Raw genomic sequence first — 56508 nt, forward strand, 5'->3', positions numbered from 1 at the left:
GGGATCGACCTGGTCCGTGAGATGTTCCGTATCGCCGACGGCGAGGAACTGGGCTACGACGACCCCGCGCTGCGCGGACACTCGTTCGAGTTCCGGATCAACGGTGAGGACCCGGGCCGCAACTTCCTGCCCGCCCCCGGCACGGTCACCCGCTTCGACGCCCCCTCGGGCCCCGGTGTCCGGCTGGACGCCGGCGTGGAGTCCGGCAGTGTGATCGGCCCGGCCTGGGACTCGCTGCTGGCGAAGCTGATCGTGACCGGCCGCACCCGCAAGGAGGCCCTGGAGCGGGCCGCCCGCGCGCTCGACGAATTCACCGTCGAGGGCATGGCCACCGCGATCCCCTTCCACCGCGCGGTGGTGAAGGATTCGGCGTTCGCCCCGGAGCTGACCGGATCGGCCGACCCGTTCACGGTCCACACCCGCTGGATCGAGACCGAGTTCGTCAACGAGATCAAGCCGTTCGCCGCTCCCGCCGACGCCGAGGCGGAGGAGGAGGGCGGCGGCCGCGAGACGGTCGTCGTCGAGGTCGGCGGCAAGCGTCTGGAGGTGTCCCTCCCGGCCTCGCTGGGCATGTCCCTGGCCCGCACCGGTCTCGCCGCGGGCGCCAAGCCCAAACGCCGCGCGGCCAAGAAGTCCGGCCCCGTCGCCTCCGGCGACACCCTCGCCTCACCCATGCAGGGCACGATCGTCAAGATCGCCGTCGAGGAGGGCCAGGAGGTCCAGGAAGGCGACCTCATCGTCGTCCTGGAGGCCATGAAGATGGAACAGCCCCTCAACGCGCACAAGGCCGGCACCATCAAGGGCCTGACCGCCGACATCGGCGCCTCCATCACCTCCGGCGCCGCGATCTGCGAGATCAAGGACTGAGGCACAGCCGGTGCCTGGTGGGCCGGAAAGCCGCCCCACCAGGCACCAGCACCCCACGAGCCCCCTCGGAGGCAACCCCCTTCAGGGCCCCCGAGGGGCGCGGGGAACGACGCGAACACCCACAACGGACCCGCACCGGGAACAGGCAGGCCGGCACCCAGGGGCGCGGGGAACCACGTGAACACCCACAACGGGCCCGCACCCAAGACGCATCGCCCGCCACCCCAGGGGCGCGGGAAACCGCGCGAACGACCACGACGGACCCGCGGCCGCAGGACGGCCTGCCCCTCAGACCGCGGGGCCGCCGAGCCGCCCGCAGGCTACCGCCGGCGCAGGTCGGCGACCCGCGCCCGCTCCGCCCCCGTCGGCTCACCCAGCCCCGCCGCGGACCGCAACGCCGACGCTCCGGGCGCGTGTCCCCGCCGGGGCCCGGGCAGGGCCCGCTGCTGACGCGCCGCAGGCCCTTGGTCACCCCCCAGGCCCCCGCTCGCCCCGGCCACGGCGATCTGCACCCCCTGATCGGCAAGGGCCTGCAGCTCCGTGACGGCCCGGTCGTCGTGGCCGGGTGGCTCGTCGGTGACCAGACGGGTGATGAGATCCGTCGGCACGGTCTGGAACATCGTGTCCGTGCCGAGCTTGGTGTGGTCGGCGAGGACCACGACCTCCGCGGCGGCCTGCACCAGCGCCCGGTCGACGGACGCCGAGAGCATGTTGGACGTGGACAGCCCGCGCTCGGCGGTGAGCCCGCTCCCGGACAGGAAGGCCTTGGACACCCGCAGCCCCTGCAGGGACTGCTCGGCGCCGGAGCCGACGAGGGCGTAGTTGGAGCCGCGCAGGGTGCCGCCGGTCATCACGACCTCCACCCGGTTGGCATGGGCCAGCGCCTGCGCCACCAGCAGGGAGTTGGTGACGACGGTCAGTCCGGGCACCCGGGCGAGCCGGCGGGCCAGCTCCTGGGTGGTGGTACCCGCACCGACCACGATGGCCTCGCCCTCTTCGACGAGGCCCGCGGCGAGGTCGGCGATGGCCGTCTTCTCCGCGGTCGCGAGATGGGATTTCTGCGGAAAGCCGGACTCCCGCGTGAATCCGCCCGGCAGTACCGCACCGCCGTGCCGGCGGTCGAGGAGTCCTTCTGCCTCCAGCGCGCGCACGTCCCGCCGTACGGTCACTTCGGAGGTCTGGACGACGCGGGCGAGTTCACGGAGCGACACGGCACCGTTCGCTCGCACCATTTCGAGGATCAATTGGCGACGTTCAGCAGCGAACACGAAACTGACAGTAACCCCAGCGACCGTCTGCTTTCAGCAGTTTGCGCCGAATAGCAGAAGTTGTTCGCATGGTGAGGCGGGAGGTGGTATAGAGCCTACTCGCCCCGACTATGCCGTACGCAAACGCGGCAACTCCCCGTGACCAGCGGGAAGTTGGGGGATCGTCAGGCCTCGGCGCTCGCCTTGCGCGTATGCAGCTGCCGGGCGACCTCCGCGATCGACCCCGAAAGGGAGGGGTACACGGTGAACGCGTTCGCGATCTGTTCGACCGTCAGATTGTTGTCGACGGCGATCGAGATGGGGTGGATGAGTTCCGAGGCGCGGGGCGCCACGACCACACCGCCGACGACGATGCCCGTGCCCGGCCGGCAGAAGATCTTCACGAAGCCGTCCCGGATGCCCTGCATCTTGGCGCGCGGGTTGCGCAGCAGGGGCAGCTTCACGACCCTCGCGTCGATCTTGCCCGCGTCCACGTCCGCCTGCGAGTACCCGACGGTGGCGATCTCGGGATCGGTGAAGACGTTCGAGGAGACCGTCTTCAGGTTCAGCGGGGCCACCGCGTCGCCGAGGAAGTGGTACATGGCGATCCGGCCCTGCATGGCGGCGACGGACGCGAGGGCGAAGACGCCGGTCACGTCGCCGGCCGCGTAGACGCCGGGAGCGGTCGTCCGCGAGACCTTGTCGGTCCAGATGTGGCCCGACTCGCGCAGCTTGACGCCCGCCTCCTCCAGGCCGAGCCCGGCGCTGTTCGGGATGGCGCCGACGGCCATCAGGCAGTGGGAGCCGGTGATGACCCGGCCGTCGGACAGCGTCACCTCGACCCGGTCGCCGACCCGCTTGGCGGACTGCGCGCGCGAGCGGGCCATGACGTTCATGCCACGGCGCCGGAAGACGTCCTCCAGCACGGCGGCGGCGTCCGGGTCCTCGCCGGGCAGCACGCGGTCCCGGGACGAGACCAGGGTGACCTTGGAGCCCAGGGCCTGGTAGGCGCCGGCGAACTCGGCGCCGGTGACGCCGGAGCCGACCACGATCAGCTCGTCCGGCAGCTCGGTGAGGTCGTAGACCTGGGTCCAGTTCAGGATGCGCTCGCCGTCCGGCTGGGCGTCGGGCAGCTCGCGCGGGTGGCCGCCGGTGGCGATGAGGACGGCGTCGGCGGGGAGGGTCTCCTCGGTGCCGTCGGCGGCGGTGACGACGACCTTGCGGGAGCCGTCCAGGGCCTGCATGCCGTCCAGCCGGCCGCGGCCGCGCATGACCCGGGCGCCGGCCCGCGTCACGGACGCGGTGATGTCGTGGGACTGGGCGAGCGCGAGCCGCTTCACCCGCCGGTTGACCTTGCCCAGGTCCACCCCGACCACCCGGGCCGCCTGCTCCAGGGGAGGGGTGTCGTCGGCGACGATGATCCCCAGCTCCTCGTACGAGGAGTCGAAGGTGGTCATCACCTCGGCCGTGGCGATGAGGGTCTTCGACGGCACGCAGTCGGTCAGCACCGACGCTCCGCCCAGACCGTCGCAGTCCACGACGGTCACCTCCGCGCCGAGCTGGGCGGCCACCAGGGCCGCCTCGTATCCGCCGGGTCCGCCACCGATGATCACGATCCGAGTCACGTACCCCATTGTCCCGCACGCTTCAAGGTGCTGATGCCCCGGGGCGCGCCAGGGAGCCGACCGGGGCGGAAGTGACCCGCGTCCCCCCTGCCGTACCCTGCCTCCATGTCGCTCTATGCCGCGTACGCCGGCAACCTCGACGCGCGGCTGATGTCGCGCCGCGCACCGCACTCGCCGCTGCGCGCCACCGGTTGGCTGAACGGCTGGCGGCTGACCTTCGGCGGGGAGCAGCTGGGCTGGGAGGGCGCCCTGGCGACACTCGTGGAGGACCCGCTGGCGCAGGTCTTCGTCGGCCTGTACGACCTCGCACCCCTGGACGAGGAGTCGCTGGACCGGTGGGAGGGCGTGGGGCTCGGCCTCTACCGTCGGATGCGGGTGCGCGTGCACACGCTGGACGGCGAGGAACCGGCCTGGGTGTACATCCTGAACGGGTACGAGGGCGGGCTGCCCTCGGCGCGGTATCTGGGTGAGGTCGCCGACGCCGCGGAGTCCGCCGGGGCGCCGCACGACTATGTGATGGAACTCCGCAAGCGCCCCTGCTGAGCCCGGGCGGGCCGGGCGCCCGCGGATTTTCCCGCACTTTTGCCCACCGTTTGTGGAAAACGACAAGACAACGATTGCGAACCCGTGGGCTCTGTCATCTACGCGCGTAGGCGCAGACCGGCTACCCTCGTCGGCGTGAACGCATCTCTTCTCCCGGACGACATCCAGGGCGCCGCCCCAGCAGACCCCAGGGCCGCCGCCGACGCCGCCGCCGCGCGCCTGCGCGCCCTCACCGGCGCCGAGACCCACGACGTCGCCCTCGTGATGGGCTCCGGCTGGGCTCCGGCCGTCGACGCACTGGGCACACCCGACGCCGAGTTCCCGGTCACCGAGCTGCCCGGCTTCCCGCCGCCGGCGGTCGAGGGGCACGGCGGCAAGGTCCGCTCGTACTCCTTCGGCGGCAAGCGTGCCATGGTCTTCCTGGGCCGCACGCACTACTACGAGGGCCGTGGCGTCGCCGCCGTGGCGCACGGTGTGCGCACCGCCGTCGCCGCCGGCTGCAAGACCGTGGTCCTCACCAACGGCTGCGGCGGCCTGCGCGAGGGCATGCGCCCCGGCCAGCCGGTGCTGATCAGCGACCACATCAACCTGACGGCGACCTCCCCGATCGTCGGCGCCAACTTCGTCGACCTGACGGACCTCTACTCGCCGCGCCTGCGCGCCCTGTGCAAGGAGATCGACCCCTCCCTGGAGGAGGGCGTCTACGCGCAGTTCCCCGGCCCGCACTACGAGACCCCGGCCGAGATCCGCATGGCCCGTGTCATCGGCGCGGACCTGGTCGGCATGTCCACGGTCCTCGAGGCGATCGCCGCACGCGAGGCCGGTGCCGAGGTGCTGGGCATCTCCCTGGTCACCAACCTGGCCGCGGGCATGACCGGCGAACCCCTCAACCACGAGGAGGTCCTCCAGGCCGGCCGCGACTCGGCGGCCCGCATGGGCCAGCTGCTGGCGCGGGTGCTGGACAAGATCTGACCGGCCCGCGGCCCCGGCGCACGCGCCGGGCCACGGCGCCGACGGCCGGAGCGGCCGACGAAAGCAACGCCCCGCCGACGCCCCCGAAGCCGGCCGCGCCCCATCGGGCGAAACGCGGCCCGGCTTCACGGGCACGGTCCCGCGGTCATCCGATGTCCTACGCACGGCGGACCGGTTCCCCGGGGCACGGGACGGCGGGCCGGGGGCCGGGGCGGAGTCCCCGGCCGGACAGGCAGACACAGGAGAGGTTGATCCCAAGGTGCACGACGATCTCATCGCCCGGGCCAGGACATGGCTCGCCGAGGACCCCGACACGGAGACCCGTGACGAACTCGCCGAGCTGATCGACGCCGGCGACACGAAAGAACTGTCGGCCCGCTTCTCCGGCACCCTCCAGTTCGGCACCGCCGGCCTGCGCGGCGAACTCGGCGCCGGTCCCATGCGCATGAACCGCAGCGTCGTCATCCGGGCCGCCGCCGGCCTCGCCGCGTACCTGAAGAGGAACGGGACCCCCCACGGGGGCGACGACGCCGGCCTCGTCGTCATCGGCTACGACGCCCGCCACAAGTCCGCCGACTTCGCCCGGGACACCGCCGCCGTGATGACCGGTGCCGGCCTGCGCGCGGCCGTGCTCCCGCGCCCCCTGCCCACGCCCGTCCTCGCCTTCGCCATACGGCACCTGGGCGCGGTCGCCGGCGTGGAGGTCACCGCCAGCCACAACCCGCCGCGGGACAACGGCTACAAGGTGTACCTGGGCGACGGTTCGCAGATCGTCCCGCCCGCCGACGCGGAGATCGCCGCCGAGATCGACGCGATCGTCTCCCTGCACGACGTACCCCGCCCGGACGCCGGCTGGGAGATCCTCGACGACGCGGTCCTGGACGCCTATCTGGCCCGTACGGACGCCGTCCTGGCCGCCGGCTCCCCGCGCACCGCCCGCACGGTCTACACGGCGATGCACGGCGTCGGCAAGGACGTCCTGCTCGCCGCCTTCGCCCGCGCCGGCTTCCCCGAGCCGGTGCTGGTCGCCGAACAGGCCGACCCCGACCCGGACTTCCCGACGGTCGCCTTCCCCAACCCGGAGGAGCCGGGCGCGATGGACCTGGCGTTCGCCCGGGCCCGCGCCACCGACCCGGACCTGATCGTCGCCAACGACCCGGACGCCGACCGCTGCGCGGTGGCGGTGAAGGACGGCGGCGACTGGCGCATGCTGCGCGGCGACGAGGTCGGCGCCCTGCTCGCCGCCCACCTGGTGCGGCGGGGGGCGAGCGGCACCTTCGCCGAGTCGATCGTCTCCTCCTCGCTGCTCGGCCGGATCGCCGCGAAGGCGGGCCTGCCGTACGAGGAGACCCTGACCGGCTTCAAGTGGATCGCCCGCGTGGACGGCCTGCGCTACGGCTACGAGGAGGCCCTCGGCTACTGCGTGGACCCCGAGGGCGTGCGCGACAAGGACGGCATCACGGCCGCGCTGCTGATCACCGAGCTGGCCTCCGTGCTCAAGGAGGACGGCCGCACGCTGCTCGACCTCCTCGACGACCTCGCCGTGGAGCACGGCCTGCACGCCACCGACCAGCTGTCGGTGCGGGTCGAGGACCTGTCGCTGATCGCCGACGCGATGCGCCGCCTGCGCGAACAGCCGCCGACCGGGCTGGCCGGTCTCGCCGTCACCCGGGCCGAGGACCTCACCCGGGGCACGGACCGGCTGCCGCCCACCGACGGCCTGCGCTACACCCTCGACGGCGCCCGCGTCATCGTCCGCCCGAGCGGCACCGAGCCCAAGCTCAAGTGCTACCTGGAGGTCGTCGTACCGGTCGACGGGCACGCCGGACTGCCGGCGGCGCGCGCCCGCGCGGCCGAGCTGCTCGCGGCCGTCAAGCGGGACCTGTCGGCGGCCGCCGGCATCTGAGTCCTTCGCACGAAAGCGCCGGGCGGTCGCGGGTCCCGCGGCCGGCCGGCGCTTTCGTGCGGCCGCCTCATCGGTCCGGCGGGCCAGGGCCCGAGCGGTCCGGCGGAACCTGGGCCTCAGCCCACCGCCAGCAGGACCGCCAGCAGGATCGCGCCGGCCACCGCCGGGGCGATCACCTCGTACGCCCAGCGGACCGTCGGCTCGCCCTGGGCGGTCTCCGCCTCCCCGCGCCGCTCCAGCAGCTCGCGCAGGTCGTCCATGACCTGGTCGGTGTCCGCCCGGGCCGGCCCGGTCTCCGCGCCGCGCAGGGCGAACCCGCCGAGGCCGAAGCCGCTCGGCCCGAGCCCGCCGAGCCGGCCGCCCGGCATCGTGCCCCGGGCCGCGTCCGCCGCCGCCCGCTGCTGCCGGCGTGCCGCCTTCTTGCGGGCCCGCAGCGAGACCGGGACGGCCCACAGCTGGTACTTGGCGCCGGACTCGGCCACGACCTCGTTGGAGAAGCTCGAGCGCAGGCCCGAGACCCGGCCCCAGGGGAGGGTGATCAGACGGAAGGGGTTGCGGATGCGCAGCCGGTCCTCGTTCGCGAAGACCGCGGGCCGGAGCGTGAAGGCCACGACCAGCGGAATGACCAGGATCATGCCGGCGAGCGCCAGCCAGGGGGCGCGGTCGCGGCCCTTGACCAGCGCGTCGATGCCGAGCCAGCAGACGACCACGAGCAGCAGCACACCGCCCGCCAGGGCCATGGGCGAGCGGTAGATCCGGTCCTTGGCTCCGGGCACCGGAGGCTGTGACGCGGGTGACTGGTGGGCAGGGGTCGTCATGGCCCCGATTCTGCCCTACGCCCCCGCCACCCGGCCGCCCCGCCCGGGCACCGCGGTCTCCGTCTCGACGCCGGGGCCGGAGCAGCCACCCCCGGCCCCCTCGCCATCGTCGGCGCCCCCACCCGACGCCGTTCCCGGGGTATACATTCGCTACGCGCGTAGATATGCTCGTCTGGTGACCATGCCCACCACTGCACCCACAGCACACTCCCCCACGGCTCAGCGCGTGGGCGGGGCCCCCATCGCAGACGTCACCGCGTCCGACAGCACCCTGCGCCGCTTTCTGCACGGGCTGCCCGGCGTCGACGCGGTCGGCCTGGAGGCGCGTGCCGCGTCTCTCGGCACCCGTTCCATCAAGACCACCGCCAAGGCGTACGCCATCGACCTCGCCATCTCGATGGTCGACCTGACGACGCTCGAGGGTGCGGACACCCCGGGCAAGGTCCGGGCGCTCGGCGCCAAGGCGGCCCACCCGGACCCCACGGACCGGACGACCCCGACCACGGCGGCCGTCTGCGTCTACCCCGACATGGTGGCCGTCGCCAAGGAGGCCGTCGCCGGTTCCGGCGTCAAGGTCGCCTCGGTCGCCACCGCCTTCCCGGCCGGCCGCGCCGCCCTCGAGGTGAAGCTGGCCGACGTGCGGGACGCCGTCGCCGCCGGTGCCGACGAGATCGACATGGTCATCGACCGGGGCGCGTTCCTCGCCGGCAAGTACCTGAAGGTGTACGACGAGATCGTCGCCGTGAAGGAGGCCTGCGGGGACAGCGCCCGGCTGAAGGTCATCTTCGAGACCGGCGAGCTGTCGACGTACGACAACATCCGCCGCGCCTCCTGGCTCGGCATGCTGGCCGGCGCCGACTTCATCAAGACCTCCACCGGCAAGGTCGCCGTCAACGCGACCCCCGCCAACACCCTGCTGATGCTGGAGGCGGTGCGCGACTTCCGCGCCCAGACCGGCGTCCAGGTCGGCGTGAAGCCCGCCGGCGGCATCCGCACCACCAAGGACGCCGTCAAGTTCCTGGTCCTGGTCAACGAGACCGCCGGCGCGGACTGGCTGGACAACCACTGGTTCCGCTTCGGCGCCTCCTCGCTGCTGAACGACCTGCTGATGCAGCGCCAGAAGCTGGCCACCGGCCGCTACTCCGGCCCCGACTACGTGACGGTGGACTGATCATCATGGCTTCCGTATTCGAGTACGCACCGGCGCCCGAGTCCCGCTCGGTCGTCGACATCGCCCCGTCCTACGGCCTGTTCATCGACGGCGAGTTCGTCGAGGCGGCCGAGGGCAAGGTCTTCAAGACGGTCAGCCCCTCCACCGAGGAGGTCCTCTCCGAGGTCGCGCGGGCCGGTGCCGAGGACGTGGACCGGGCCGTCAAGGCCGCCCGCAAGGCGTTCGAGAAGTGGTCGGCCCTGCCCGGCTCCGAGCGCGCCAAGTACCTGTTCCGCATCGCCCGGATCATCCAGGAGCGCAGCCGTGAGCTGGCCGTCCTGGAGACGCTGGACAACGGCAAGCCGATCAAGGAGACGCGCGACGCGGACCTCCCGCTGGTCGCCGCGCACTTCTTCTACTACGCGGGCTGGGCGGACAAGCTCGACCACGCCGGCTTCGGCGCGAACCCGCGCCCGCTGGGCGTGGCCGGCCAGGTCATCCCGTGGAACTTCCCGCTGCTGATGCTGGCCTGGAAGATCGCCCCGGCACTGGCCGCCGGCAACACGGTCGTCCTGAAGCCCGCCGAGACGACCCCGCTCTCCGCGCTCTTCTTCGCGGACATCTGCCGTCAGGCCGGTCTGCCCAGGGGTGTCGTCAACATCCTCCCGGGCTACGGCGACACGGGCGCCGCGCTCGTCGGGCACCCGGACGTGAACAAGGTGGCCTTCACCGGCTCCACGGCAGTGGGCAAGGAGATCGCCCGCACCGTCGCCGGAACGCGCAAGAAGCTCACCCTGGAACTGGGCGGCAAGGGCGCCAACATCGTCTTCGACGACGCCCCGATCGACCAGGCCGTCGAGGGCATCGTCACCGGCATCTTCTTCAACCAGGGCCAGGTCTGCTGCGCCGGCTCCCGGCTGCTCGTCCAGGAGTCGATCCAGGACGAGCTGCTGGACTCCCTCAAGCGCCGGCTGTCCACGCTCCGCCTCGGCGACCCGCTGGACAAGAACACCGACATCGGCGCGATCAACTCCGCCGAGCAGCTGGCCCGGATCACCGCGCTGACCGAGCAGGGCGAGGCGGAGGGCGCCGAGCGCTGGTCGCCGGCCTGCGAACTGCCCTCCGCCGGCTACTGGTTCGCGCCGACGCTGTTCACGAACGTCACCCAGGCGCACACCATCGCGCGCGACGAGATCTTCGGCCCGGTGCTGTCGGTCCTCACCTTCCGCACGCCGGACGAGGCGGTCGCCAAGGCGAACAACACCCAGTACGGCCTGTCGGCCGGCATCTGGACCGAGAAGGGCTCGCGCATCCTGGCCGTCGCGAACAAGCTCCGGGCCGGTGTCGTCTGGTCCAACACGTTCAACAAGTTCGATCCGACCTCGCCGTTCGGCGGCTACAAGGAGTCGGGCTTCGGTCGCGAGGGCGGCCGCCACGGCCTGGAGGCTTACCTCGATGTCTGACCGTCTGAGCGTCTTCAAGACCTACAAGCTGTACGTCGGCGGGAAGTTCCCGCGTTCCGAGAGCGGCCGGGTGTACGAGGTGACCGACTCCAAGGGCACGTGGCTGGCCAACGCCCCCCAGTCGTCCCGCAAGGACGCCCGGGACGCGGTCGTGGCCGCGCGCAAGGCGTTCGGCGGCTGGTCCGGCGCGACCGCCTACAACCGCGGCCAGGTCCTCTACCGCGTCGCGGAGATGCTGGAGGGCCGCCGGGAGCAGTTCGTGCGCGAGGTGGCCGAGGCCGAGGGGCTGTCCAAGTCCAAGGCGGCGGCGGTCGTGGACGCCACGATCGACCGCTGGGTCTGGTACGCGGGCTGGACCGACAAGATCACCCAGGTGGTCGGCGGCGCCAACCCGGTCGCGGGGCCGTTCTTCAACCTCTCCTCCCCGGAGCCGACCGGCGTGGTCGCCGTCGTGGCCCCGCAGGAGTCGTCCTTCCTCGGCCTGGTCTCGGTGCTGGCCCCGGTGATCGCCACCGGCAACACCGCGGTCGTCATCGCCTCCGAGAAGTCCCCGCTGCCCGCCCTCTCGCTGGGCGAGGTGCTGGCCACCTCCGACGTGCCGGGCGGTGTGGTCAACATCCTGACCGGCCGTACGGCGGAGATCGCCGCGCCGCTGGCCGCCCACCAGGACGTCAACGCGATCGATCTCGCAGGCGCCGACGAGGCGCTGGCGAAGGAGCTGGAGATCGCGGCGGCGGACAATCTGAAGCGCGTGCTGCGTCCACAGGCTGTGGATCACTTCGAGACGCCGGGGATCGACCGGATGACGGCGTTCCTGGAGACGAAGACGGTCTGGCACCCGACGGGGTCGCTCGGCGCGTCCGGTTCGGCGTACTGAGTCGCTCCGCCTGCCGGGTGACGGTCGCACCCGGCCGCCGGGCGGCGGCGGGGAACTGCGTCGGCCTGCCGGCCGCGGGTCGTTCGCGGCCGGTGGCGCAGTTCCCCGCGTCCCTCGGCGCGTTCAGTGGCCCGGTCCCCCGAGCGCCTGGCCCAGCACCGGCACACTCCCCAGCGAGGGTGCCTGCGCCAGCGGGCGCGTCAGCATCTGGGAGGACAGCGGCTTGAAGTCGCCCAGCTGGGTGGCGACCCCGTTGTCGAGCGGGTCGACCCCCGTGCCGGCCAGCGGGTTGGGCTTGAGCCCGGCGACCGGTCCGGTCACGTAGCCGACCATGCCGGTCGCGGCGCCGACACCCGCCTGCGGGTCCACTTTGCCGAAGTCCAGGGGCCGGTAGGCCAGGCCCAGAGCGGGGACCGAGTCGGCGGACGCCGTCGCCGCCCCCGCCCCGAGGGCCGCCCCCGCGGCCGCCAGGGTGATCAGGACGCGGCGGGCCGCGGGGTGCTGGGAAGAGGTGTGTCGGGCCATCACTGGTGCCGCCTTCTGGTGCGCAGGGTAATGAGTTCGACACGAAGGGTAGTTGAGGGCCGTCTCACGCTCAAAAGGCGACCCGCGGGGTCGGCAGACGGCCCCCCATACGTCAAACTGGTGTTCCGTGAGCATTCATCCGCCGTCCCCCGCCCGCGTCGTGCTGCTGTGCGGCCCCTCGGGCTCGGGCAAGTCCCTCGTCGCGGCCCGTTCCGGGCTCCCCGTCCTGCGCCTGGACGACTTCTACAAGGAGGGCGACGACCCGACCCTGCCCGTGGTGGAGGGGAGTTCGGACATCGACTGGGACCACCCGGAGTCCTGGGACGCGGACATCGCGGTCGAGGCCATCGCCCGGCTGTGCGCCTCGGGATCGACGCCGGTCCCGGTCTACGACCTCGCGCTGAGCGCCCGTACCGGCGAGGAGACGCTGCACATCGGCCGCACCCCGCTGTTCATCGCCGAGGGCATCTTCGCCGCGGAGATCGTCGGGCGCTGCCGGGAGCGGGGCCTGCTGGCCGACGCGCTGTGCCTGACCCGCGGCCCGGTCACCACCTTCCGGCGGCGCTTCCTGCGCGATCTGCGGGAGGGCCGCAAGTCGGTGCCCTTCCTGCTGCGCCGCGGCTGGCGGCTGATGCGCGCGGAACGGTCGATCGTCGCCCGGCAGACGACGCTCGGCGCCCACCCGTGCGACCGTGACGAGGCGCTGGGCCGGCTGGCGGCGGCCGCGGCCGGCCGCAGGACCCCCCGGCAGCCGGTGGCCTGACCGCCGTTGCCGCGCGCACGCGAAACGGGACTGGTCGGACCCCCCGGCCCACCAGTCCCGTTCCTCTGTGCTCCCCCGTGCCCCCGTGGGACCCACCCCCCAGTGGTTCCCCGGTTCCCCGCCCCCCGGAGTCACCCCCCGGTGACCCCTGCCTTCAGGCGACCAGTTCGCCGAAGGCGTCCTCCTCGTCACGGCCGAAGCTGAGGACCTCGTCCTCGCGCAGCCGGCGGAGCGACCGCCAGATGCTGGACTTCACCGTGCCGACACTGATGCCGAGGATGCCGGCGATCTCCGGGTCCGTGCGGCCCTCGTAGTAGCGCAGGACCAGCATGGTGCGCTGCGGTTCGGGCAGCCGGGACAGCGCCTGCCACAGCACCGCGCGCAGCTCGGTGCCGCGCATCGCGTCCGTCTCGCCGGGCGTCTCCGGCAGTTCCTCGGTCGGGTACTCGTTGAGCTTGCGGCGCCGCCAGGCGCTGATGTGCAGGTTGGTCATGGTGCGCCGGAGGTAGCCGCCGACGGCCGCCTTGTCGCTGATCCGGTCCCACGCCCGGTACGTCGAGAACAGCGCGCTCTGCAGCAGGTCCTCGGCCTCGAAGCGGTCGCCGGTCAGGTGGTAGGCGGTGGCGTACAGGGAGGCGCGGCGCTCCTGGACGTAGGCGGTGAACTCCGCCTCCGACAGCGAACGACGCTCCCCCGGGACCTCCCCGTACGCGTCTCCCCCGTGCGTCTCCCCCGTGCGGGCGTCGACCACCGTCATGTAGGCGGTGTGCTGACGCCCGGTGCCGCGAGCGCACCCCCGCGGGCTCACGGCACCGGACTTCTCGGAACCCCGGTGCACGTCGTGCAGACGCGTGACAACTGCGCTGGTGCTGATGCTGTGCAGCGTGTTCATCTCGCGCTCCCCGTCGTGGACTTCCGGTGATTCGGTCGGGCTCCGGGCCGTTCCGGCTCGTCGCCGTGCCCGTGTCCAAAAGACTGCCGGGGCCACTTCATGGCCGTGTCCGTCGACTGTCACAGACCTGTCACAGGGGCCCGCCACACGGCTGTCACACAGGGCGCACAGGTGGTGGCGGTGTGCGGGGATCGGTCCCACAGGTCGTCCACCACCCCCTCCATGGGCCAGAATGAGCCCCGTGCCTTCCCTGTTGCTGATCGAGGACGACGACGCCATCCGCACGGCCCTGGAGCTCTCTCTGACGCGCCAGGGACACCGGGTGGCCACCGCTGCCAGCGGCGAGGACGGTCTGAAGCTGTTGCGCGAGCAGCGGCCGGACCTGATCGTGCTGGACGTGATGCTGCCCGGCATCGACGGCTTCGAGGTGTGCCGGCGCATCCGGCGCACCGACCAGCTGCCGATCATCCTGCTCACCGCGCGCAACGACGACATCGACGTGGTGGTCGGACTCGAGTCCGGCGCCGACGACTATGTGGTCAAGCCGGTGCAGGGGCGGGTGCTGGACGCCCGGATCCGGGCCGTGCTGCGCCGCGGGGAGCGTGAGTCCAGCGACTCGGCGACGTTCGGCAGCCTCGTCATCGACCGGTCGGCGATGACCGTGACGAAGAACGGCGCCGATCTGCAGCTGACCCCGACCGAGCTGCGGCTGCTGCTGGAGCTGAGCCGGCGGCCCGGCCAGGCGCTGTCCCGGCAGCAGTTGCTGCGGCTGGTGTGGGAGCACGACTACCTGGGCGACTCGCGCCTGGTGGACGCGTGCGTGCAGCGGCTGCGCGCCAAGGTGGAGGACGTGCCCTCCTCGCCGACCCTGATCCGTACCGTCCGTGGTGTCGGCTACCGCCTGGACTCGCCTCAGTGACCGACACACGAGGGGGGCTGCGCGGCTGGACCGCGGGGCGCAAGGGAAGTCTGTCGCGGCTGCGGTTCACCAGCCTCAGGCTGCGGCTGGTCGTGGTCTTCGGTCTGGTCGCGCTCACCGCCGCGGTGTCGGCGTCGGGCATCGCCTACTGGCTGAACCGGGAGGCGGTGCTCACCCGGGCCCAGGACGCGGTACTGCGCGACTTCCGGCAGGAGATGCAGAACCGGGCCGGGGCGCTGCCCGAGCACCCCACGCAGGACGCCCTGCAGCGCGTCGCGGGCCAGATGGCCGCCGACAGCCAGCACTTCAGCGTGCTGCTGGTGGGTCAGGGTGCGGACGGCCGGACGGTGTACGGCAACTCGGGCGGCATCAACGGCTTCTCGCTGGAGGACGTGCCCGCGTCGCTGCGCGCGGCCGTGGACAAGCGGCAGAAGGTGACCGGCTCCGGCAAGGAGCCGTACCACCTGTACTGGCAGCGGGTCACGGACGGCGGCACGCCCTATCTGGTGGCGGGCACGCGGGTGATCGGCGGCGGTCCGACCGGCTACATGGCGCAGTCCCTGGAACCGGAGGCCAAGGACCTCAACTCGCTGGCCTGGTCACTGGGCATCGCCACCGGACTCGCGCTGATCGGCGCCGCGCTGCTCGCGCAGGCCGCCGCCACGACCGTACTGAAGCCGGTGCACCGGCTCGGGGTGGCCGCCCGGCGGCTGGGCGAGGGCAGGCTGGACACCCGGCTCCAGGTCTCCGGCACGGACGAACTCGCCGATCTGTCACGGACGTTCAACCTCGCGGCCGAGGCGCTGGAGCACCGGGTCGCGGAGATGGCCGCCCGCGACAACGCCTCGCGCCGGTTCGTGGCCGACATGTCCCACGAGCTGCGCACGCCGCTGACCGCCATCACCGCCGTGACGGAGGTGCTGGAGGAGGAGCTGGAGTCGGAGGCCGGCGGCATCGACCCCATGGTGGAGCCCGCCGTGCGGCTCGTCGTCAGCGAGACCCGTCGGCTGAACAACCTGGTCGAGAACCTGATGGAGGTCACCCGCTTCGACGCGGGCACCGCCCGGCTGGTGCTGGACGACGTCGACGTCGCCGACCAGATCACGGCCTGCATCGACGCCCGGGCCTGGCTGGACGCGGTCGAGCTGGACGCCGAGCGCGGCATCCACGCCCAGCTGGACCCGCGCCGGCTGGACGTCATCCTCGCGAACCTGATCGGCAACGCCCTCAAGCACGGCGGATCGCCGGTGCGGGTGTCGGTGCGGCAGGCGGACGAGGAGATGGTGATCCAGGTCCGCGACCACGGTCCGGGCATCCCCGAGGACGTCCTCCCGCACGTCTTCGACCGCTTCTACAAGGCGAGCGCCTCCCGGCCGCGTTCCGAGGGCAGCGGCCTCGGGCTGTCCATCGCCCTGGAGAACGCCCACATCCACGGCGGCGAGATCACCGCCGCCAACTCCCCCGAGGGCGGCGCGGTCTTCACGCTGCGCCTGCCCCGGGACGCCTCCCGGCTGACCGAGGAGGCCGACGCGAACGAGCACGACGACAGGGCCGGCCGGAGCGGCGGTTCGGGGAAGGAGGGGTCATGACCGTGCGACGCCTGCTGGCGCTGCCCCTCCTGGGCGCACTGCTCACGGGCTGCGGCATCCGGGCCACGGAGGTGCCGACCGACTTCGGGGCGGCACCCTCCCGTGCGGCGTGCTCGCTGGCCGCGCCCGACGCGTCCACGCAGTCCGGGCACGGGGTGCCCGTGCAGGTCTTCCTGCTGTGCGGGGCCTCCCTGGTGACCGTCGACCGGGCGGTGCGGGTTCCGGACGGCACCCCGGACGCCCCGCGCCGGGTGATCGTGGCGCAGGGGCTGCTGGACCAGCTCGCCGCGTCGCCGTCGGCCGCGGAGAAGGCGGCCGGTTACACGACGCACGTGCCGGGCGGCCTGAGCGTGGCCGGGCCCGGCCCGAAGGACCCCGAGGACACCCTGCGGCTGAGCACCGCCCCGAGCCGCCTCACCTCGTATGCTCTCGCCCAGCTCGTCTGCACCCTGTCCGACTCCGCCGCCACCGAGGGCGACGGCTCGGTCATCCTGGCCGGCCCCGGCACGGCGCCGCTGCGCCGCTACGAGTGCACCGACGACGTCCGCAGCCGCCCCGGCCGCACCCGGCCGCCGTCCGGCGACGTCGCGGGCTGACGGGCACCGCCGGGGCTCCGGCCCTCGCGTGGTGGTGTCCGCCGTAGCCCCGTTTCCCGGCCACGGCGCACGGAACCCGTCAGGAGACCGGGCGGTATGGAACCGATCGTGCCCGGCGCTGCGTCTAGGGGGGCGTGCAGCGTCAAGGCTCCATCGGCGGCAGCGCCGCGATCCGCATCCGGCTGACGGGGGGTGTTCTCCTCGTCGCCCACCTGGCTCTCGTCGCCTGGCTGATGCTGCGGCCGCTGGACGTGCCCTGGGTGATGCCCCCCAACCTGCGCCCGCTGGCGGGCATCCGGGCCGATCTGGCGCTGGGCTGGCCCGCGGCGGTCAGACCTCTCGCCGAGGGGCTGGGCCTGCTCGCCCCGCTGGGGGTGCTGCTGCCGATGGCCCACGGCAGGCTGACCGTCTCCCCGCTGGCCTCCCTGCTCCGTACGGCGGCCGCGGGCGCCCTGGTGTCCCTCGGCATCGCCCTGCTGCAGACCGGGGTCCCGGGCCGGGTGGTGGACGTCGACTCGGTGCTGCTGAACACCCTCGGGGTACTGCTGGCCCACCTGGCGGTCGTCCCGGCCGGGCGGGCCCGGCTGCGGCGCCGCGAGGGGTGCGAGCCCGCCGGGGTGGAGCCGGTCACCGTCCCGGAGGGCCCGGCTCAGGGTCTCACCCCGACGATTCCCAGGGTCGGGATCGCCCCGTAGAGCGACGCTTCGCCCGCTTCGTCTCCGTACCGTGGAAGACAGCTGGGGACGCCATCGGGGCGGCCCCGCAGGCGGCCCGGTAGCGGGCCGGCGACCACGGAGGAGCCCACATGACCGCGCTTGCCCGCCCCACCCGAGGCCGCATGATCGGCGGAGTGTGCGCCGCGCTGGCCCGGCGCTTCGGCACCTCGGCGACGACGATGCGGATGATCTTCCTGCTCTCCTGTCTGCTGCCGGGCCCGCAGTTCCTGCTCTACATAGCGCTGTGGATCCTGCTGCCCTCGGAGGACAAGGCCCGCACCGCCGCCTGGTGAGCCCCGCGCACACCGGCGCCGCCGGGGCGCTCCCGGACGGACCGGGGCGCCCCGACGGCGTCGCTGGAGGCCGGGATCAGCCGACCGGGATCCCGTTCACCGGCAGGCCGTGGGTGGGCAGGCCCTTCAGCGGCCGTCCGCCCAGGAGGCCCGCGACCGGCTTGGTCGGGCCCTCGGCGATGACGCTCTCGGCGACCGGCCGGGCGGCCGCAAGGCCCTTTCCGACGGCCGGCATCGCGGCCTCGGCACCCTTGGCGGCGACCGGCTTGGCCTGCTTCAGCGCGCCGCTGTCGGGCAGCGCCTGGACGATCTGGGAGGGCGGCAGCGCCTTGGTGACGGTGTCCAGGGTCTGCGCGGAGTTCGGGACGGCCGGGGCCGCGGTGGCCATGCCCGCACCTGCGGCGGCGAAGGCGGCACCGAGGGCGGCGACACCGAGGGTCTTGGCGACAGACTGCTTCATGGCGAATGCGTCCTTGAATGCGGAGACGGGGAACAGAAAAAGATCTGAGCGGTCCACGACCGTAAACATCCCGGGCCACCCCCCGCAAACACCGAAATGCGGACGCCCTGTGAAAGCGCGCCCGCATCTCGTACCGCGGATCACTCGGAGACTAGCCCTGCTGGCCGCCAGAACCGCTGGTAGAGGCCGTCTGCTGGAACAGCCATTCGGATTTCAGCTCGGCATATCCGGGCTTGATCACGTCATTGATCATCGCGAGCCGTTCATCGAAAGGAATGAACGCTGATTTCATCGCATTGACGGAGAACCACTGCATGTCGTCGAGCGTGTAGCCGAACGCCTCGACGAGGTGCTCGAATTCCCGGCTCATCGTGGTGTGCGACATCAGCCGGTTGTCGGTGTTCACAGTGGCCCGGAAGTGCAGCCGGCGCAGCAGCCCGACGGGGTGCTCGGCGTAGGAGCGCGCGGCCCCGGTCTGGAGGTTGGAGCTGGGGCACAGCTCCAGCGGGATCCGCTTGTCACGGACGTACGAGGCGAGCCGGCCGAGCTGGACCGAGCCGTCCTCGCGGACCTCGATGTCGTCGATGATGCGCACGCCGTGCCCGAGCCGGTCGGCACCGCACCACTGCAGCGCCTGCCAGATGGACGGCAGCCCGAAGGCCTCACCGGCATGGATGGTGAAGTGGTTGTTCTCGCGTTTGAGGTACTCGAAGGCGTCGAGGTGCCGGGTGGGCGGATAACCGGCCTCGGCGCCGGCGATGTCGAAGCCGACCACGCCGGAGTCCCGGTGGCGGTTGGCGAGTTCGGCGATCTCCAGGGAGCGGGCCGCGTGCCGCATGGCGGTCAGCAGCGCGCCGACCCGGATCCGGTGGCCGTCCTCCCGGGCGAGTCGCTCGCCCTGCCGGAACCCCTCGTTCACGGCCCCGACCACCTGCTCCAGGGTCAGTCCGCCTTCGAGGTGCTGCTCGGGCGCGTACCGCACCTCGGCGTAGACGACCCCGTCCCGGGCGAGATCCTCGGCGCACTCGCGGGCGACCCGGATCAGCGCCTCGCGGGACTGCATCACGCCGACGGTGTGGCCGAAGGTCTCCAGGTACCGTTCCAGCGAGCCGGAGTCGGCGGCCTCGCGGAACCAGATCCCCAGCTTTTCCGGGTCGCTCTCGGGAAGCTCCGAGTAGCCGTTGTCCCGGGCGAGTTCGACGACGGTGGCCGGGCGCAGCCCGCCGTCGAGGTGATCGTGCAGCAGAACCTTGGGCGCGCGGCGGATCTGGTCCGGCGTCGGAGCGTGCGCCGGCACGGCCGCCGGGACGGACCCGGTCGGTGCAGTCTGGCTCGTCATTTCCGCACTCTACTGCCTACGCGCGTAGAGCACCCGGGGTACGCGGGAGACTTTTCCGCCGATACGCAACGGTGACCGCACGTACGGGTTTGGTACACCGCGCCTTCTGACACTGTTCTGTCATGGGACAGCAAGTGACGCCGGCCCGAACGGCCGGGCTGGGAAAGGCAGTCGGCCCGGAGCCGGCGTCGGTCGGCGGAGCGGTGCTGCTGCTCCCCGGTGGTGAGGAGGTCTCCGCTCGCAGGCCGTCCCCCGTCTGGGCGGCGGCCGTCGTGCGCTCCCTGGGCCGCCGCATCGCCCGCGCCGGCCGCGAGGAAGGGCTGGCGGTCCACACCGTGCACTACCGCTACCGGGGCTGGAACGGCGGCGAGGCCCATCTGGCGGCGGACGCCGAGTGGGCCGCCGACGAGGTCGTACGCCGGTACGGGGACGTTCCGGTGTGTCTGGTCGGCGTGGACATGGGCGGCCGGGCGGCGCTGCGCGCGGGCGGGCACGAGGCGGTCAACTCCGTCGTCGCGCTGGCCCCCTGGCTGCCGGAGGACGACGTCGCCGCTCCCGCCGAGCCGGTGAAACAGCTGGTGGGGCGGCGGGTGCTGATCGTGCACGGCACCAATGACGAACGCACCGATCCCGAACTGTCGTTCCGGTTCGCCGCGCGGGCGAAGAAGGCGAATCGGGAGGTGTGCCGGTTCGAGGTGCATTCCGACGGCCACGGGCTGCACGGCCACCGGGACGAAGTGCACTGCCTGTCGGCGGACTTCGTGATGGGGGCGTTGTTCGGGCGCCCCCTGTCCCGGCCGGTGGAGGACGCGCTGGCCGCGCCGCCGCCGATCGGGCTCCGGATGCCGTTGGCCGCGGGGTTCGGCAAGTCGCTGAGTTGGTAGGGCACGCAGGTGCGGCAAGCCGCTGAAGCGGTAGGGCAGCGGGCGGTGCGGCGGGTGGGGCGGGCAGGAGTCCCGTACGGGCCGCCGCCGGGCCTCGGCGCGGGGCCGAGCCCCTCAGGGCAGCAGATTGCCCCTTCTGGAGAGCAGGAACCTCTTGAAGGCGGCCACCGGGGGCGTGTCCGGGCGGTCGGCCAGCCAGGCGACCCCGATCTCCCGGGCCGCCCTGGGGGCGGTGACCGTCAGCTCCACGACCCCCGGTCTCGGCACGGTCGGAGGCGGCAGGAGAGCGACGCCGAGCCCCGCCGCCACCAGCCCCCTGAGCGTCTCCGCCTCCTCGCCCTCGAAGGCGACCTTCGGGCGGAAACCCGCCTGGCGGCACAGATCGTCGGTGATGCGCCGGAGACCGTAGCCCGGCTCCAGGGTGACGAAGGTCTCCTCGGCCGCCTCGGCCAGGCGGATGCGGCGACGGCCGGCCAGGGGGTGGTCGGCGGGGACGACCAGGCGGAGCTTCTGTTCGTCCAGACGCCGGGCGACCAGGTCGGGGGCGTCCGGCACCGGGGAGGTCAGGCAGAGGTCCAGCTCGCCCGCGCGCAGCCGCTCCAGCATCGCCTCGCCGTAGTTCTGGACCAGGCTGAAGCGCACGCGCGGATGGTCGGCGCGGAAGGCGTGCAGCAGGCCCGGCACGGTCTCCGCGCCCATGGTGTGCAGGAAACCGAAGGCGACCTTGCCGGTGGCCGGGTCGGCGTCCGCGCGGACCTCCTCGACTGCGCGTTCGACCTCGGCCAGGGCCCGCTCGACGGAGGCGAGGAAGGTCCGGCCCGCGGTGGTCAGGGAGACCGTGCGACCGTGGCGGGCGAACAGGTCGACGCCCAGGTCCTGCTCCAGGCGGGCCATCGCGCGCGACAGGGTGGACTGGGGGACGTTCATCTCGTGGGCGGCCCGGGTGACGTGCTCGGTACGGGCCACGCCCACGAAGTTGGCGAGCCGGGGCGCGAGCAGCCTCGACATCTCGGCCATGTCTTCTGTGTCACCGGATGGTGACAGCCGCTCCTGTGACCTCTGCTGATGCACCATGGGAACGATTATGGCGATTCCATGCATTGGACGGATGAGAGGGTGCGTCCCTACGGTCGAAGCATGTCTCCCGCCAGTACCGGGGCGTCCACCACCGTGGACGCCGTCCCGCCCCTCCCCTCCTCCGACTCCCCGGCCGCGTCCGCGTCCGACACCCGGCTGACTCCGGGCGGCCCCGGTTACCGCCGGATGAGCTTCGCCCTCTTCCTCGCCGGCGTCGCGACCTTCGCCCTCCTGTACTCCACGCAGGCGCTGCTGCCGCTGATCTCCGGCGAGTTCGGGGTGGCGGCGAGCGAGGCCAGCTGGACCGTGGCGGCCGCGACCGGCGGACTGGCCCTCTTCGTCCTGCCCATGAGCGCCCTGTCGGAGCGCTTCGGACGCCGTACGGTGATGACGGCCTCGCTGGCCGTCGCGGTCACGGTCGGGATGCTGGTGCCCTTCGCACCGTCGATCGGCGCACTGGTGGTGCTGCGAGCGGTCCAGGGCGCGGCGCTGGCCGGACTGCCGGCCTCGGCGACGGCGTACCTGGCCGAGGAGGTCCGGCCGAAGGCGCTGGTCACCGCGATCGGCCTGTTCGTCGCGGGCAACAGCGTCGGCGGCATGAGCGGTCGCGTGATCACCGGCTGGGTGGCCCAGGAGTGGGGCTGGCGGGTCTCGGTCGGTGTGATCGGCGTCCTCGCGGTCGGGTGCGCGGTGGCGTTCCGGCTGCTGCTGCCGGCGCCGCAGCACTTCAGGGCGGGCTCGCTGCGCCCGCGCGTCCTGCTCGGCACGGTCCGCGACCACCTCTCCGACCCGCTGCTGCGCCGCCTGTACGCGATCGGCGCGCTGTTCATGACGGTGTTCGGCGGCGTGTACACGGTGATCGGCTATCGCCTCACGGAGGCGCCGTTCGGCCTGCCGCAGGGCATCGTGGGCTCGATCTTCCTGGTCTACCTGGTGGGTACGGTGTCGGCGTCCACGGCCGGCCGTCTGGTGGGCCGCCTGGGCCGCCGGGGCGCGCTGTACCTGGCCGGCGGCACCACCGCGGCGGGGCTGCTGCTGTCGCTGGCCCCCTCGCTGCCCCTGGTGCTGCTGGGCCTGGTCCTGATCACGGCGGGCTTCTTCGCCGGGCACGCGGTCGCCTCCTCGGCGGTCAGCAAGACGGCCACGCACGGCCGCGCCCAGGCCTCGGCGCTCTACCAGTCCGCGTACTACATCGGCTCCAGCGCCGGCAGCACGGTCGGCGCGACGGCCTTCCACGCGAACGGCTGGACCGGCACGGTCGGCGTCGGCCTGCTCGCGGTCCTCGGCGTCGTGTCGATCACCGTCCTCGGTTCGCGGGCTGCCCGGGTGGCGGCCCGCCGGGAACCGGTCGCGGCGCACTGAGCCGGCGGCCGGGGGCGCCCGGTGGTCGGCGCGCTCCGGGCGGGTCCGCGAAGCAACCACTCCGAGCTGGCCCTTTCCCCAGTCGGGGGGCCGTTGTCAGTGGGCTGCGGTAGCTTCCCAAGTGCTGGGGCGCGACGGCGCGCGGACAGAACGGCCACAGGGGTGGGTGGACGATGGGCAACAGCACGGCGACGGCGGACCTGGACGTCGCACTGGAGAAGCACCGGACCGAGTTGACCGGGTACTGCTACCGGATGCTCGGTTCCTCCTTCGAGGCCGAGGACGCGGTGCAGGACACCCTGGTGCGGGCCTGGCGGAGCTACGCCAAGTTCGAGGGCCGTTCCTCGCTGCGCTCCTGGCTGTACCGGATCGCGACGAACGTATGCCTGGACATGCTGACGGCGGGCGGCAAGCGGGCCCGCCCGATGGACCTGACCGAGGCCACCCCGCTCGCCCGGGCGGCGCTCTCGCCCCGCCCGGACAGCATCTGGCTGGAGCCGATGCCGGACGCACGCGTGCTGCCGACGGTGCAGGACCCGGCGGAGGCGGCGGTCGCCAAGGAGTCGATCCGGCTGGCCTTCATGGCGGCCCTGCAGCAGCTGCCACCCAAGCAGCGGGCGGTGCTGATCCTGCGCGAGGTGCTGGCGTGGAAGGCCAGCGAGGTCGCCGAGCTGCTCGACACCTCGGTCGCCTCGGTCAACAGCGCGTTGCAGCGGGCCAGGGCCACACTCGCCGAGCGCGGGGACTCGGGTGGCGAGGGCGCCGTGTCCGACCCGCTCGACGAGGAGCAGCAGAAGCTCCTGGAGCGGTACGTCAAGGCCTTCGAGGGCTACGACATGACGGCCCTGACGGCGCTGCTGCACGAGGACGCCGTCATGACGATGCCGCCGTTCGACCTGTGGCTGCGGGGCACCGCCGACATCACCGGCTTCATGACCACCATCGGCGCCTCCTGCGCCGGGTCCCGGCTGCTGCCGGTCCGGGCCAACGGCCTGCCGGGCTTCGCGCACTACAAGCCGGACCCGGAGGGCGGCGGGTTCAGCCCGTGGGCGGTGCAGGTGCTGGAGCTGTCAGAAGGCCGGATCACCGGATTCCACTGCTTCCTCGACACCCAGCGCTGGTTCCCCCTCTTCGGGCTGCCCCTCCACCTGGAAGCGGAGTCCGACGAGGTCGAGAAGGGCGTGTAGCGCGGGATCCGGGTCCCGCAGCCGTATCCGCCCGCCGCTCCGGCGGGCGGCCAGCTGCAGCCTGGCCAGCAGGTCCACGGCGCCGAGCCCCGGCGGCCCGAGACCGCCCACGTCGCACACCACGACCTCGCTCTCACCGCCCTCCAGCAGGGCGCGTACGTCGGCGCACAGCCCCGGCACCCGGTCACGACTGACGGGGCCGGGCAGCACGAGCACGGCGGGAGTCCTGGCATCCACGTGCGGTAGACCGGCGGGGCGGGCGGAACTCATCGCCCGGGACCGGGCCGGGACTCGTCGCCCGGGACCGGGCCGGAACTCGTCGCCCGGCACCGGGCCGGAACTCGTCGCCCGGGACCGGGCCAGGACCGTGGGCCCGGATCTGCCGCTCCGCCCGGTGACCTCCCTCCGCCCGCCGAGGTCGTCGAAGATCACATTGACCGGCCCGCCTCCCACGCCGGAGGGTGGGGGTCGTGGCGGGGGTGCTGAGCGGGTTCGCGGTGATCGCGGTGGTCATCGGGCTGGGCTATGTGCTGGGGCGGCGCGGGACGCTCGGCGAACAGGCCCGGGAGGTGCTGACGAGGCTGGCCTTCACCGTGGCCGGCCCGGCGCTCCTCTTCACCACCCTCGCCGAGGCCGACCTCTCGGTCCTCTTCTCCGGCCGGCTGCTCGTCACCGCCCTGAGCACGGCGGCGGTCTGCGGCGCCTTCGTGACGGTCGGCGTGCTACGGCGCTGGGGCGTGGGCCGTACGACGATCGGCGCCCTGTGCTCGGGTTACGTCAACTCGGGCAACCTCGGGATCCCGATCGCCGCGTACGTGCTGGGCGACGCTTCCCTGGTGGCGCCGGTGCTGCTCTTCCAGGTCGTGCTGGTCACCCCCGTCGCCCTCACGGTCCTGGACCTGTCCGGCGGAGGCGAGAAGGGCACGGTGTGGCGGCGCCTGCTGACCCCGCTGCGCAATCCGATCGCCGTGGGGTCCCTGTCCGGGGTGGTGGTGTCGGCGGCGGCCTGGCGCGTTCCCGGGCCGGTCATGGACCCGCTCACCCTGATCGGCAACATGTCCGTCCCGGCAGCCCTGCTGGCCTTCGGCATGTCCCTGCACGGCAGCGCGGTCCCAGGCCGGGGGCGCGAGCGGCGGCCGGTCCTGCTGTCGGTCGCGCTCAAGGCACTGGGCCAGCCGCTGGTCGCCTGGATCCTGGCCACGACCGCGTTCGGCCTGCGCGGCGCCTCCCTGCTGGACGTGGTCGTCACCTCGGCCCTGCCCGCGGCCCAGAACCTCTTCACGTACGCCAGCAGCTACCGGGTCGCCGAATCCCTGGCCCGCGAGTCGGTCCTGCTGTCGACGATCGTCTCGGTACCGGTCCTGGTGGGGGTGACGGCGGTACTGGGCTGACGCCCGGGCCGGTCGACGGGGAACCCGGCGGTGTCTCCGGGCGGACGGGACCGGTGGAGGTCCACCGGTCCCGTTCGCCCGACAGAGGGAAGTGCAGGTCAGGCGATACGTTCCCGCACCACCGGGGTGGCCTGGAAGTCCGTGCCCGGGGCCGCGATGTCGTACGAGTCGGCCACCGCCCGGAGCGCGTAGTCGAAGCGCTCGGGGGTGTCGGTGTGCAGGGTGAGGAGGGGCTGGCCCTCGGTCACCGTGTCGCCCGGCTTGGCGTGCAGCTCGACACCCGCACCGGCCTGCACCGGGTCCTCCTTGCGGGCGCGGCCGGCGCCCAGCCGCCAGGCGGCGACACCGACGCCGTAGGCGTCCAGACGGGTGAGGACACCGGAGGACGGGGCCTTGACGACGTGCTGCTCCTTGGAGGTGGGCAGCGCGGCGTCCGGGTCGCCGCCCTGCGCCGCGATCATCCGGCGCCACACGTCCATCGCCGAGCCGTCGGCCAGCGCCTTCGCGGGGTCGGCGTCCTTGATGCCGGCCGCGTCGAGCATCTCGCGGGCCAGGGCGATCGTCAGCTCCACGACGTCCGCGGGGCCGCCGCCGGCCAGCACCTCGACCGACTCGCGGACCTCGAGGGCGTTGCCCGCGGTCAGACCCAGCGGGGTGGACATGTCCGTCAGGAGCGCGACCGTCTTCACACCGTGGTCCGTGCCGAGTCCGACCATCGTGGACGCCAGTTCGCGGGCGTCCTCGATCGTCTTCATGAAGGCACCGGTGCCGACCTTCACGTCGAGCACCAGCGAGCCGGTGCCCTCGGCGATCTTCTTCGACATGATCGAGGAGGCGATCAGCGGGATCGCCTCGACCGTACCGGTGACGTCGCGCAGCGCGTACAGCTTCTTGTCCGCGGGGGCCAGGCCGTCGCCGGCCGCGCAGATCACCGCGCCGGTGGTGTCGAGGACGTGCAGCATCTCCTCGTTGGAGAGCAGGGCGCGCCAGCCGGGGATCGACTCCAGCTTGTCCAGGGTGCCGCCGGTGTGGCCGAGGCCGCGGCCGGAGAGCTGGGGCACGGCCGCGCCGCAGGCGGCGACGAGCGGCGCCAGGGGCAGCGTGATCTTGTCGCCGACGCCACCCGTGGAGTGCTTGTCGGCCGTCGGGCGGGACAGCGCCGAGAAGTCCATGCGCTCGCCGGAGGCGATCATGGCCGCCGTCCAGCGGGCGATCTCGCGGCGGTTCATGCCGTTCAGCAGGATCGCCATGTTGAGCGCGGCCATCTGGTAGTCGGCGACCTCACCACGGGTGTACGCGTCGATGACCCAGTCGATCTGCTCGTCGGTCAGCTCGCCGCGGTCCCGCTTGCTGCGGATGACGGAGATGGCGTCCATGGCCATGGCTGATGGCTTCCTTCCGGGAGGTGCGAAGTGCACGGCCCCCCTGAGCGGGCCAGGGGGGCCGTACGGGACTTACTTGGTGAGATGGTCCGGGCCGAAGGCCTGAGGCAGCATCTCGGAGAGCGGGAGGACGCCCGCGGGGGTGTCCAGCAGCAGTCCGGGCCCGCCGAACTCGTACAGCAGCTGGCGGCAGCGGCCGCACGGCACCAGCAGGGCGCCCGTGCCGTCCACGCAGGTGAAGTGCGTCAGCCGGCCACCGCCGGTGCGCTGCAACTGCGAGACGAGACCGCACTCGGCGCACAGGCCGAGCCCGTAGGAGGCGTTCTCGACGTTGCAGCCGGTGACCGTGCGCCCGTCGTCGACCAGAGCCGCCGCGCCGACCGGGTACCCCGAGTAGGGGGCGTAGGCGTGGCTCATGGCCTCGCGCGCCTCGGCGCGCAGCGCCTCCCAGCCGAACCCGGCGTCCGGGGCGGCCGTCACTTGCCCTGGCCCTTGCGGTAGCGCATGCCGTCCGCCTTCGGCATCCGCAGGCGCTGCGCGGACAGCGACAGCACGAGCAGCGTGACGACGTACGGGGTGGCGCCCACGAAGTCGCTCGGGACCTCGTCGGTGAGCAGGTACCAGACCAGGACGAGGGCGGCCATGACGGCGCTGATCACGCCCTGCCACATGGCCTTCCGGTACATCTTCCAGCCGGCCAGCAGCGCGAGCAGGACGACCAGCAGCAGGAGCAGCGCGTGGACGGTCACACCGCCGTTGCGCAGCTGCAGCGCGTCGGAGTAGCCGAACAGGCCCGCGCCCATCGCCAGACCGCCGGGACGCCAGTTGCCGAAGATCATCGCCGCGAGGCCGATGTAGCCGCGGCCGCCGGTCTGGCCCTCCAGGTAGGTGTGGGAGGTGACCAGCGCGAGGAAGGCGCCGCCGAGGCCGGCGAGGCCGCCGGAGACGGCCACGGCCGCGTACTTGTAGCGGTAGACGTTGACGCCGAGGGACTCCGCGGCGATCGGGTTCTCGCCGCAGGAGCGCAGCCGCAGACCGAACGGGGTCCGCCACAGCAGCCACCAGCTGCCGACGAACAGCAGCACGGCGATGATCGTCACCACGGACAGGTTGGTCACCAGGCCGCCGAGGACGCCGGCGATGTCGGAGACCAGGAACCAGTGGTGCTGCTCGAGCGAGGAGAGGGCGTCCGAGAGGCCGGGCACGGTGACGTCCGGCAGCGAGTCCGCGGGCGGCGACTGCTTGGGGTTGCCGCCCGCCTCCGCGGCGTTGCCGCCGGCGAAGAACAGCTTGGCGAGGTACTGGGTGGCACCGAGCGCGAGCAGGTTGACCGCGACACCGGAGACGATGTGGTCGACGCCGAAGGTGATGGTGGCGACGGCGTGCACCAGGCCGCCGAGGACACCGAAGCCGATGCCGCACACCAAACCGAGCCAGGGGCTGGACTGCCAGCCGATCCAGCCGGCGCCGAAGGTGCCGAGGATCATCATGCCTTCGAGGCCGATGTTGACCACGCCGGCCCGCTCGGACCACAGACCGGCGAGTCCGGCGAGGCCGATCGGCACGGCGAGGCCGAGCGCGGCGGCGACCTGGCCGGCGGAGTCGAGCTGGTTGGCTCCGGTGATCACGCGCACCGCGGCCACGAGCAGCAGCGCACCGGCGACGATCAGCAGGATCATGCCGAGGGAACGGTTGGAGCCCTTGGGGGCGTTGCCCGCCTTGGGGGCCGCCGGCGGCGGCGCGTCGGTCATCGTGGCGGTCATGACGCCACCTCCTGCTTCTTCGTCGCGGCGGCCTGGGCGGCGAGTTCGGCGCCGACCTTCTGCTGCTGGCGCTTGAGGCCGTAGCGTCGTACGACCTCGTAGGCGATCACGACGCAGAGGACGATGACGCCCTGGATGACGCCGAGGATCTCCTTGTCGTAGCCCTGGAACTCAAGGTGGTTGGTGGTGCGCTCCAGGAAGCCCCAGAGCAGGGCGCCGAGGGCTATGCCGACCGGGTTGTTGCGGCCGAGCAGGGCGATGGCGATGCCGGTGAAGCCGATGCCCGCCGGGAAGTCGTTGCTGAACGCGTGGCTGTCGTTGAGCAGGGTCGGCATGCCGATCAGACCGGCCACCGCACCCGAGATGATCATGCTGGTGGCGACCATCTTCTTCACCGACACGCCGCTCGCGCCGGCCGCGCTCTCGGACTGGCCGACGGTGCGCAGGTCGAAGCCGAACCGGGTGCGGCCGAGCACGAACCAGTACGCGACGCCGACGAGCACGGCGATGACGACGAAGCCCCACAGCTGACCGGCCGGGCCGGCGTCGATCGTGAAGAAGTACGACGACGAGGGCAGCGGCTTGGTGGAGACGACGGTGCCGCCCTGCTCCAGCCGGGCGAGCTTCCCGGGCTGCAGCAGGTAGGCGATGATCGCGGTGGCGATCGAGTTCAGCATGATGGTCGAGATGACCTCGCTGACGCCCCGGGTCACCTTGAGGATGCCGGCGATGGCGGCCCACAGGGCGCCGGTCACCATGGCCGCGACGATGATCAGCGGGATGGCGATCCAGCCGGGCACGGTGAGCGCCCCGCCGAGGACGGCGGCGATGAACGCGGCGAGCCGGTACTGGCCGTCGACGCCGATGTTGAACAGGTTCATGCGGAAGCCGATGGCCACCGCGACACCCGCCAGGTAGTACGTCGTCGCCTTGTTCAGGATGTAGACCTGGCTGTCGCTGGCGAAGCCGTAGGTCACCATGTCGCTGAAGGCGTCACCGGGGTTCTTGCCGGTCGCGAGGATCACCAGGGCGGTGACGACGAGCGCGGCGACGACCGCCAGCAGCGGCGCGGCGATCCCGAGGGCCAGCCGCTCCTTGTCGATCCGTGAGGTCAGCTTCTTCATCGCTCGTCGTCCTCTGTGTGCTCCAGGTGGCCGGTGGCCGCACCCGTCATGGCGGAGCCCAGCTCTTCGGGGGTGATCGTGGCGGGGTCGGCGTCGGCGACCAGGCGGCCGCGGTACATGACCCGCAGGGTGTCGGAGAGCCCGATCAGCTCGTCCAGGTCGGCGGAGATCAGCAGCACGGCCAGGCCGTCGCGGCGGGCCTCGCGGATGTAGTCCCAGATGGCCGCCTGGGCGCCGACGTCCACGCCGCGGGTGGGGTGGGCGGCGATGAGCAGCTTGGGGGCGTGGCTCATCTCGCGGCCGACGATCAGCTTCTGCTGGTTGCCGCCGGACAGCGAGGCCGCGGTCACGTCGATGCCGGGGGTGCGGACGTCGTACTCCCGGACGATCCGCTCGGTGTCGGCGCGGGCAGCCTTCGTGTCCAGCAGTCCGCCGCGCGAGTTGGGCCGCTCGGAGACGTGGCCGAGGATGCGGTTCTCCCACAGCGGCGCTTCCAGGAGCAGGCCGTGGCGGTGGCGGTCCTCGGGGATGTAGCCGATGCCCGCCTCGCGGCGGTGGCGGGTGGGCACCCGGGAGATGTCGGTGCCGTCGAGCGTGATGACGCCGGCGTCGGGGTGGCGCATGCCCATGATCGCCTCGACCAGCTCGGACTGGCCGTTGCCCTCCACACCGGCGATGCCGAGGACCTCGCCCTTGTGGATGGTGAGGGAGACCTCGTCGAGGATGATGCGCTCGATGCCGTCCAGGTCGGTCTGCGACAGGTGCAGCCCGTCCACCTTCAGCATCGGGACGTCCGTGACGGTGGACTCCTCGGTCTCCGGCGTGGGCAGCTCGCTGCCGACCATCAGCTCGGCGAGCTGCTTGGGGGTGGTGCCCCGGGGCTCGACGGTGCCGACGGTGGTGCCGCGCCGGATGACGGTGATCTCGTCGGCGACGGAGAGCACCTCGCCCAGCTTGTGGGAGATGAAGATGACGGTGAGGCCCTCGGCCTTGAGCTCGCGCAGGTTGTCGAAGAGCGCGTCGACCTCCTGCGGCACCAGGACGGCGGTGGGCTCGTCCAGGATGAGGGTCTTGGCGCCCCGGTAGAGGACCTTGAGGATCTCCACGCGCTGGCGGTCGGCGACGCCCAGCTCCTCGACGAGGACGTCGGGGCGGACGTTCAGGCCGTACGCGTCGGAGATCTCCTTGATCCGGGCGCGGGCCCTGCCGCCGATGCCGTGCAGCTTCTCCGCGCCCAGAGCCACGTTCTCCAGGACGGTGAGGTTGTCGGCGAGCATGAAGTGCTGGTGCACCATGCCGATACCGCGGGCGATGGCGTCGCCGGGGTTGTGGAAGGTGACCTGTTCACCGCCCACCGTGATGGTGCCCTCGTCCGGCTGCTGCATGCCGTACAGGATCTTCATCAGGGTGGACTTGCCGGCGCCGTTCTCGCCGCACAGGGCGTGGACGGTGCCCGTGCGGACCGTGATGTCGATGTCGCGGTTGGCGACGACGCCGGGGAAACGCTTGGTGATGCCGCGCAGTTCGACGGCAGCGGGAGGGCTGGACGCGTTGATGGCGCACTCTCCTCGGGGAAAAGGGGCTGCGGGGAGGGGGCAGGCGTCGGCGACGCTAGCGCGGCAACCCGACGCTACACGCGTAGAGTTGACACATTGTTATGGCTCGGCGGGGAGCTCCGGAAGGCGCCCCCACGCCGAGCCTCAGGTCCGACGGGACCCGTCAGGTCACGGGGTGGACTTGACCTTGATCGAGCCGTCGACGATCTTCTTCTTCGCCGCGTCCAGCTTGGCCTGGATGTCGTCGATGAAGCCGCCGCTCGTGGACAGCGAGACGCCGTCCTTCTCGAGCGAGTAGGTGTTGGTGCCGGCCAGCGGCTTGCCCTCGTGGACCGACTTGACGAAGTCGTAGACACCGACGTCGACGTTCTTGACCATCGAGGTCAGGACCGAGTTCTTGTACTTGGCCAGGCCCGGGATCTTGTACTGGTCGGAGTCCACGCCGATGGCCCAGGCACCCTTGACGCCGTTGACGGCCTCGATCGCGCCGTTGCCGGAGGAGCCGGCCGCCGAGTAGACCACGTCGGCGCCGTTGTCCAGCATGCCCTGCGCGGCCTGCTTGCCCTTGTCGGGGCTGGCGAAGCCGGAGGTGTCCGAGCCGTGCGACAGGTACTGCGTGTCGACCTTGATCTTCGAGTTGGTGTCCTTGACGCCCTGGACGTAACCCGCCTCGAACTTCTTGATCAGCGGGCTGTCGACACCGCCGATGAAGCCGACGTGGTCCTTCTTCGTCTTCAGCGCGGCCGCGACACCGGCCAGGTAGGAGCCCTGCTCCTCGGTGAAGGTGATGCTGTCGACGTTCTTGCCGTCCACCACGGCGTCGATCAGACCGAACGACGTCTTCGGGAACTGCTTGGAGACCTTGTCGACCGCGGGCGCGTAGGTGTAGCCGACGGCGATGATCGGGCTGTACCCGGCCTGCGCCAGGTCCGTGAGGCGCTGCTCGCGGTCGGCCGGGGTGTCCGAGGACTTGGCGGTCAGCTCCTTGATGGAACCGCCGAACTCCGTCTTGGCCTTGTCGGCACCGCGCGCGGCGGAGTCGTTGAAGGAACGGTCGCCGCGGCCGCCGACGTCGTAGGCGAGGCCGATCTTGATGCCCTTGCCGCCGCCCGAGGAGGACGAGTCGGTGTCGTTGTCGGAGGAGGTGCTGCCACACGCGGTGGCAGTCATGGCGAGAGCTGCGGTGGCGATACACGCAGCGGAAAGCTTGGCTACCCGGCGCACGGGAGGCTCCTTCACCTGACCTGAGCGCCGTGTCGGCGCTTGATGGGAGCACCTTGACAGCGCTCCAGCCGGGACGCCCCCATTGGCGTCGGCTTCGCGGCATCGTAACGCGCGTAGATGTCGCAAAAAACCCTCTAGGGAAGCCGTTATCGATTCGAGGCAAACAGCGTCTGAACTCGACCTCGAACCCCTCCCACACCACTGTTGCGCCCCGCGTACGAATGGCTCACGAGCGTGTTGCGCCGGACAGGGGAAGGTGCTGGAGGGGGCCGCCCCGCAGCGGGGGCCGCCCGTTCGCTCCCCGGTTCCCGGTGGTGGCCGCCTCAGCCCCCGGTCGCGTCGGCCTCCAGGAACGCCGCCGCGGTGAACATCTCCACGCCGACCGTGATCGCGTGCTCGTCCGCGTCGAAGTCGCCCTGGTGCAGGTCACGCACCGTGCGGTCGCCGGGGGCGCGGACGCCGAGGCGGGCCATCGCGCCGGGCACCTCCTCCAGGTACCAGGAGAAGTCCTCGCCGCCGAGGCTCTGCTCGGTGCTCTCGACGGAGCGCATGCCGCGCCGGGCGACCATGGCCCTGCGCAGCAGGTCGGTGGACTCCCGGTCGTTGACCACGGGCGGCACGCCCCGCATGTAGTTGATCTCCGACTTGGCGCGGTGCAGGGTGGCGACCTCGTCGATGGCGGCGTGCACGATGTCGGGCGCGTCCCGCCAGGCGTTCAGGTCCAGGCAGCGGACCGTGCCGGACAGCTCGGCGTGCTGCGGTACGACGTTCGGGGCGTGGCCGGACTCGATCCGGCCCCAGGTCACGGCGAGCCCCGCGCGGGTGTCGACGCGCCGGGCGACCAGCGCGGGCACGTCGAGCGCGACGCGGGCGGCGGCGGTGACCAGGTCGGTGGTCAGGTGCGGGCGGGCGGTGTGCCCGCCGGGCCCGTCCAGTGCGATCTCCAGCCGGTCGCAGGCACTGGTGATGGGGCCGTGCCGCAGGCCGACCTTTCCGACGTCCACCTTGGGGTCGCAGTGCACGGCCAGGATCCGGCCCACCCCGTCCAGCGCCCCGTCCGAGATGGCCCCGAGCGCACCGCCGGGCAGCACCTCCTCGGCGGGCTGGAACACCAGCCGCACAGGGCGGGACAGCAGCCCCTTGGCGTGCAGGTCGGCGAGGACGAGCCCGGCACCGAGCACGATCGTGGTGTGCACGTCGTGGCCGCAGGCGTGGGCGCGGTCCGGGATGGTGGACCGGTAGGGGCAGTCCGTCTTGGTGTCCGGGATGGGCAGGGCGTCGATGTCCGCGCGCAGGGCCAGCACCGGCACCGCCGGGCGCTCACCCTCCGCGAGCCCGATGTCACAGACGAGTCCGGTTCCGGTGGCGAGGACGCGGGGCCGCAGACCGGCCAGCTCGAGCCGCTCCTTGATCGCGGCGGTCGTACGGAACTCCTGATTGCCCAGCTCGGGATGCATGTGCAAGTCGCGACGGAAAGCGACGAGTTCGGCGTGCAGGGACTCGCTCAGCACGCCGGGGAGCACATCCCCCGGGAGGCCGGCCTCGGACTCTAGGGACATCAATTGCTTCACCCTCTGAAGGGTAGGACGCCCGGCTGGTCAACTACCCCTCGATCAACAAAACTTCAGCCCGTTAGGGGAAGAAAAATCTGACCGGCGGACGCATGGCGGCGGACTCTGATGGGTAAAACCATTGTTTCCTCCTTCCACGGATACCACGCATCGCCGGAGTCACGCTCGTCATGTCCAGGAACCGGACCCCTGAGCGGCTCGCGTCCCGCTAGTGTCCGCGCACGTGAGCGACTGGACACCCGACTTCCTGCGGACCACCCGCGGCTCGTACGACACGATCGCCAAGGAGTACACGGCCGCCTTCCCCAGCGGCCTGTCCCACCCCGTGGACCACGCCCTGGTCGGCGCCTTCGCGGAGCTGGTCACGGCGAACGGCACCCGCCCCGTGGCCGACCTCGGCAGCGGTCCCGGTCACGTCACCGCGCTGCTCCACGCGAGGGGGGTGCCGGCCGTCGGAGTCGACCTCTCCCCCGCCATGGTGGCCCTGGCCCGCCAGACCATCCTCAACTGCGTTTCCACTTGGGCTCCATGACGGCCCTGGATCTGCCGGACGGCACCCTGGGCGGCATCCTCGCCCTGTACTCGACCATCCACGTGCCCGACGATCACCTGCCACGGGCCTGCGCGGAGTTCCGTCGCACGCTGGTCCCGGGCGGTCACGCCCTGCTCGCCTTCCAGGCGGCCGGCGAGGGACCCGACCACCTCCAGCTGGCCGAACGCTTCGGCCACGGCATCACGCTCGACTACTACTGGCGTACGCCCGAACAGGTCACCGCGGCACTGACCGGCGCGGGCCTGGAACCGGTGGCGACGACGGTCCGGGAGCCGGCCGGGGAGGAGAGGCGCGCCCGGGCGTTCGTACTGGCCAGAAGGCCCCTGGAAGCCGGCTGAGGGCGCCCGGCCGGTGTGCGGGAGCCGCCGACCGCCGGGCTGAGGGCGCCCGGCCGGTGTGCGGGAGCCGCCGACCGCCCTTTTCGCCGCTCCCTACGCAGGCGCCACCGCCGCCAGCCGGTGTACGTCCCTGGCCGTGCCCGTGACACCCGACAGGAAGCCCTGGGCCCGGGGCGAGGCGTTCTCGGTCAGCCACGAGGGGTCGATGTCGCAGACCGCCACCCGCACCCCGGTGCCGGCCAGCGCGAGCGGCAGCGTGTGGACGACCGTGGAGGGGAAGCTCAGGATCGTGCGGCCGATGGGGCCCCGGCGGGCGATCAGTTCCAGGGGCAGGTCGGGGCGGACGATCTCCAGGCCGGTCTCCGCGGCCAGGCGGTGCAGCTTGTCCGCGCTCTCACGGCGGTGCGCGAAGTAACGCGTCGCGCCGTGCGCCCTGGCCAGGGTGCGGACGGCCCCCAGATAGCGGTCGCCGTCCACCACCCCGGTCTCCACCAGGGAGGTACCGACCATGTCCGCGCCCTTGGTGATGCGCGGCGGACCGAAGCGGGCGCGGGTCCAGGCGAAGTCGCTGGCGGTGACGGTGACGCCGTCGGGCGTCTCGGTCACCGGCATGGAGGAGAACACCTCGACCCGGCGGCCGGCGCTCGGGGTGAGGCGGCGGCGGGCCGAGGAGGACACCGGCGCGAAGAGCAGGTCACGCGCTCCGGGACGGCCGCCCTTGCGGTGCCAGCGGACCAGGCGCTCGCCCCGGGCCAGCTGGGCGACGAACTCCATCGTCGCCGTGCCGTCGTCGACCACGACCAGATCCCTGGCCCTGGTGATCGTCAGCAGCAGTTGTACGTAGCGGGAGAAGGGGTCGCCCATGACGACACGCTCGGCCCGGCGCAGCGGACCCGCCAGGCCGCCGATCGTGTGGAAGGGCGCGGTCGTCCCGCCCCGCGCCTCCTCCCAGCGCACCCGGTACCCCTCGTCCCGCGCCAGGTCGGCCATGCGGCGCAGCTGGCCGCGGGTCATCGGGTCGGTCGGGGACAGGACGACGACGGTGAGCTCCGCGCCGGCCGCCGGGTTCTCGCCGGCCACCGTCCGCCGTATCTGCACGGGCACGGACGGCACCGTGTCCGGCACGGCGCCGTGCAGGCGGTGCAGATGCGCCCACTCCAGTACGTTCAGCAGCTGGACCGGGCTCTCCACGAAGGCGAGCGTGCGGGGAGGGTGGCCGGCGTGACCGGCGCGGGGGCTCATCGGCGTACGACCGTCCCGTCGTAGGGCAATCCGTCAGTCAATCGGGGTGCTCAGACCGAGACGGGCTCGCCCGCGGCCGCGGCGATCTCCGCCTCGGCGACGACGCCGGCCACGCGGCGCAGCTTCTTCATCGGGCCCAGCTCGGAGTCGTAGACCTTCTTGACGCCGTCACCGAGGGAGGCCTCGATGGTGCGGATGTCGCGCACCAGGCGGGTGAGGCCCTGCGGCTCCACGGAGGCGGCCTGGTCGGAGCCCCACATGGCACGGTCGAGGGTGATGTGGCGCTCGACGAAGGTGGCACCGAGGGCGACGGCGGCGAGGGTGGTCTGCAGGCCGGTCTCGTGGCCGGAGTAGCCGATCGGGACGTTCGGGAACTCCTTCTCCAGGGTGTTGATCGCGCGGAGGTTCAGCTCCTCGGCCTTCGCCGGGTAGGTGGAGGTGGCGTGGCACATGAGGATGTTGTCGCTGCCCAGGACCTCGACCGCGTGGCGGATCTGCTTGGGCGTCGACATGCCGGTGGAGAGGATGACCGAGCGGCCGGTGGCGCGCAGGGCGCGCAGCAGCTCGTCGTCGGTGAGGGAGGCGGAGGCCACCTTGTGGGCGGGGACGTCGAACTTCTCCAGGAAGGCGACGGCCTCGGTGTCCCACGGGGAGGCGAACCAGTCGATGTTCCTGCTCTTGCAGTACTCGTCGATCTGGCGGTACTCGTCCTCGCCGAACTCCACCCGGTGGCGGTAGTCGATGTAGGTCATCCGGCCCCAGGGGGTGTCGCGCTCGATGTCCCACTGGTCGCGCGGGGTGCAGATCTCCGGGGTGCGCTTCTGGAACTTCACGGCGTCGCAGCCGGCCTCGGCGGCCACGTCGATCAGCTTGAAGGCGTTCTCCAGCTCACCGTTGTGGTTGATGCCGATCTCGCCGCAGATGTAGACGGGGCGGCCGGGGCCGACCTCACGCGAACCGAACGTGCGCAGACGGGAGTTGGTGGTCATCGGGGGATGTCCTTACTTGGGGAGGGAGTCGAGAGAGGGGCCGAGGATCCAGCTGGCGATCTCTCGGATCGCGCCGTCGCCGCCGTGGACGGTGGTGACCGCGCGGGCGGCGCCGCGTACGACGTCGTGGGCGCTTCCGACCGCCACGGGCCAGCCCACGAGGGCGAAGCACGGGAGGTCGTTGACGTCGTTGCCGACGTAGAGCACGCGCTCCGGCGCGATGCCCTGCTCCTCGCACCACTGTTTGAGGGCGAGGTCCTTGCGGTCGATGCCGTGCAGCACCGGGAGCTTCAGCTTCCGGGCGCGGGCGGCGACCACAGGGTTCTGTTCCGTGGACAGGATCAGCATCTTCAGGCCGCTCCTGCGCAGCGCCGCGATGCCGAGTCCGTCCCCGCGGTGCACGGAGACGAACTCCCGTCCGTCGGAGTCGATCAGCACCCGGTCGTCGGTCTGGGTGCCGTCGAAGTCCAGTACGACCGCGTCGACGTCGTCGGCGGTCGGCAGCGAACCGGGGCGGTCCGCGTCGAAGAGGGGCGCGAGGGCCCGGGCCCGGGCCAGGTCGTGCGGGTCGTCGATCTCCAGCACCCGGGCCGGGTCGGTGCGCACCAGCTCGGTGCGGCCGAAGAAGCGGTGGTTGTGCTCGCGGAAACCGGCCGCGTCCATCGCGTAGGCGGCGCCGGTCTCCAGCAGGTCCTGGGGGCGGTCCTGGCGGCGCGGGCGGAAGGACTTGTCGTGGTTGACGCCGTATCCGCCGGCCGTCTCCGGGGTGTTGATCTCGTCGGTGCCGTCCCGCCAGACGAAGCCGTGGAAGGCGGCGACGGTGACGGCCGTGTCGGCGCCGTTCTCGACGACCGCGGCGGCGACGCCGTCGATGTCCTCCCGGGCGATGAACGGGCTGGTGCACTGCACGAGCAGCACCGCGTCGACCGCCGAGCCGTGCAGGGCCTCGTGCGCGTCCATGGCGTGCAGGACCGCGGCCTCCGAGGTCGCCGTGTCTCCGGCGATGGCGGCGGGCCGCAGCACGACCTCGGCGCCGGCCTCGCGGGCGGCGGCCGCGATGGCCTGGTCGTCGGTGGACACGACGACGTCGGTCACCAGCCGGGTGGCCCGGCACTCGCGCACCGCACGCGCCACGAGCGGGATGCCGCCCACCGGCGCGAGGTTCTTCGCGGGTACGCCCTTGGAGCCGCCTCGGGCGGGGATCACCGCGAGCACCCGGCGCACCGAAGCGCCTTGGCCCGCTTCCGGGTTGGACATGGCTTCTACTCCTTGGACGAAGGTCACAGCTCTCCCATCCGCCGGATCACCGGAGCGACCCGCTGCACGCCGTGGCGGTAGGCGCCGCGCGCCGCCCGGCGCACGATCTGGCGGACGGGGCCGGGCGCCTTGTCGGCGGTGGGCGCGCCGGGCAGCGGGGCGCCGTCGGGGCCGAGGTGGTGGCGGGCCAGGATTCCGGGCAGGTAGCCGGGCGCGGACCGGGGGGTGTAGTAGGGGTTCAGGGGCGGCAGGCCGCCGGAGCGGTCCAGCAGTTCGGCGATGCGTTCGCGGGCGGTGTCGTACGCGGTGGCGTAGCCGCCTTCGCCGGAGGCGCTGCCCCCGGCCGCGACACCCTGCCGGGCCACCCACTCCTCGTCCGGCACCGGGCGGTGCCCGGCGTCCAGCTGGTCCCAGGAGGCGAGGCACCCGGAGCCGGTGAAGTGGTGGTTGCCGAGCACCTCGCGTACGCCGAGGTCGGTCAGGACGACCGTCGGGACACGCCGGTGCAGGGCCTCCAGGGCGGCCGTGGAGCTGACCGTGACCAGCAGGTCGGTGCGGTCGAGCACCTCGCCCATGTGACCGTAGACCAGCCGGAAGTTGGCCGGCAGGTCCTTGCCCTGGACGAGCTTCTGGTAGGGCAGCTCCTCGATGTGCGTGGTGTGTTCGCCGGGCTTGGAGCGCAGCTTCAGCAGCACCTCGCGCTCGGGGTGCCGGCGGGCGTGCTCGATCATGCGGTCGAGGAGGTAGACGCGGTCCCTGCGGTTGTCCGGGACGGACGGCTGGGCCGCGAACACGACCGTGTAGGGCTCGTGTCCGCCGGTGTACGGCTGCCCGTCGAGGAAGGGCAGCGCGACCTCGGTGACCGAGGAGGCGTCGGCGCCCACGCCCTCGTACACGGCCCGGAAGCGGTCCGCGTCGTGCCGGGAGTTGGCGAGTACGAGGTCCGCGCCGTGCCGCAGCAGCAGCCCGTCGGTGAGCTTCTCGTAGACGACGCCGACGTAGCCGGTGACCACGACGGGACGCCTGCCCGTACCCCAGGCGGCACGCAGTCCGTGCAGCATCGCCTGCACGCCGCCGCCGACCAGGGCGAGGACGAGGACGTCGTACGGCTCCTCGGCCAGCGCGCGGAGGAACTCCGGGCCGGTGACCTCGCGGAGCGAGTCCGCCTGGACACCGACCTCCTGGAGCTGGCGGGCTGTCGGGGTGGCGCGTCCCCGCAGGAGGTAGCCGTCGAGCCGGACCTCGGCATCCGCGGGGGTGAGACGCTGCGCGGTGAGCGCGCCCCACTTCCACCGGGTGTCGGAGTCCGCGAGGACGGCGACCCGCAGGGACTTCGTTGCACTTGCTGGCACGTCCAAGACGCTAGGAAGCCATTTCGAGGTTCCGCCCAACCCGAGCACAACAAACGGTTAACAGCACATCGCCGAATGGCGAATCGACCCGTGATCACACTGGAAATAGGCCTGGTTCACAGCTTCGCCACGTGTCGTTCACCCCGTATCAAGCAGGCCGTCAAGACGAATGACGGGCTTCGCCCTAACGTCCCTGACGTGGTCAAGCTCTCCGTCATCGTGCCGTTCTACAACGTGCAGCAATATGCGCCCGACACGCTCAGGAGCCTGCAGGCGAATGTGCGTGAGGACTTCGAATTCATTCTCGTCGACGACTGTTCCCGCGACGGGACACCAGAGATCCTCGCGCGCGCGGAGCGCGAGCTGCCGGGCGCGGTGCTCGTCCGGCACGAACAGAACGGGGGGCTGGCGACCGCGCGCAACACCGGGATCGACCGGGCGCGCGGCGAGTACCTGACATTCCTGGACGGCGACGACTGGCTCGCCCCCGGCTACTACGCGCAGCTGGTCGCGGCCATCGAGGGCCTGGGCTGCGACTTCCTGCGCACCGACCATGTGCAGTGCACCGCCCGGGCGCGCAGCGTGCACCGGGTGCCCGTCGGTCGGCGGAACGTGGTGCTGAACCCGCGTGCGGCGATCCTGCCCGCCGACCGGTCCACCTCCGTGGACTACGCCTTCGCCTGGGCGGGCGTCTACCACCGGAGGCTGGTGGACAAGGGGCTGCTGCACTTCACCGACGGTCTGCGCACGGCCGAGGACCGGCCGTGGATCTGGCGGCTGCACCGGGAGGCGGAGTCCTTCGCCGCGGTCGGTCTGCTCGGCGTGTTCTACCGGCGCGGAGTCGCCTCGTCGCTCACCCAGATCGGTGATGTGCGGCAGCTCGACTTCATTCGTGCGTTCGATCAGGTGATCGCGGAAACCGCCCAGGACCCGGACGCCGGCGAGCTGCTGCCGAAGGCCGTCCGCACCTATTGCGCGATCATCTCCCATCATCTGGGATCCATCGAAAGGTTCGAGCCGGCGGTGGCGAAGAAGCTGAAATCCCTGAGCGCCGGCGCCCTGCGGCGCATGCCGCAGGGCGTGCTGGACGAGGCGCTGGACTCCATGGACCTCCTGCGCGCCACCAAGCTGCGCCGGCTGCGCCGCCGGCCCGCCCCCGCGGGGGTCGCCGCGTGACCACTCAGATCTTCCAGGCGTCGACGCTGTACGGCACGGCCACGCTCGCCGCCGCCCTGGACTCCGGCTGCTTCCGCCCGGCCGACCGGCGGATCCTGCTGGTCTGCAACAACGCGACCACCCCCGAGACCACGCCCGGCCTGGACGAGATGCCCGGGTTCGAGCGGCTGCGCGACCGGTTCGACGAGGTGGTGTCGTACAACGCGGCGATCTCCCCGTTCCACCCGGGCGGCTGGGCGCCACGCCCGGACGACCTGCCGCTCTGGGAGCGCTATCTGCGCCACGAGTGGCGACTGGCCGACGAGGACGTGGAACTGGCCGTGGAGTCCATCCAGGTCAACCCGTCGCTCAGCCTCGCGCAGATCTTCACCGGCGCCCCGGTCACCGTCTACGCCGACGGCCTGATGAGCTACGGCCCCACCCGCAACAAGATGGACCCGCTGGTCGGCACCCGGGTGGACCGGGTGCTCCACCTGGACCTGGTGCCCGGTCTGGAGCCGCTGCTGCTGACGGAGTTCGAGGTGCCCGCCGAGGTGGTCGCGACGCCGGCCTTCACCAAGGTGCTCGCCGAACTCGCGCCGAGCGGCGACGGCCTGCCGGCGGTCGAGGAGCCGGCGCTGCTGCTCGGCCAGTACCTGTCCGCGCTCGACATCCTCTCCCCCGGGCAGGAGGAGGACCTGCATGTGCGGATGCTCGAGGGGGCGGCCGCGCTCGGGCACACCGAGGTGGTGTTCAAGCCGCACCCGTCCGCCCCGGCCCGCTTCACCCGCTCGCTGGAGCAGGAGGCGGTGCGGCTCGGGGTCGAACTGACCGTGGTGGACACGCCGGTGCTGGCCGAGGTGCTGTACCAGCGGATGCGTCCCGCGCTGGTCGTCGGCTGCTTCTCCACCGCGCTGCTCACCGCCTCCGCGCTGTACGGCCTGCCGGTCGCCCGGGTCGGCACCGATCTGCTGCTGGAGCGGCTGACGCCGTTCGAGAACAGCAACCGCATCCCGGTCACCCTCGTCGACGCGACTCTGCCGGAGCTGGGCGACCGGGCCGCCGTCGCCGGGCAGCGCCGGGGCATGGACGTGGCCGAGCTGGGCGCCCTGGTGCGTGCCGTGGGCTTCGCGATGCAGCCGAAGATCCTGCCGCGGCTGCGCCGGGAGACGGAGGCCTATCTCGCGAAGAACCTGAACGAGCGGACCCTGCGCTACTTCAAGCGCAAGCGTCTGACCTCGCTCGCGCTGCCCGGCGGGGTGCCGGCCCAGCTGTCGTTCATCCCGCGCAACGCGACGGTCCGCCGGATGGCCCGCAAGGCGCGCGGCCTGCGCCGGGTCGTGCGCCGCTGAGCGTCTTGTGCCGCGTTCGGGGCGGGCCCGGTCACCGGGCCCGCCCCGCCGTCGTCACCGGCCCAGAACGGTCCGGATCCGGGCCGCGTTGTCCTGTGTCGCCTTCCACAGCAGTTCCTGCCGGTCGTGCACGTCGGCCACGGTCCGGCCGTGGTGGTCGAGGATGTCCAGCGCCCGCTCGGTGAGCACCGCGCCGAGGTGCCTCTCGTGGACGGAGACGCCCCACTCCGGGCGCTCGATGTCACGCAGGAAGTACGCCATCTTCGGGTGCGAGATCAGGCTGACGACGGGCGTGCCGACCCCGAAGGGGATCATGCCGGCGTGCCCGCGCATGCCGATGACCAGCCGGGTCCTGGCGTAGGTCTCGCGGATCGTGTCGTTGCCGAAGTCGTACATCGGGATCACCGGCAGCGAGATCCCGTGCTCACGGCGCAGGTCGAAGGCGATCCGCTCGTCGTCCAGTGAGTGCGCGGCGCACCGGACCTCGGTGTGGGTGCCGATCGCGCGCACGGCCTTCGCCAGCTCGGCGAGGAAGTGGCCGTAGTCGTGGCCGAAGCGCAGGCCCGCGCGGTCGTAGGCGGCGTTCAGCAGCACCGTGTCCTCGCGGTGCAGCGGGTCGCTCCAGCCGGGCAGCAGCTGCCGCATGACCGTGGTAGGGCAGGGCTGGAAGACGACCTTGTCGTGCAGCTCCGGCGGGATGAGGGAGCGGACCCTGGCGATGGAGCCGTGGTTGCGCAGGCCGAAGAAGGCGGACCTCTCCACCAGCAGCCGTAGGCTCTCGTTGAACCGCCGGGCCCGGTACGACTGCCCGTCGAAGGCGTTGAAGCCGACCGCGAACACCATGATCGGCACGTCGATGGCGTTCAGGTGCTCGTCCGGGACGTTCCACTGCCAGGCGCTGTTGCCGTTGGGCATGGTGTCCGGGATGAACAGTCCCCCGCCGCCGATGACGAGGCCGCGGCGGGCGTTGACCCGCTCCACGGCCGCCTTGTCGAACAGCCGGTGGGCGTGGACGGAGTGCCAGCGCCGGGAGGAGGTGTCGGCACCGAAGGCGAGCCGGACGGTCTCGGGCAGCAGTTTGTCGCCCGCGTTGCCCTGCCGGTCCATGTAGAAGGCGACGTGGGCGAGCTGGTCCTCGGCGGCGCCCTGCTCCTGGGCCGGCACGGCGGCGGCGCGCTGGGCCCACAGCCGGCTGGAGCGGTGGGTGGGGTCGACGGAGAGGCCGGCCGTGGCGTACCGCAGGGCCTCGGCGTCGTCGCCGTGCACCCAGGCCGTCTGGGCGAGGCGGGCGTAGGCGGTGGCGGCCCGGTTGGGAGCGGCGGTGGCCATCAGCAGCTGGGTCCTGGCCTCCTCGTAGCGGGAGACGCTCTGCAGGGCGTGCCCGAGGATCTCGTGCGGCCAGGCCTCGTCCAGCGGGATGCGGACACCGCTCAGGATGTCGACGGCGTCCTGGTACTCGCCGGCCGCGATGTGCGCGGCGGCGACCTTGCGGGCGGCCTCGACGTCACCGGTGCGCCGCACGTGCGGCGTGCCGTAGTGCACCAGCAGGTCGTGGTGGTGGCCGCCCTTGGCCAGGTAGGCCGCGTGGAAGTCCGCCTCGTCCAGCTCGAAGTCGCGCCAGCGCTCCTCGGCCCGCGCGTATCCGGCCTCCCCGCCCTGCCAGGGCTTGTGCCGGCCGGTGAAGTGCAGGATCGCCGTGTCGTCCGGGACCGGGAGGTCGCCGGAGAGCCGCCGCTTGACGAAGTTGTAGCGGGCGTCCAGCCGCACGAAGTCACCGTCCAGGACGGCGTTGAGGATGCCCTGGTCGTGCTTGTCCAGCTCGTAGGCGCCGGTGCGCCCGGCCTGGTCGATCTTCGCGCAGAACGCGTCGGACAGGTACTCGCGCTGGATGACCAGCAGCCCGGAGTTCAGCTTGTGCCGCCCGTAGAAGAACTGCGGGACGGCCGCGAGCCCCTCGCGCAGCCTGAGCAGTTCGCCCAGGTCACCGAGGACGACCATGTCGGTGTCCAGGGTGATGACCGTGTCGTAGTCGCGGAGCTTGAAGACGTCGAGGATGAAGTAGGCCTTGCGCACCAGGTAGTTGTCCTGGTCGCCCTTGACGTAGGAGTCGTAGTGGCCGGCGTCGACCCGGCGCAGCACGATCCTGGGGTGCAGGGCGCGGATGCGGGCGACGGAGGAGGGTCTCAGGTCGTCGTGCAGGACGACGAAGTCCTCGCAGACGCCCGGGTTGGACAGGGCGAGGCTGCGCAGCAGGGCGAGGAAGCCGGGCAGGTAGTTCTCGTCCACGAACGAGGCGAAGGCGATGCGCCGCTTGCCGGTCAGCGCGTGCGCGGAGGTGTCCGGCACGGCCGGGCTCAGGGTGGTGGTCATCGCAGGGATATCCTCATGTCGGTCACGCTCTGGGCCCGGTCCATGACCCATGCCTTCTCGCTGGTGTACTCGTGCACGGAGGTGATGGCGAGCTTCATCGCCTCGGGCACCCGGTAGGCGCCGCTCTCGTAGAAGTCGAAGCCGATCAGGTCGAGCTTCGGGCTGACGTCCAGGAAGTCCAGCAGCCACAGCATGTTGAAGCCGGTGGTGGGGATGCCGGACCAGACGTCGCTCCCGAGCCGCCCGATGTTGCGGACGGGCCAGCGCAGCGACTCGTCGCCGAGGTATCGCTGGGCGCCGGGCACCAGGCGGGTGCGCAGGCTGTGCTTCCAGTCGCCGCTGACGCCGCCGAAGACGAGCCGGGTGGTCACCGGCTCGTCCCAGTTGAAGCCGTGCTTGTGGATCGTGGCGTGGATGTCGGTGCGGCCGCCGGTGTGCTTCGGGTCGATGCGGAAGGAGTTGAAGCGCACGACGAGGTCGTAGCCATCGATCTCGCCGCCCATCGCGCTCTCGCCCACCCGGCCCGAGTTGGCGATCAGGCAGACGGACTTGCCCGCGATCCGGTTGCGGAACTCGCCGAGGCCGATCCAGTGCACTCCGCCGAAGGTCGGGTCGGCGACCGGGCCGCGCATGCGGACGCGGCGCTGCTCGGCGTAGAGGGCGACGGCCTCGCCGAGCGCGGCGGGGTCCGCGCCGGGGACGCCGGTGAGCAGGTCCAGGTACTGGCTGAGCAGATCCTGCCGGTCGGCGACCGGGGCCTCGTCGGCGGCCAGGGCGAGCAGGGCGCCGACCAGCCGGGGCTCGGCCGCGTCCCAGTCGCCGAGGGCGTGCAGGGCGAGGCCCTCGGCCCATACGTCGGTGGCGGGGCCGGCGGCGAACTCCGCGGCGCGCGGGCACCGGTGCCGCAGCAGGTCCAGCAGTTCACGCTCGCGCTCGGCGGCCCGGTGCAGGCCGGCGATCCGGGCGGCGACGCCGAAGCCGTCCTGCGTGGTCAGCTCCAGGTAGCGCGCGTAGGCCTCGACGGCCTCGCGCTCCTCGCCGAGCGCCTCCAGGACGCGGGCGCGCAGCCGCCAGCCGGCCCGGGAGTTCTTGCGCTGGACGAGGACGGTGTCGCTGATCTGCAGGGCGAGGCGCAGCTCGTCGTCGTAGCCGCACTCAAGGGCCTTGCTGGCGACGGCGAGCAGGGCGTCCAGGAGGTCGTCGCCGATGCCGCCGGGCGGCGTGGGGGCGCCTTTGACGGCCCGCTTGAGCAGGGCGGTCGCGCCACCGGGCGGGGCGGGCACGGGGGCGGTGACGCCGGTGGTGCTGACCACCACGAGCAGTTTGCGCAGTTGCTCGGCCAGTTCCGCGCGGCGGCGGTCGAGGCTGCCGACGAGTTTGCCGCTGTGCACGGCACAGTCACGCAGGCAGTCGTCCAGCTCTCCTCCACGCACAGGCGTCCGCCGATTCTGGACCCTTGTCATAGCTCTCCTGTTTTTGCCAGGCGAATACGGCCTTTACGGCCGGCTGCCATGCGTTTGCCGAAACGTGGGGGTGGATGGAGAAACTAGGAAGGTAAAACGACGGGCGGGTTAACGAACTCGGACAGGTGAGCGAATGGTTGGACTGTCAACCAAGTCATTTCCGTGATTCGCCCAGGTGCCGGTGGTGCGGCCCCCTCATATCGGGGACCTTCACAAAAGAATCCGAGATGATCAGCTGCTCTTCGGGTAGGCGCCGAGCACCATGGCTCCTTCCCCCCTCACTCTCGCCGCCGATCCCGCTCCCCCCGTTTCCGGGACGGCCTCCGCTCCCCTCCCCGCCCGCCGGGGCCGGCTGCTCGCCCTGGACGGCCTGCGGCTCGTGGCCGCCCTGATGGTCTGCCTCTACCACTACGCCGGCCGCGGCGGCCCGGTCTCCGGGTCCTGGCACCAGACCCCGGCCGAGGTCTTCCCGACCCTGTCCAGGGCGGCCACCTACGGCTGCCTGGGCGTGCAGTTCTTCTTCGTCATCAGCGGTTTCGTCATCTGCATGAGCAGTTGGGGCCGCACCCTCGGCGACTTCTTCCGGTCCCGGGTCGCCCGCCTCTACCCCGCCTACTGGGTCGCCCTGGTGCTGGTCACCGCGGCGGCCGTCGTCCTCCCGGTGGTCGTCCACCCGGTCCGCCCCGACGAGTTCCTGGTCAACCTGACGATGCTGCAACAGCCCATGGGCGCGGCCCGCGTGCTGGGCGTGTGCTGGACGCTCTGGGTCGAGGTGCGCTTCTACGCCCTGTTCGCCCTGTTCGTCGTCCTGCGTGGCGTCACCTACCGCGGCGTCGTGCTGTTCTGCTGCGTTTGGACGCTGGCGGCGGTGGTGTGCCGCACGAACGGCAACACGCTGACGGACCAGCTGATCATGCCGGACTACGCCCCGTTCTTCGTCGGCGGTCTGGCGCTCTACCTGATCCACCGCTTCGGCGGCGACCTGCTGCTGTGGGGCATCGTCGCGGTGTCCTGGCTGCTCGGGCAGAGCAACGCCACGCGCGGTCTGTGGCACGCCGGCGCCCAGGGCGACTTCCACCGCGACCCGTGGGTCATCACGGCGATCGTCACCCTCGCCTTCGCCGCGGTCGCCGCCGTCGCCCTGGGCTGGACGGGGCGAGCGAACTGGTCCTGGCTGGTCACGGCCGGTGCGCTGACGTACCCGTTCTATCTGGTCCACGAGCACCTGGGCTGGTTCGTCATCCGGGTGCTGCACCGGGGTCTCGGGCTGCCGCCGTGGCCGACGCTCGCCCTGACCGTGTTCGGCATGCTGCTGCTGGCCCGGCTGATCCACCGGTTCGTGGAGAAGCCCTTCGGCCCCCGGCTGAAGAGGTCGCTGAAGAGGTCGCGTACACCGGGGGTTCCCGCCGGGTTCACCGTGGCGAAAGACGGCGGGACGTCCGGCTGAGCCTGCGGGGCCGGCCGGAAGTTGGGCTGCCGTTCATCTCGCCTTGGGTTTCGAACAGGCCATCGGGGCAGGCACCGTAGTGCCCTTGCCCCCACAGCACAGGCTTTCCGCAGGGATCACCGACTGCCGTACCGAGGGAGTGCCTCCGCCGCATGGCCACCATCCAGGAAGCGACACGACCGCCCCATCGCCTGGACGACGTCCCGGGCTGGTTCCCGGTGCTCGACCAGCTGCTCTTCGACTGGTTCCTGAGCAGGCAGGAGGCCGCCGGCACGCACGGCGACCTGCTGGAGATCGGGGTCTACATGGGCAAGAGCGCGATCTTCACCGGCCGCCATCTGCAACCGGACGAGAAGTACACCGTGTGCGACCTGTTCGAGGGCGACGCCCCGGACGACGCCAACCGGGCCGAGTCCGCCAAGTCCTACCGCGCGCTGACCCGGCGCCGCTTCGAGGACAACTACCGCGCCTTCCACGAGGCACTCCCCCGCGTGCTCCAGGGGCCCAGCTCCCTGGTGCCCGCCGAGATCGAGCCCCGCTCCTGCCGGTTCGTGCACATCGACGGCTCGCATCTGTACGAGCACGTGCACGCCGACATAGGGGCGGCGCGGGAGCTGCTGCTGCCCGACGGCATCGTGGTGCTGGACGACTTCCGCTCCGAGCACACGCCCGGCGTGTCCATAGCCACCTGGGAGGCCGTGCTCAACCGCGGCCTGCGCCCCGTCTGCCTGAGCACCCAGAAGCTCTACGGCACCTGGGGTGACCCGGAGCCGGTCCGTGAGGAGCTGATGACCATGGTGCGCGAACGGTCCGACTGCCACCTGAGCGTCCAGGAGGCCGCCGGGGACCGGATCGTCCGCCTGAAGTCCAAGGGGATGCCGGCGCCGGAGTTCCCGCTCTCCAGGTACGCCGAGGAGCCCGCCCCGGAGCCGCCCGCGAGCCCGGCACCGGCGCCCGTGGCACCACCGGCCCGCCCCGCGCCCCGGCCCGGCCGGCGGGCGCGCCGGATCGCCGTCGACCTGCTGCCGCCGGTCGTCACCAGGGCGATACGCAAGGCACGCACCGCCAGGGGCTGAACACCCACGGCCGAGGGGCGGCGGCGCGCCGGCCGCTCAGCCGATCCCGTACCGCGCCTCGATGCCGGCGATCACCAGCGCCAGGCCCTCCTCGAACTGCTGGTCGTAGTCGTCGAAGAGCACCTTCCCGGCCTCGGCGGTGAGCGGGAAGTCGGCCAGCCTCCGGGCACGTTCCTCGATCTCGTACCCCTGCCGGCGCTCGCCCGGCAGGGGCAGGACGCCCTGTTCCTCCGTGACGAAGCCGATGGTGAACATCGTGCCGGTCCGGGCCGCGTTGACCGCCTGGGCCAGGGTGAGACCGGTGGCGGTGAGGACCCTCAGATGCTCCTCCATCTCGCGGGCGTGTGCCGTGCCCGTGAACCGTGAGCCGCTGTAGACCTTGGCGCCGTCGCGGTAGCCGAGCAGCGCGGCCCGCAGCCCGCGATTGGCCTTCAGCAGCCGCTCCCGCCAGGTGTCCGCGGGATCGAGCGCGGTGCCGGCGACCATCCGCCGGTACATCTCCGTCGCCATCTCGTCCAGCAGCGCCTGCTTGTCCTTGAAGTGCCAGTACAGCGCGGGCGCCTTGACGTCCAGTTCCTTCGCGATGGCGCGCAGGGTGAGCCCGTCCAGGCCGACCTCGTTCAGCAGCCGCAGCGCGGTGTCCGCGACCCGCTTGCGGTCCAGGGGTGCTCGTCTCTCCGTCTCCACCCTTGACAGCTTAACAGCGTTAAGGGCACTCTCGTCAGCACGGAACTTAACAACGTTAAGGGGAATCGTGATGGATGTCCTGATCGTGGGCGCGGGCCCGACGGGTCTCACCCTCGGCATCGACCTCGCCCGGCGCGGAGTGGACGCGCTGGTGGTGGAGCGGACCGGGGGGCTGTTCCCCGGCTCGCGCGGCAAGGGGATCCAGCCCCGCACCCAGGAGGTCTTCGACGACCTCGGGGTGCTCGAGGCGATCCGGGCGGCCGGTGGCCCCTACCCCGCACGGATGATCTGGAAGGACGGCGAGCGGGCCGGCGAGGAGCCGATGTTCGAGAGGGTGGCGGCGGACGAGGGTGCGCCGTACACCGAGCCGCTGATGGTCGCGCAGTGGCGGACCCAGGAGGTCCTGTACGCGCGGCTGACCGAGCTGGGGGGCCGGGTCGCCTTCGGGCGCGAGGTGACGGGCCTGGAGCAGGACGCGGAAGGCGTGACCCTACGGTTCGCCGACGGCACGGCCGCCCGTGCGCGCTACGTCGTGGCGGCCGACGGCGGCCGGTCGGCCGTCCGGCGCACGCTGGGCGTCGGCATGGCCGGGGAGACCGTGGACCCCGCGCCGTTCCTGGTGGCGGACGTACGGGTGCGCGGGCTCGACCGGGACCACTGGCACACGTTCCCGAAGGACGACGGCAGCGGTGTGGCTCTGTGCCCGCTGGCCGGCACCGACGACTTCCAGCTGCAGGCCCGCCTCCCGGAGGGCACGGCGCCCGACCTGTCCCCGGACGGCATCCGCCGGCTGGTCGCCGGCTACACCCACCTCGGCTCCGACGACGTGACCGAGCTGCGCTGGGCCTCGGGCTTCCGGCCGCGCGCCGCACTGGCGGACCGCTTCCGCTCCGGCCGCGTCTTCCTCGCCGGGGACGCGGCGCACCTGCACTCACCGGCCGGCGGGCAGGGCCTGAACACCAGCGTGCAGGACGCCTACAACCTGGGCTGGAAGCTCGGCGCGGTGCTGCGCGACGGGGCCCCCGAGGCGCTGCTGGACACCTACGAGGAGGAGCGGCGTCCCAATGCCGCGGCCATGCTGGGCCTGACGACCGGGGTCCACCGCGGCGAGGTGCGGCGGGGCGGGGCGACGGTGCAGCTCGGACTGGGATACCCGGACTCGTCCCTGAGCGCCGAGACGCGCGCCGCCCCTGCGGGGGTGCGGGCGGGCGGCCGGGCACCCGACGGCACGGTGGACGGCGTACGGCTCTTCGACACGTTCCGCGGGCCGCACTGGACGCTGCTGGGCGCGCCGGCACCGGCACCGGGCGTCAGGGCGCTCCCGGCGGCCCCGGAGTCCTACGGCACCGGTGTCTTCCTGATCCGCCCGGACGGCTACGTCGGCTGGGCGGGCGGGACGGCGGCCGGCGCGGACGCGTATCTGGCCCGGTTCGGCCTGCGCCGAGGCCGCGTGCCGTGCGCCTAGGCGCCGGCCAGCGACAGCTTCACCGCGAAGCCGAGGAACAGCGCGCCCGCCGCCGAGGTGGCCGTCGCCGACAGCCGCCTGCGGCGGCGGAAGGCGGCGGCGAGCCGGGTGCCGCCGAAGATCAGCGCGCTGAGGTACAGGAAGCTGGCCAGCTGGGCGAAGGCGCCGAGGACGACGAAGGAGAGGGCCGGGTAGGCGTAGCCCGGGTCCACGAACTGCACGAAGAAGGCGACGAAGAACAGGATCGCCTTGGGGTTGAACAGGCTGACGACGAGGGCCCGGCGGAACGGCCGTTCCTCGGCTTCCGCGGCCTGCCCGGCGTCCGCCACGGCAGGTTCCCGCCGGGTCCGCCACATCGCCCACGCCGCCCGCATCATCCCGATCGCCAGCCAGGTCAGATAGCCGGCGCCGGCGTACTTCACGATCCCGAACAGCACGGCGTTGGCCTGCAGGAGGGAGGCGACCCCGGCCGCCGACAGGGTCATCAGCACGGTGTCCCCGCACCACACACCGGCGGCGGCGGTGTAGCCGGACCGCACTCCGCGGCGGGCGGCGACGGAGAGGACGTAGAGCGAGTTGGGACCGGGCAGCAGGACGATCAGGACCAGGCCTGCCAGGTAGGTGGGGAGATCGATGACGCCGAACATGAGAGGGAGTGTCGCACGGCGGTACGACATCGAGTCGGCCCCGTCCAACAGACGGCCGTCACACCCCGGCAGACGTCGGCCGGAGCGGGAAGCGACCGGAGGCGGCAAGGGGCCGGAGGCGGGAAGCGGCGGCAAGGGTCCGGAGGCCGGAAGCGGCGGCAGGGGGCCGGAGGCCGGAAGCGGCGGCAGGGGGCCGGAGGCGGGAAGCGGCGGCAGGGGGCCGGAGGCGGGAAGCGGCCGGAGGCGCGCGGCACACGGTCGGCCCCGGTTCGGCGGGCGGACGTCAGACGGTGGGCCGGGATCGGCGAGCGGACGTCGGCCGGCGGGCGGACAGCCGGGAGTCGGGCGGGGTCGATGAACCGTCGTCATCCGGTGGGCCGGGATCGGCCGGCCGTGGGATCAGAACGCGTCGCTCGGTACGTAACTTCCCCAGACCTCCCGCAGCGCCCCGCACACCTCCCCCACGGTCGCCCGCCCCCGCAGCGCCTCCTTCATCGGATACAGCACGTTGTCCCGGCCCTCGGCCGCCTTCCGCAGCGCGTCCAGAGCCGAGTCCACCGCCCTCTGGTCCCGCTCGGCCCGCAGCAGGGCCAGCCGCTCCACCTGCCGGGCCTCGATCGCCGGGTCCACGCGCAGCGGCGCGTACGGTTCCTCCTCGTCCAGCCGGAAGCGGTTGACGCCGACCACCACCCGCTCACCGGAGTCGGTCTCCCGCGCGATGCGGTACGCGTTCCGTTCGATCTCGGCCTTCTGGAAGCCCCGTTCGATCGCCGCCGCCGCGCCGCCCAGGTCCTCGACCCTGCGCATGAGGTCGACGGCCGCCTCCTCCACGTCGTCCGTCATCCGCTCCACCGCGTAGGAGCCGGCGAACGGGTCCACCGTCGCCGGCACGTCCGTCTCGTGCGCCAGCACCTGCTGGGTCCGCAGCGCGAGCCGCGCGCTCTTGTCGGTCGGCAGGGCGATCGCCTCGTCGAAGGAGTTGGTGTGCAGGGACTGGGTGCCGCCGAGGACCGCGGCCAGGGCCTGGACGGTGACCCGGGCCAGGTTCACCTCCGGCTGCTGCGCCGTCAGTTGCACGCCGGCCGTCTGGGTGTGGAAGCGCAGCATCAGCGACTTGGGGTTGCGGGCGCCGAACTCCTCCCGCATCACCCGTGCCCAGATCCGGCGCGCCGCGCGGAACTTGGCGACCTCCTCGAGCAGGGTCGTACGCGCCACGAAGAAGAAGGACAGGCGCGGGGCGAAGTCGTCCACGTCCATGCCGGCCGCCACCGCGGTAAGGACGTACTCGATGCCGTCGGCGAGGGTGAAGGCGACCTCCTGGACGGGGGAGGCGCCCGCCTCGGCCATGTGATAGCCGGAGATCGAGATCGTGTTCCACTTCGGGATCTCGGCGGTGCAGTACCGGAAGATGTCGGCGGTCAGGCGCAGGGAGGGCTTGGGCGGGAAGATGTACGTGCCCCGCGCGATGTACTCCTTCAGCACGTCGTTCTGGATCGTGCCGGTCAGGCGCCCGGCCGGGACCCCCTGCTCCTCCGCGACCAGTTGGTGGAGCAGGAGCAGCAGTGCCGCGGGGGCGTTGATCGTCATGGACGTCGACACCTCGCCGAGCGGGATACCGCCGAACAGCACCCGCATGTCCTCGATCGAGTCGATCGCCACGCCCACCTTGCCCACCTCGCCGTGGGCGAGGGGCGCGTCGGAGTCGTGACCCATCTGGGTGGGCAGGTCGAAGGCGACGGACAGGCCGGTGGTGCCGTGCGCGATCAGCTGCCGGTAGCGGGCGTTGGACTCGGCGGCCGTGCCGAAGCCCGCGTACTGGCGCATGGTCCAGGGGCGGCCGGTGTACATGGTCGGATACACCCCGCGGGTGAACGGGTACGCGCCCGGCTCGCCCAGCTTCTCGGCCGGGTCCCAGCCGGCCCGCTCCGCCGGCCCGTAGACCGGCTCGATCGGCAGACCCGACTCCGACTCACGTGCCATGGATGCCTCCGCAGGACGTCTCGCTCCCCCCTCACCATGCCCCGTAGTTCGGCGGCGGTCACGCGGGGAAACATCCCCCGCATGAGGATCCCGGGCCCGCTCGCCGCCGTACTCGCCTCGGCCGCCGCTCTCGCGGCCCTCTGCGGCTGCACGGTGCAGCCCACGGAGGCCGACGGCAAGCACGGCCTGCCGGTGCGCATCCGCATGCCGTCGGACCGGGGCACCGAACCCACCCGTACGGCCCCGGGCGCGCCCGGCGCGGCGGCGGCGCGCGTCCTGTGGTCGCGCGGTGACAGCGGGCCCGGCGTACGCGAACTGCAGGCGCGGCTGCGCCAGGTGGAGTGGCTGTTCGACGGTCCGACGGGGTCGTACGACGATCTGACCGAGCGGGCCGTGCAGGGCTTCCAGGGCAAGCGCGGGCTGCCGCGGACCGGCGCGACGGATGCCGTGACCTGGCAGCGGCTGCTGGCCATGACCCGGCCGCCGGGGAAGTGGGAGCTGTACCTGATGGGCGGTCAGCCGGCCGGGGCGCCCGATCCCCGCTGTCTGTCCGGGCGGGTGCTGTGCATCAGCAAGACCACCCGGACGCTGCGCTGGATGGTGGACGGGCGGACCGTGTCGACGGTCTCCGTGCGCTTCGGCACCCAGTACACCCCGACCCGGGAGGGTGTGTTCCACATCTACTGGAAGTCACGGCATCATGTGTCGACCCTCTATCACTCGCCGATGCCGTACGCGATGTTCTTCAGCGGCGGCCAGGCGGTGCACTACTCGTACGACTTCGCGGCGCGCGGTTACGCGGGGGGCTCGCACGGATGCGTGAACGTCCGGGACGAGACGGAGATCGCCCGGCTGTTCGCGCAGGTCCGGATCGGCGACAAGGTCGTCGTCCACTGGTGAGGGCCGGGCCGCGGGGTACTGCGGGGGACGCGACGCCCTGTTCCGGCACGTCGATCTTGGGGCGCGGGCGGGACCGGGGGAACGTGTCCCGCCCGCGCCGGGTGCACGAGCCGTAGGTACGGGGGGAACCCCGGCTCAGTGCGACGGCCGATGACCAGTCGGCTCACTCAGTACTGCGCCGTGGGCTCCAGAAACGTCACACCTGGCGCGGAAATTTTTCCCCAGGCTCACGAAACCGCAGTTCAGAAGCGCTCTGCGCCCTTCACGGCGCGGTGTGTGCCCTTCACGGCGCGGTGTGTGCCGGACTCGGCGCGGAGGTCGGTGAGGTCGCCGGGGTGGCGGGGGGCGCCGGGTGCCGAGCGGGGTGGCCGGGGCGGGCGGCCGGGGCGAAGGCGGAGGGAGCGGGCAGGGCCTCGTGGCGCCGGTCACCGCCGCCGTGACGCCGGTTCCTGCCGCCGTGACGCCCGTGCTCGCTCCGGGCCCTGCCGGGGTGTGCGTCCTCGTCGCCGCCCCGGTCGTCGCCCTTCTCGCCGCCGTCGCCCCGGCCCTTGCCCGTGCCATGGCCCTTGTCCCGGTCCCTGCCCTTGCCGTGGGTCCTGTCCCGGTCCTTGCCCGTGTCGCCCTTGCCGCCGTTCGTGGGACCGGAGAAGGGGCCCCCGACGGCCAGGACGACCTTGCAGAACTTGTCGACGCGCGCCGAGCCGCCCGCCAGGTTCGCCAGGGCGCGCTTGCGGCCGGCGTCCAGTTCCGTGCCGTCCCTGAGGGCCCGGCAGGACTTGGCGGCGGCCGGCGAGCCGGGGCCGGGGCTCCGGGAGGGCGCGCCCGAGCCGGTGTCGGCGCCCGGGCCCCTGCCCCCGTCCGGTCCGGCGGCCTCGTCGGAGGTGTCGCCCCGGGACGTGGACGCGCCCGAGCCGCTCGGCGCCCCGGGGCCGCCGCCGTACGTGGCGGGCGGAGAGGCGGAGTCGAGCGGCTGCGCGGAGGTCCCGGCGGTGACGGACGCGGCGGGCCCGGGGTGTTCGTCACCGAACGGCGCGGGCAGCACCCCGCTGCCGGCGGCGACGGCGACCCCGCCGAGCGTGCCCGCGACCACGGCGGCCGCGAGGGCGAGGCGCACCGGACGGGCCCGGCGGGGGCGCCGGGCAGGGATTCCGCTACGGGCCGGCCCGGCGATCCGCACCAGGCCCACCTCGCCGTCGTGGACGGGCGCGCCCGCGCGCCGGCCCGGGGCGCCGTCGGCGCGGGCCGTGGTGGCGCGCTCGGCCTCGGCCGCCTCACGGACCTTACGGAACGCGGCCAGGGCGGCCTGCTCACCGGGGAGTTCGCCTGGGGCGCGGGACGCCTCCGCGGACAGCGCACCGAGCACCCTGGAGAGAGGTTCGGCCTGGTCACGGCCGGAGGCGTCGACGGCTTCCAGCGGCTCACCGCGCAGCAGGCGTTCTGCCGTCGACCGGTTCAGCCACTCGTATCGCTCGTCGGCCATCACATGTCCTTCTGCGTCCGCGCACGCGTATGCGTCACAGTTGCGGACGTCACCGCGCGACGACGCGGTTCTCGCTGGGGCGGCAGCCCGTCGAGGCCGCCCGCCGATTCCGGATCGTCGCCGAGCAGCTCCGCGAGCCGCTTCAGGCCCCGGTGCGCGGCGGTGCGTACCGCGCCGGCACGTTTGCCGAGCGTCTCGGCGGCGGTCTTGGCGTCGAGCCCCATCACCACCCGCAGGACGACCGCTTCGGCCTGGTCCTGCGGGAGCCGGGCGATGAGGGAGAGCGCGCTGCCGGTGGCCAGGGCCTCGATGGCCTCACCCGCCGTGTCGGACTCGGCGGCCCGAGCGGCCAGTTCCGTCTCGTCGCCGCCTATGGCGGGGCGGCGGCCGCGCATGCGTATGTGGTCCAGGGCGCGATTGCGGGCGATCCGGGCGGCCCAGCCGCGGAACCGGTCGGCGTCGCCGCTGAACCGGTCGAGGTCGCGGGCGATCTGGAGCCAGGCCTCGGACGCCACGTCCTCGGCGTCGGGGTCGCCGACCAGCGTGCGCACGTATCCGAGCAGGCGTGGATGAACCGCGCGGTACACCGCACGGAAGGCGGTCTCGTCACCGTTCTGTGCTGCACGTACTGCGGCGGTCAGCTCCGCGTCGTCCCCCAGCACCGCACTCCCTTT

50 protein-coding genes and 1 pseudogene are annotated in these 56508 nt (G+C 72.3%); 24 read left to right on the plus strand and 27 right to left on the minus strand.

Translation table 11 applies throughout. The features are described from left to right. The coding region (locus ACGFT2_RS08825; protein ID WP_393274971.1) for a biotin/lipoyl-containing protein at window positions 1-867 on the plus strand (867 nt) is incomplete at its 5' end. Between the two features lie 320 nt (window positions 868-1187). Here ACGFT2_RS08825 and ACGFT2_RS08830 read toward each other — a convergent pair. After that, window positions 1188-2111 carry a DeoR family transcriptional regulator gene (locus tag ACGFT2_RS08830; protein ID WP_393276267.1) on the minus strand — a complete coding sequence of 308 codons (924 nt, stop codon included), beginning with the start codon at window positions 2109-2111 and terminating at the stop codon, window positions 1188-1190. Window positions 2112-2299: 188 nt separating this feature from the next. Further along, window positions 2300-3748, minus strand: coding sequence for an NAD(P)H-quinone dehydrogenase (locus ACGFT2_RS08835; RefSeq protein ID WP_393274973.1), 1449 nt, complete (start codon window positions 3746-3748; stop codon window positions 2300-2302). Between the two features lie 96 nt (window positions 3749-3844). Between ACGFT2_RS08835 and ACGFT2_RS08840 the strand changes: the two genes are divergently transcribed. The 3 genes from ACGFT2_RS08840 to ACGFT2_RS08850 all read left to right on the plus strand — a co-directional run bounded on the left by ACGFT2_RS08840 (window position 3845) and on the right by ACGFT2_RS08850 (window position 7160). Beyond that, entirely contained in the window at window positions 3845-4282 is a 438-nt protein-coding gene (locus ACGFT2_RS08840; RefSeq protein WP_393274975.1) for a gamma-glutamylcyclotransferase, read from the plus strand. A 135-nt stretch (window positions 4283-4417) separates the two neighbouring features. Further along, window positions 4418-5254 carry a purine-nucleoside phosphorylase gene (locus ACGFT2_RS08845; protein ID WP_393274977.1) on the plus strand — a complete coding sequence of 279 codons (837 nt, stop codon included), beginning with the start codon at window positions 4418-4420 and terminating at the stop codon, window positions 5252-5254. A 259-nt stretch (window positions 5255-5513) separates the two neighbouring features. Beyond that, window positions 5514-7160, plus strand: a complete 1647-nt coding sequence (locus tag ACGFT2_RS08850) for a phospho-sugar mutase (RefSeq protein WP_393274979.1) — start codon at window positions 5514-5516, stop codon at window positions 7158-7160. Between the two features lie 116 nt (window positions 7161-7276). On the opposite strand, the gene ACGFT2_RS08855 is transcribed toward ACGFT2_RS08850, so the two are convergent. After that, complete coding sequence (locus ACGFT2_RS08855) at window positions 7277-7978, minus strand: PH domain-containing protein (RefSeq protein WP_393274981.1); 702 nt, start codon at window positions 7976-7978, stop codon at window positions 7277-7279. Between the two features lie 181 nt (window positions 7979-8159). Here ACGFT2_RS08855 and deoC point away from each other — a divergent pair, with 181 nt between their 5' ends. From deoC to ACGFT2_RS08870, 3 genes are read left to right on the plus strand one after another with little or no spacing between them, the layout of a single operon-like run. Further along, window positions 8160-9149: a deoxyribose-phosphate aldolase gene (deoC, locus tag ACGFT2_RS08860; RefSeq protein WP_393274983.1), complete on the plus strand. Its 990-nt coding sequence runs from the start codon at window positions 8160-8162 to the stop codon at window positions 9147-9149. Between the two features lie 5 nt (window positions 9150-9154). Next, window positions 9155-10591, plus strand: coding sequence for an aldehyde dehydrogenase family protein (locus ACGFT2_RS08865; RefSeq protein WP_393274985.1), 1437 nt, complete (start codon window positions 9155-9157; stop codon window positions 10589-10591). Beyond that, window positions 10584-11468, plus strand: a complete 885-nt coding sequence (locus ACGFT2_RS08870; protein WP_393274987.1) for an aldehyde dehydrogenase family protein — start codon at window positions 10584-10586, stop codon at window positions 11466-11468. Before ACGFT2_RS08865 ends, ACGFT2_RS08870 begins: the two co-directional genes overlap by 8 nt. A gap of 123 nt (window positions 11469-11591) precedes the next feature. On the opposite strand, the gene ACGFT2_RS08875 is transcribed toward ACGFT2_RS08870, so the two are convergent. After that, window positions 11592-11993 carry a hypothetical protein gene (locus ACGFT2_RS08875; RefSeq protein ID WP_393274989.1) on the minus strand — a complete coding sequence of 134 codons (402 nt, stop codon included), beginning with the start codon at window positions 11991-11993 and terminating at the stop codon, window positions 11592-11594. Between the two features lie 127 nt (window positions 11994-12120). Here ACGFT2_RS08875 and ACGFT2_RS08880 point away from each other — a divergent pair, with 127 nt between their 5' ends. Further along, window positions 12121-12756 carry a uridine kinase gene (locus tag ACGFT2_RS08880; RefSeq protein ID WP_393274991.1) on the plus strand — a complete coding sequence of 212 codons (636 nt, stop codon included), beginning with the start codon at window positions 12121-12123 and terminating at the stop codon, window positions 12754-12756. Between the two features lie 154 nt (window positions 12757-12910). Here the strand turns inward: ACGFT2_RS08880 and ACGFT2_RS08885 are convergent, their stop codons facing one another. Further along, window positions 12911-13648 (minus strand): SigE family RNA polymerase sigma factor, encoded by a 738-nt coding sequence (locus ACGFT2_RS08885; RefSeq protein WP_393274993.1) that lies wholly within the window; start codon window positions 13646-13648, stop codon window positions 12911-12913. Between the two features lie 241 nt (window positions 13649-13889). On the opposite strand from ACGFT2_RS08885, the gene afsQ1 reads away from it, so the two are divergent. The 5 genes from afsQ1 (at window position 13890) to ACGFT2_RS08910 (ending at window position 17761) form a co-directional block, all read left to right on the plus strand. Further along, window positions 13890-14567 carry a two-component system response regulator AfsQ1 gene (afsQ1, locus tag ACGFT2_RS08890; RefSeq protein ID WP_353600656.1) on the plus strand — a complete coding sequence of 226 codons (678 nt, stop codon included), beginning with the start codon at window positions 13890-13892 and terminating at the stop codon, window positions 14565-14567. After that, on the plus strand, window positions 14564-16156 hold the full coding sequence (locus tag ACGFT2_RS08895; RefSeq protein ID WP_393274996.1) for an ATP-binding protein: 1593 nt from the start codon (window positions 14564-14566) through the stop codon (window positions 16154-16156). The genes afsQ1 and ACGFT2_RS08895 overlap by 4 nt, the downstream gene beginning before the upstream one ends. Then, entirely contained in the window at window positions 16153-16752 is a 600-nt protein-coding gene (locus ACGFT2_RS08900) for a hypothetical protein (RefSeq protein WP_393274998.1), read from the plus strand. The genes ACGFT2_RS08895 and ACGFT2_RS08900 overlap by 4 nt, the downstream gene beginning before the upstream one ends. Window positions 16753-16886: 134 nt before the next feature. Then, window positions 16887-17447, plus strand: coding sequence for a VanZ family protein (locus ACGFT2_RS08905; RefSeq protein WP_393275000.1), 561 nt, complete (start codon window positions 16887-16889; stop codon window positions 17445-17447). Between the two features lie 110 nt (window positions 17448-17557). Further along, on the plus strand, window positions 17558-17761 hold the full coding sequence (locus ACGFT2_RS08910) for a PspC domain-containing protein (RefSeq protein ID WP_393275002.1): 204 nt from the start codon (window positions 17558-17560) through the stop codon (window positions 17759-17761). Window positions 17762-17837: 76 nt separating this feature from the next. On the opposite strand, the gene ACGFT2_RS08915 is transcribed toward ACGFT2_RS08910, so the two are convergent. Both ACGFT2_RS08915 and ACGFT2_RS08920 read right to left on the minus strand, forming a co-directional pair. Beyond that, window positions 17838-18221, minus strand: coding sequence for an ATP-binding protein (locus ACGFT2_RS08915; RefSeq protein WP_393275004.1), 384 nt, complete (start codon window positions 18219-18221; stop codon window positions 17838-17840). Between the two features lie 151 nt (window positions 18222-18372). Next, window positions 18373-19560: an adenosine deaminase gene (locus tag ACGFT2_RS08920; protein WP_393275006.1), complete on the minus strand. Its 1188-nt coding sequence runs from the start codon at window positions 19558-19560 to the stop codon at window positions 18373-18375. Between the two features lie 122 nt (window positions 19561-19682). Here ACGFT2_RS08920 and ACGFT2_RS08925 point away from each other — a divergent pair, with 122 nt between their 5' ends. Continuing rightward, window positions 19683-20444 carry a prolyl oligopeptidase family serine peptidase gene (locus ACGFT2_RS08925; RefSeq protein ID WP_393275008.1) on the plus strand — a complete coding sequence of 254 codons (762 nt, stop codon included), beginning with the start codon at window positions 19683-19685 and terminating at the stop codon, window positions 20442-20444. Window positions 20445-20558: 114 nt separating this feature from the next. Here ACGFT2_RS08925 and ACGFT2_RS08930 read toward each other — a convergent pair whose 3' ends face one another. After that, window positions 20559-21518, minus strand: a complete 960-nt coding sequence (locus tag ACGFT2_RS08930) for a LysR family transcriptional regulator (RefSeq protein ID WP_393275010.1) — start codon at window positions 21516-21518, stop codon at window positions 20559-20561. 63 nt (window positions 21519-21581) lie between these two features. On the opposite strand from ACGFT2_RS08930, the gene ACGFT2_RS08935 reads away from it, so the two are divergent. Beyond that, entirely contained in the window at window positions 21582-22883 is a 1302-nt protein-coding gene (locus ACGFT2_RS08935; protein WP_393275012.1) for an MFS transporter, read from the plus strand. Window positions 22884-23056: 173 nt separating this feature from the next. Continuing rightward, complete coding sequence (locus ACGFT2_RS08940; protein ID WP_393275014.1) at window positions 23057-24070, plus strand: sigma-70 family RNA polymerase sigma factor; 1014 nt, start codon at window positions 23057-23059, stop codon at window positions 24068-24070. Here the strand turns inward: ACGFT2_RS08940 and ACGFT2_RS08945 are convergent. Further along, entirely contained in the window at window positions 23954-24340 is a 387-nt protein-coding gene (locus ACGFT2_RS08945) for an STAS domain-containing protein (RefSeq protein WP_393276270.1), read from the minus strand. The two genes, ACGFT2_RS08940 and ACGFT2_RS08945, sit on opposite strands and share 117 nt — an antisense overlap. Window positions 24341-24540: 200 nt before the next feature. On the opposite strand from ACGFT2_RS08945, the gene ACGFT2_RS08950 reads away from it, so the two are divergent. Beyond that, window positions 24541-25461, plus strand: coding sequence for an AEC family transporter (locus ACGFT2_RS08950; RefSeq protein WP_393275016.1), 921 nt, complete (start codon window positions 24541-24543; stop codon window positions 25459-25461). 98 nt (window positions 25462-25559) lie between these two features. On the opposite strand, the gene ACGFT2_RS08955 is transcribed toward ACGFT2_RS08950, so the two are convergent. The 7 genes from ACGFT2_RS08955 to ACGFT2_RS08985 all read right to left on the minus strand — a co-directional run bounded on the left by ACGFT2_RS08955 (window position 25560) and on the right by ACGFT2_RS08985 (window position 34069). Further along, window positions 25560-26837 (minus strand): thymidine phosphorylase, encoded by a 1278-nt coding sequence (locus tag ACGFT2_RS08955; RefSeq protein WP_393276273.1) that lies wholly within the window; start codon window positions 26835-26837, stop codon window positions 25560-25562. A 78-nt stretch (window positions 26838-26915) separates the two neighbouring features. Next, window positions 26916-27323 carry a cytidine deaminase gene (locus ACGFT2_RS08960; protein WP_393275018.1) on the minus strand — a complete coding sequence of 136 codons (408 nt, stop codon included), beginning with the start codon at window positions 27321-27323 and terminating at the stop codon, window positions 26916-26918. Then, window positions 27320-28606 (minus strand): ABC transporter permease, encoded by a 1287-nt coding sequence (locus ACGFT2_RS08965; protein WP_393275020.1) that lies wholly within the window; start codon window positions 28604-28606, stop codon window positions 27320-27322. The genes ACGFT2_RS08960 and ACGFT2_RS08965 overlap by 4 nt, the downstream gene beginning before the upstream one ends. Next, window positions 28603-29730 carry an ABC transporter permease gene (locus ACGFT2_RS08970; protein WP_393275022.1) on the minus strand — a complete coding sequence of 376 codons (1128 nt, stop codon included), beginning with the start codon at window positions 29728-29730 and terminating at the stop codon, window positions 28603-28605. The genes ACGFT2_RS08965 and ACGFT2_RS08970 overlap by 4 nt, the downstream gene beginning before the upstream one ends. Then, the gene (locus ACGFT2_RS08975; protein ID WP_393276276.1) at window positions 29727-31286 is read right to left on the minus strand and encodes an ABC transporter ATP-binding protein; all 1560 of its coding nucleotides are present in this window, start codon (window positions 31284-31286) and stop codon (window positions 29727-29729) included. Before ACGFT2_RS08975 ends, ACGFT2_RS08970 begins: the two co-directional genes overlap by 4 nt. 168 nt (window positions 31287-31454) lie before the next feature. Next, window positions 31455-32510 carry a BMP family protein gene (locus tag ACGFT2_RS08980; protein ID WP_393275024.1) on the minus strand — a complete coding sequence of 352 codons (1056 nt, stop codon included), beginning with the start codon at window positions 32508-32510 and terminating at the stop codon, window positions 31455-31457. Window positions 32511-32833: 323 nt separating this feature from the next. Continuing rightward, a complete protein-coding gene (locus tag ACGFT2_RS08985; protein WP_393275026.1) occupies window positions 32834-34069 on the minus strand; it encodes an amidohydrolase in 1236 nt (411 codons plus the stop codon). Window positions 34070-34304: 235 nt separating this feature from the next. On the opposite strand from ACGFT2_RS08985, the pseudogene ACGFT2_RS08990 reads away from it, so the two are divergent. Then, window positions 34305-34972, plus strand: a pseudogene (locus ACGFT2_RS08990) (class I SAM-dependent methyltransferase). A 93-nt stretch (window positions 34973-35065) separates the two neighbouring features. Here the strand turns inward: ACGFT2_RS08990 and ACGFT2_RS08995 are convergent. Genes ACGFT2_RS08995 through ACGFT2_RS09010 form a run of 4 tightly spaced genes read right to left on the minus strand, consistent with a single transcriptional unit; the run spans window position 35066 to window position 39812 of the window. Then, window positions 35066-36214 (minus strand): hypothetical protein, encoded by a 1149-nt coding sequence (locus tag ACGFT2_RS08995; RefSeq protein ID WP_393275028.1) that lies wholly within the window; start codon window positions 36212-36214, stop codon window positions 35066-35068. Window positions 36215-36264: 50 nt separating this feature from the next. Further along, window positions 36265-37203 (minus strand): N-acetylneuraminate synthase family protein, encoded by a 939-nt coding sequence (locus ACGFT2_RS09000; protein WP_393275030.1) that lies wholly within the window; start codon window positions 37201-37203, stop codon window positions 36265-36267. Window positions 37204-37215: 12 nt separating this feature from the next. Then, a complete protein-coding gene (locus tag ACGFT2_RS09005; RefSeq protein ID WP_393275032.1) occupies window positions 37216-38460 on the minus strand; it encodes a cytidylyltransferase domain-containing protein in 1245 nt (414 codons plus the stop codon). A 23-nt stretch (window positions 38461-38483) separates the two neighbouring features. Next, entirely contained in the window at window positions 38484-39812 is a 1329-nt protein-coding gene (locus ACGFT2_RS09010; protein WP_393275034.1) for a DUF6716 putative glycosyltransferase, read from the minus strand. A gap of 198 nt (window positions 39813-40010) precedes the next feature. On the opposite strand from ACGFT2_RS09010, the gene ACGFT2_RS09015 reads away from it, so the two are divergent. Both ACGFT2_RS09015 and ACGFT2_RS09020 read left to right on the plus strand, forming a co-directional pair. Continuing rightward, window positions 40011-40988 carry a glycosyltransferase family 2 protein gene (locus tag ACGFT2_RS09015; RefSeq protein ID WP_393275036.1) on the plus strand — a complete coding sequence of 326 codons (978 nt, stop codon included), beginning with the start codon at window positions 40011-40013 and terminating at the stop codon, window positions 40986-40988. Then, window positions 40985-42319 (plus strand): polysialyltransferase family glycosyltransferase, encoded by a 1335-nt coding sequence (locus ACGFT2_RS09020; protein ID WP_393275038.1) that lies wholly within the window; start codon window positions 40985-40987, stop codon window positions 42317-42319. The genes ACGFT2_RS09015 and ACGFT2_RS09020 overlap by 4 nt, the downstream gene beginning before the upstream one ends. Window positions 42320-42373: 54 nt before the next feature. Here the strand turns inward: ACGFT2_RS09020 and ACGFT2_RS09025 are convergent, their stop codons facing one another. Further along, window positions 42374-44689: a glycosyltransferase gene (locus ACGFT2_RS09025; protein ID WP_393275040.1), complete on the minus strand. Its 2316-nt coding sequence runs from the start codon at window positions 44687-44689 to the stop codon at window positions 42374-42376. Next, window positions 44686-46122 carry a hypothetical protein gene (locus ACGFT2_RS09030; RefSeq protein WP_393275042.1) on the minus strand — a complete coding sequence of 479 codons (1437 nt, stop codon included), beginning with the start codon at window positions 46120-46122 and terminating at the stop codon, window positions 44686-44688. Before ACGFT2_RS09030 ends, ACGFT2_RS09025 begins: the two co-directional genes overlap by 4 nt. A 292-nt stretch (window positions 46123-46414) precedes the next feature. Here ACGFT2_RS09030 and ACGFT2_RS09035 point away from each other — a divergent pair, with 292 nt between their 5' ends. Next, the gene (locus ACGFT2_RS09035) at window positions 46415-47599 is read left to right on the plus strand and encodes an acyltransferase family protein (RefSeq protein WP_393275044.1); all 1185 of its coding nucleotides are present in this window, start codon (window positions 46415-46417) and stop codon (window positions 47597-47599) included. 152 nt (window positions 47600-47751) lie between these two features. Continuing rightward, complete coding sequence (locus ACGFT2_RS09040; protein ID WP_393275046.1) at window positions 47752-48675, plus strand: class I SAM-dependent methyltransferase; 924 nt, start codon at window positions 47752-47754, stop codon at window positions 48673-48675. Between the two features lie 36 nt (window positions 48676-48711). Here ACGFT2_RS09040 and ACGFT2_RS09045 read toward each other — a convergent pair whose 3' ends face one another. Continuing rightward, window positions 48712-49362, minus strand: coding sequence for a TetR/AcrR family transcriptional regulator C-terminal domain-containing protein (locus tag ACGFT2_RS09045; RefSeq protein WP_393275048.1), 651 nt, complete (start codon window positions 49360-49362; stop codon window positions 48712-48714). Between the two features lie 70 nt (window positions 49363-49432). Here ACGFT2_RS09045 and ACGFT2_RS09050 point away from each other — a divergent pair, with 70 nt between their 5' ends. After that, the gene (locus ACGFT2_RS09050; protein WP_393275050.1) at window positions 49433-50827 is read left to right on the plus strand and encodes an FAD-dependent monooxygenase; all 1395 of its coding nucleotides are present in this window, start codon (window positions 49433-49435) and stop codon (window positions 50825-50827) included. Here the strand turns inward: ACGFT2_RS09050 and leuE are convergent. Continuing rightward, a complete protein-coding gene (gene leuE / locus ACGFT2_RS09055; protein WP_393275052.1) occupies window positions 50824-51474 on the minus strand; it encodes a leucine efflux protein LeuE in 651 nt (216 codons plus the stop codon). The two genes, ACGFT2_RS09050 and leuE, sit on opposite strands and share 4 nt — an antisense overlap. Before the next feature lie 399 nt (window positions 51475-51873). Then, the gene (locus tag ACGFT2_RS09060; RefSeq protein ID WP_393275054.1) at window positions 51874-53454 is read right to left on the minus strand and encodes a methylmalonyl-CoA mutase; all 1581 of its coding nucleotides are present in this window, start codon (window positions 53452-53454) and stop codon (window positions 51874-51876) included. Window positions 53455-53535: 81 nt separating this feature from the next. Here ACGFT2_RS09060 and ACGFT2_RS09065 point away from each other — a divergent pair, with 81 nt between their 5' ends. Then, window positions 53536-54354 (plus strand): L,D-transpeptidase family protein, encoded by an 819-nt coding sequence (locus tag ACGFT2_RS09065; protein WP_393275056.1) that lies wholly within the window; start codon window positions 53536-53538, stop codon window positions 54352-54354. Window positions 54355-54637: 283 nt separating this feature from the next. On the opposite strand, the gene ACGFT2_RS09070 is transcribed toward ACGFT2_RS09065, so the two are convergent. Both ACGFT2_RS09070 and ACGFT2_RS09075 read right to left on the minus strand, forming a co-directional pair. Next, window positions 54638-55834 carry a hypothetical protein gene (locus tag ACGFT2_RS09070; protein WP_393275058.1) on the minus strand — a complete coding sequence of 399 codons (1197 nt, stop codon included), beginning with the start codon at window positions 55832-55834 and terminating at the stop codon, window positions 54638-54640. Beyond that, window positions 55834-56496 (minus strand): RNA polymerase sigma factor, encoded by a 663-nt coding sequence (locus ACGFT2_RS09075; RefSeq protein WP_393275060.1) that lies wholly within the window; start codon window positions 56494-56496, stop codon window positions 55834-55836. The genes ACGFT2_RS09070 and ACGFT2_RS09075 overlap by 1 nt, the downstream gene beginning before the upstream one ends. Window positions 56497-56508 lie beyond the last annotated feature (12 nt).

Source organism: Streptomyces sp. NPDC048514 (genome assembly GCF_043199955.1).
Lineage (GTDB): Bacteria > Actinomycetota > Actinomycetes > Streptomycetales > Streptomycetaceae > Streptomyces.

Excerpts from the sequence above, each read along its gene's own strand:
- ACGFT2_RS08840 (WP_393274975.1), top strand. The coding sequence starts at position 3,845 with ATGTCGCTCTATGCCGCGTACGCCGGCAACCTCGACGCGCGGCTGATG.
- ACGFT2_RS08915 (WP_393275004.1), bottom strand. The coding sequence starts at position 18,221 with ATGAAGCAGTCTGTCGCCAAGACCCTCGGTGTCGCCGCCCTCGGTGCC.
- ACGFT2_RS09070 (WP_393275058.1), bottom strand. The coding sequence starts at position 55,834 with ATGGCCGACGAGCGATACGAGTGGCTGAACCGGTCGACGGCAGAACGC.
- ACGFT2_RS08855 (WP_393274981.1), bottom strand. The coding sequence starts at position 7,978 with ATGACGACCCCTGCCCACCAGTCACCCGCGTCACAGCCTCCGGTGCCC.
- ACGFT2_RS08965 (WP_393275020.1), bottom strand. The coding sequence starts at position 28,606 with ATGACCGCCACGATGACCGACGCGCCGCCGCCGGCGGCCCCCAAGGCG.
- ACGFT2_RS08930 (WP_393275010.1), bottom strand. The coding sequence starts at position 21,518 with ATGGTGCATCAGCAGAGGTCACAGGAGCGGCTGTCACCATCCGGTGAC.
- ACGFT2_RS08885 (WP_393274993.1), bottom strand. The coding sequence starts at position 13,648 with ATGAACACGCTGCACAGCATCAGCACCAGCGCAGTTGTCACGCGTCTG.
- ACGFT2_RS08995 (WP_393275028.1), bottom strand. The coding sequence starts at position 36,214 with ATGAGCCCCCGCGCCGGTCACGCCGGCCACCCTCCCCGCACGCTCGCC.
- ACGFT2_RS08935 (WP_393275012.1), top strand. The coding sequence starts at position 21,582 with ATGTCTCCCGCCAGTACCGGGGCGTCCACCACCGTGGACGCCGTCCCG.
- ACGFT2_RS08835 (WP_393274973.1), bottom strand. The coding sequence starts at position 3,748 with ATGGGGTACGTGACTCGGATCGTGATCATCGGTGGCGGACCCGGCGGA.
- ACGFT2_RS08910 (WP_393275002.1), top strand. The coding sequence starts at position 17,558 with ATGACCGCGCTTGCCCGCCCCACCCGAGGCCGCATGATCGGCGGAGTG.
- ACGFT2_RS08900 (WP_393274998.1), top strand. The coding sequence starts at position 16,153 with ATGACCGTGCGACGCCTGCTGGCGCTGCCCCTCCTGGGCGCACTGCTC.
- ACGFT2_RS08955 (WP_393276273.1), bottom strand. The coding sequence starts at position 26,837 with ATGGACGCCATCTCCGTCATCCGCAGCAAGCGGGACCGCGGCGAGCTG.
- ACGFT2_RS09040 (WP_393275046.1), top strand. The coding sequence starts at position 47,752 with ATGGCCACCATCCAGGAAGCGACACGACCGCCCCATCGCCTGGACGAC.
- ACGFT2_RS09005 (WP_393275032.1), bottom strand. The coding sequence starts at position 38,460 with ATGTCCAACCCGGAAGCGGGCCAAGGCGCTTCGGTGCGCCGGGTGCTC.
- ACGFT2_RS08870 (WP_393274987.1), top strand. The coding sequence starts at position 10,584 with ATGTCTGACCGTCTGAGCGTCTTCAAGACCTACAAGCTGTACGTCGGC.
- ACGFT2_RS09065 (WP_393275056.1), top strand. The coding sequence starts at position 53,536 with ATGAGGATCCCGGGCCCGCTCGCCGCCGTACTCGCCTCGGCCGCCGCT.
- ACGFT2_RS08925 (WP_393275008.1), top strand. The coding sequence starts at position 19,683 with ATGGGACAGCAAGTGACGCCGGCCCGAACGGCCGGGCTGGGAAAGGCA.
- ACGFT2_RS08940 (WP_393275014.1), top strand. The coding sequence starts at position 23,057 with ATGGGCAACAGCACGGCGACGGCGGACCTGGACGTCGCACTGGAGAAG.
- ACGFT2_RS09060 (WP_393275054.1), bottom strand. The coding sequence starts at position 53,454 with ATGGCACGTGAGTCGGAGTCGGGTCTGCCGATCGAGCCGGTCTACGGG.
- ACGFT2_RS09035 (WP_393275044.1), top strand. The coding sequence starts at position 46,415 with ATGGCTCCTTCCCCCCTCACTCTCGCCGCCGATCCCGCTCCCCCCGTT.
- ACGFT2_RS08970 (WP_393275022.1), bottom strand. The coding sequence starts at position 29,730 with ATGAAGAAGCTGACCTCACGGATCGACAAGGAGCGGCTGGCCCTCGGG.
- ACGFT2_RS09000 (WP_393275030.1), bottom strand. The coding sequence starts at position 37,203 with ATGACCACCAACTCCCGTCTGCGCACGTTCGGTTCGCGTGAGGTCGGC.
- ACGFT2_RS08865 (WP_393274985.1), top strand. The coding sequence starts at position 9,155 with ATGGCTTCCGTATTCGAGTACGCACCGGCGCCCGAGTCCCGCTCGGTC.
- leuE (WP_393275052.1), bottom strand. The coding sequence starts at position 51,474 with ATGTTCGGCGTCATCGATCTCCCCACCTACCTGGCAGGCCTGGTCCTG.
- ACGFT2_RS09025 (WP_393275040.1), bottom strand. The coding sequence starts at position 44,689 with ATGACCACCACCCTGAGCCCGGCCGTGCCGGACACCTCCGCGCACGCG.
- ACGFT2_RS08920 (WP_393275006.1), bottom strand. The coding sequence starts at position 19,560 with ATGACGAGCCAGACTGCACCGACCGGGTCCGTCCCGGCGGCCGTGCCG.
- ACGFT2_RS08945 (WP_393276270.1), bottom strand. The coding sequence starts at position 24,340 with ATGAGTTCCGCCCGCCCCGCCGGTCTACCGCACGTGGATGCCAGGACT.
- ACGFT2_RS08985 (WP_393275026.1), bottom strand. The coding sequence starts at position 34,069 with ATGTCCCTAGAGTCCGAGGCCGGCCTCCCGGGGGATGTGCTCCCCGGC.
- ACGFT2_RS09050 (WP_393275050.1), top strand. The coding sequence starts at position 49,433 with ATGGATGTCCTGATCGTGGGCGCGGGCCCGACGGGTCTCACCCTCGGC.
- ACGFT2_RS08875 (WP_393274989.1), bottom strand. The coding sequence starts at position 11,993 with ATGGCCCGACACACCTCTTCCCAGCACCCCGCGGCCCGCCGCGTCCTG.
- deoC (WP_393274983.1), top strand. The coding sequence starts at position 8,160 with ATGCCCACCACTGCACCCACAGCACACTCCCCCACGGCTCAGCGCGTG.